Origin of the sequence: Parabacteroides sp. PM6-13 (genome assembly GCF_029892605.1) — a bacterium.
Classification (GTDB): domain Bacteria; phylum Bacteroidota; class Bacteroidia; order Bacteroidales; family Tannerellaceae; genus QVMG01.
This window is the reverse complement of the sequence record NZ_JARXWF010000011.1, coordinates 1-57,671: the sequence shown is the minus strand read 5'-3', so window position 1 is coordinate 57,671 and position 57,671 is coordinate 1. Positions and strand designations below refer to the sequence as shown.

General features: G+C 45.3%; 56 protein-coding genes and 1 tRNA gene (1 of these 57 running past the window's edge). 28 read left to right on the top strand and 29 right to left on the bottom strand.

Annotated features, from left to right (window positions below; all coding sequences use genetic code 11):
- The 4 genes in view from M2134_RS11370 to M2134_RS11355 are tightly spaced (at most 34 nt apart) and all read left to right on the top strand, a layout consistent with a single transcriptional unit that may run on beyond the window.
- Positions 1-675, top strand: the 3' portion of a protein-coding gene (locus M2134_RS11370; RefSeq protein ID WP_280758187.1) for a DUF5106 domain-containing protein. Its footprint begins 246 nt before the window's first position; only the last 675 of its 921 coding nucleotides appear in the window; its start codon lies off the left edge, out of view; its stop codon occupies positions 673-675.
- Positions 676-709: 34 nt separating this feature from the next.
- Complete coding sequence (locus M2134_RS11365) at positions 710-1,375, top strand: bifunctional nuclease family protein (protein ID WP_280758186.1); 666 nt, start codon at positions 710-712, stop codon at positions 1,373-1,375.
- A gap of 2 nt (positions 1,376-1,377) precedes the next feature.
- The gene (locus M2134_RS11360) at positions 1,378-2,691 is read left to right on the top strand and encodes a nucleoside transporter C-terminal domain-containing protein (RefSeq protein ID WP_280758185.1); all 1,314 of its coding nucleotides are present in this window, start codon (positions 1,378-1,380) and stop codon (positions 2,689-2,691) included.
- Positions 2,692-2,703: 12 nt separating this feature from the next.
- Positions 2,704-3,402, top strand: a complete 699-nt coding sequence (locus tag M2134_RS11355; RefSeq protein WP_280751295.1) for a 16S rRNA (uracil(1498)-N(3))-methyltransferase — start codon at positions 2,704-2,706, stop codon at positions 3,400-3,402.
- A 56-nt stretch (positions 3,403-3,458) separates the two neighbouring features.
- Here M2134_RS11355 and M2134_RS11350 read toward each other — a convergent pair whose 3' ends face one another.
- Together M2134_RS11350 and guaA are read right to left on the bottom strand one after the other, a co-directional pair.
- Entirely contained in the window at positions 3,459-3,725 is a 267-nt protein-coding gene (locus M2134_RS11350; protein WP_280751296.1) for a hypothetical protein, read from the bottom strand.
- Between the two features lie 150 nt (positions 3,726-3,875).
- A complete protein-coding gene (gene guaA, locus M2134_RS11345; RefSeq protein ID WP_280751297.1) occupies positions 3,876-5,399 on the bottom strand; it encodes a glutamine-hydrolyzing GMP synthase in 1,524 nt (507 codons plus the stop codon).
- A gap of 212 nt (positions 5,400-5,611) precedes the next feature.
- Between guaA and M2134_RS11340 the strand changes: the two genes are divergently transcribed.
- Positions 5,612-7,258, top strand: a complete 1,647-nt coding sequence (locus M2134_RS11340) for a diphosphate--fructose-6-phosphate 1-phosphotransferase (RefSeq protein ID WP_280751298.1) — start codon at positions 5,612-5,614, stop codon at positions 7,256-7,258.
- 81 nt (positions 7,259-7,339) lie between these two features.
- On the opposite strand, the gene M2134_RS11335 is transcribed toward M2134_RS11340, so the two are convergent.
- Together M2134_RS11335 and M2134_RS11330 are read right to left on the bottom strand one after the other, a co-directional pair.
- Positions 7,340-7,540, bottom strand: coding sequence for a hypothetical protein (locus tag M2134_RS11335; protein WP_280751299.1), 201 nt, complete (start codon positions 7,538-7,540; stop codon positions 7,340-7,342).
- A 157-nt stretch (positions 7,541-7,697) separates the two neighbouring features.
- Positions 7,698-8,099 (bottom strand): hypothetical protein, encoded by a 402-nt coding sequence (locus M2134_RS11330; RefSeq protein ID WP_280751300.1) that lies wholly within the window; start codon positions 8,097-8,099, stop codon positions 7,698-7,700.
- 158 nt (positions 8,100-8,257) lie between these two features.
- Here M2134_RS11330 and M2134_RS11325 point away from each other — a divergent pair, with 158 nt between their 5' ends.
- The 3 genes from M2134_RS11325 (at position 8,258) to M2134_RS11315 (ending at position 11,433) form a co-directional block, all read left to right on the top strand.
- Positions 8,258-9,166, top strand: coding sequence for a 1,4-dihydroxy-2-naphthoate polyprenyltransferase (locus M2134_RS11325; RefSeq protein WP_280751301.1), 909 nt, complete (start codon positions 8,258-8,260; stop codon positions 9,164-9,166).
- 539 nt (positions 9,167-9,705) lie between these two features.
- Positions 9,706-10,923, top strand: coding sequence for a 6-bladed beta-propeller (locus M2134_RS11320; RefSeq protein ID WP_280752278.1), 1,218 nt, complete (start codon positions 9,706-9,708; stop codon positions 10,921-10,923).
- An 18-nt stretch (positions 10,924-10,941) separates the two neighbouring features.
- Positions 10,942-11,433, top strand: coding sequence for a GNAT family N-acetyltransferase (locus M2134_RS11315; protein ID WP_280752279.1), 492 nt, complete (start codon positions 10,942-10,944; stop codon positions 11,431-11,433).
- A gap of 6 nt (positions 11,434-11,439) precedes the next feature.
- Here M2134_RS11315 and M2134_RS11310 read toward each other — a convergent pair whose 3' ends face one another.
- Positions 11,440-12,369, bottom strand: a complete 930-nt coding sequence (locus M2134_RS11310) for a cation diffusion facilitator family transporter (protein ID WP_280752280.1) — start codon at positions 12,367-12,369, stop codon at positions 11,440-11,442.
- 208 nt (positions 12,370-12,577) lie between these two features.
- Between M2134_RS11310 and M2134_RS11305 the strand changes: the two genes are divergently transcribed.
- Together M2134_RS11305 and M2134_RS11300 are read left to right on the top strand one after the other, a co-directional pair.
- Positions 12,578-13,366 (top strand): DUF3108 domain-containing protein, encoded by a 789-nt coding sequence (locus M2134_RS11305; RefSeq protein WP_280752281.1) that lies wholly within the window; start codon positions 12,578-12,580, stop codon positions 13,364-13,366.
- 184 nt (positions 13,367-13,550) lie between these two features.
- Positions 13,551-14,234, top strand: coding sequence for a GH25 family lysozyme (locus M2134_RS11300; protein WP_280758184.1), 684 nt, complete (start codon positions 13,551-13,553; stop codon positions 14,232-14,234).
- A 151-nt stretch (positions 14,235-14,385) separates the two neighbouring features.
- On the opposite strand, the gene M2134_RS11295 is transcribed toward M2134_RS11300, so the two are convergent.
- From M2134_RS11295 to M2134_RS11275, 5 genes are all read right to left on the bottom strand, one after another.
- Positions 14,386-15,015 (bottom strand): WG repeat-containing protein, encoded by a 630-nt coding sequence (locus M2134_RS11295; protein ID WP_280752283.1) that lies wholly within the window; start codon positions 15,013-15,015, stop codon positions 14,386-14,388.
- Between the two features lie 4 nt (positions 15,016-15,019).
- A complete protein-coding gene (locus M2134_RS11290; RefSeq protein WP_280752284.1) occupies positions 15,020-15,364 on the bottom strand; it encodes a hypothetical protein in 345 nt (114 codons plus the stop codon).
- Between the two features lie 12 nt (positions 15,365-15,376).
- On the bottom strand, positions 15,377-16,477 hold the full coding sequence (locus tag M2134_RS11285; protein ID WP_280752285.1) for an SPFH domain-containing protein: 1,101 nt from the start codon (positions 16,475-16,477) through the stop codon (positions 15,377-15,379).
- Between the two features lie 61 nt (positions 16,478-16,538).
- A complete protein-coding gene (locus M2134_RS11280) occupies positions 16,539-17,384 on the bottom strand; it encodes a hypothetical protein (RefSeq protein WP_280752286.1) in 846 nt (281 codons plus the stop codon).
- A 352-nt stretch (positions 17,385-17,736) separates the two neighbouring features.
- The gene (locus tag M2134_RS11275) at positions 17,737-18,159 is read right to left on the bottom strand and encodes a lipocalin family protein (protein ID WP_280752287.1); all 423 of its coding nucleotides are present in this window, start codon (positions 18,157-18,159) and stop codon (positions 17,737-17,739) included.
- 144 nt (positions 18,160-18,303) lie between these two features.
- Here M2134_RS11275 and M2134_RS11270 point away from each other — a divergent pair, with 144 nt between their 5' ends.
- Both M2134_RS11270 and M2134_RS11265 read left to right on the top strand, forming a co-directional pair.
- Positions 18,304-18,855 (top strand): hypothetical protein, encoded by a 552-nt coding sequence (locus M2134_RS11270; protein WP_280752288.1) that lies wholly within the window; start codon positions 18,304-18,306, stop codon positions 18,853-18,855.
- Between the two features lie 27 nt (positions 18,856-18,882).
- A complete protein-coding gene (locus M2134_RS11265) occupies positions 18,883-20,235 on the top strand; it encodes a protein kinase (RefSeq protein ID WP_280752289.1) in 1,353 nt (450 codons plus the stop codon).
- Positions 20,236-20,361: 126 nt separating this feature from the next.
- Here the strand turns inward: M2134_RS11265 and M2134_RS11260 are convergent.
- Positions 20,362-20,436 (bottom strand) — tRNA-Pro (locus M2134_RS11260).
- Between the two features lie 225 nt (positions 20,437-20,661).
- Between M2134_RS11260 and msrA the strand changes: the two genes are divergently transcribed.
- Positions 20,662-21,159 (top strand): peptide-methionine (S)-S-oxide reductase MsrA, encoded by a 498-nt coding sequence (gene msrA / locus M2134_RS11255; RefSeq protein ID WP_280752290.1) that lies wholly within the window; start codon positions 20,662-20,664, stop codon positions 21,157-21,159.
- A gap of 36 nt (positions 21,160-21,195) precedes the next feature.
- Here msrA and M2134_RS11250 read toward each other — a convergent pair whose 3' ends face one another.
- From M2134_RS11250 to M2134_RS11230, 5 genes are all read right to left on the bottom strand, one after another.
- Positions 21,196-22,134, bottom strand: coding sequence for a glycosyltransferase family 2 protein (locus tag M2134_RS11250; RefSeq protein WP_280752291.1), 939 nt, complete (start codon positions 22,132-22,134; stop codon positions 21,196-21,198).
- Positions 22,135-22,140: 6 nt separating this feature from the next.
- Positions 22,141-22,518, bottom strand: coding sequence for a GtrA family protein (locus M2134_RS11245; RefSeq protein ID WP_280752292.1), 378 nt, complete (start codon positions 22,516-22,518; stop codon positions 22,141-22,143).
- Positions 22,505-23,248 carry a hypothetical protein gene (locus tag M2134_RS11240; protein ID WP_280752293.1) on the bottom strand — a complete coding sequence of 248 codons (744 nt, stop codon included), beginning with the start codon at positions 23,246-23,248 and terminating at the stop codon, positions 22,505-22,507. Before M2134_RS11240 ends, M2134_RS11245 begins: the two co-directional genes overlap by 14 nt.
- 149 nt (positions 23,249-23,397) lie before the next feature.
- A complete protein-coding gene (locus tag M2134_RS11235; protein WP_280752294.1) occupies positions 23,398-24,174 on the bottom strand; it encodes a porin family protein in 777 nt (258 codons plus the stop codon).
- Between the two features lie 41 nt (positions 24,175-24,215).
- On the bottom strand, positions 24,216-25,337 hold the full coding sequence (locus M2134_RS11230; protein WP_280752295.1) for a PCMD domain-containing protein: 1,122 nt from the start codon (positions 25,335-25,337) through the stop codon (positions 24,216-24,218).
- A 985-nt stretch (positions 25,338-26,322) separates the two neighbouring features.
- Here M2134_RS11230 and serB point away from each other — a divergent pair.
- On the top strand, positions 26,323-27,555 hold the full coding sequence (gene serB, locus M2134_RS11225) for a phosphoserine phosphatase SerB (protein WP_280752296.1): 1,233 nt from the start codon (positions 26,323-26,325) through the stop codon (positions 27,553-27,555).
- Between the two features lie 36 nt (positions 27,556-27,591).
- Entirely contained in the window at positions 27,592-27,894 is a 303-nt protein-coding gene (locus M2134_RS11220) for a Dabb family protein (RefSeq protein ID WP_280752297.1), read from the top strand.
- Positions 27,895-27,901: 7 nt separating this feature from the next.
- On the opposite strand, the gene M2134_RS11215 is transcribed toward M2134_RS11220, so the two are convergent.
- Positions 27,902-28,606: an MgtC/SapB family protein gene (locus M2134_RS11215; protein ID WP_280752298.1), complete on the bottom strand. Its 705-nt coding sequence runs from the start codon at positions 28,604-28,606 to the stop codon at positions 27,902-27,904.
- Between the two features lie 68 nt (positions 28,607-28,674).
- A complete protein-coding gene (locus M2134_RS11210) occupies positions 28,675-29,646 on the bottom strand; it encodes a diacylglycerol kinase family protein (RefSeq protein WP_280752299.1) in 972 nt (323 codons plus the stop codon).
- Positions 29,647-29,833: 187 nt separating this feature from the next.
- Between M2134_RS11210 and M2134_RS11205 the strand changes: the two genes are divergently transcribed.
- Positions 29,834-31,021, top strand: coding sequence for a pyridoxal phosphate-dependent aminotransferase family protein (locus M2134_RS11205; protein WP_280752300.1), 1,188 nt, complete (start codon positions 29,834-29,836; stop codon positions 31,019-31,021).
- Between the two features lie 69 nt (positions 31,022-31,090).
- On the opposite strand, the gene M2134_RS11200 is transcribed toward M2134_RS11205, so the two are convergent.
- Together M2134_RS11200 and M2134_RS11195 are read right to left on the bottom strand one after the other, a co-directional pair.
- A complete protein-coding gene (locus tag M2134_RS11200) occupies positions 31,091-33,379 on the bottom strand; it encodes an NADP-dependent malic enzyme (protein WP_280752301.1) in 2,289 nt (762 codons plus the stop codon).
- A 198-nt stretch (positions 33,380-33,577) separates the two neighbouring features.
- The gene (locus tag M2134_RS11195; protein WP_280752302.1) at positions 33,578-34,039 is read right to left on the bottom strand and encodes an META domain-containing protein; all 462 of its coding nucleotides are present in this window, start codon (positions 34,037-34,039) and stop codon (positions 33,578-33,580) included.
- 244 nt (positions 34,040-34,283) lie between these two features.
- Here M2134_RS11195 and M2134_RS11190 point away from each other — a divergent pair, with 244 nt between their 5' ends.
- Complete coding sequence (locus M2134_RS11190) at positions 34,284-34,799, top strand: hypothetical protein (protein WP_280752322.1); 516 nt, start codon at positions 34,284-34,286, stop codon at positions 34,797-34,799.
- 257 nt (positions 34,800-35,056) lie between these two features.
- Positions 35,057-35,557, top strand: coding sequence for a thioredoxin-like domain-containing protein (locus M2134_RS11185; RefSeq protein WP_280752303.1), 501 nt, complete (start codon positions 35,057-35,059; stop codon positions 35,555-35,557).
- Between the two features lie 104 nt (positions 35,558-35,661).
- Here M2134_RS11185 and M2134_RS11180 read toward each other — a convergent pair whose 3' ends face one another.
- On the bottom strand, positions 35,662-37,035 hold the full coding sequence (locus M2134_RS11180; protein ID WP_280752304.1) for an aminopeptidase P family protein: 1,374 nt from the start codon (positions 37,033-37,035) through the stop codon (positions 35,662-35,664).
- A 207-nt stretch (positions 37,036-37,242) separates the two neighbouring features.
- On the opposite strand from M2134_RS11180, the gene M2134_RS11175 reads away from it, so the two are divergent.
- From M2134_RS11175 to M2134_RS11155, 5 genes are read left to right on the top strand one after another with little or no spacing between them, the layout of a single operon-like run.
- Positions 37,243-37,587 carry a PucR family transcriptional regulator ligand-binding domain-containing protein gene (locus M2134_RS11175; protein WP_280752305.1) on the top strand — a complete coding sequence of 115 codons (345 nt, stop codon included), beginning with the start codon at positions 37,243-37,245 and terminating at the stop codon, positions 37,585-37,587.
- A gap of 27 nt (positions 37,588-37,614) precedes the next feature.
- Positions 37,615-38,028: an ATP-binding protein gene (locus M2134_RS11170; RefSeq protein ID WP_280752306.1), complete on the top strand. Its 414-nt coding sequence runs from the start codon at positions 37,615-37,617 to the stop codon at positions 38,026-38,028.
- A 22-nt stretch (positions 38,029-38,050) separates the two neighbouring features.
- Positions 38,051-39,430, top strand: a complete 1,380-nt coding sequence (locus M2134_RS11165; protein ID WP_280752307.1) for a [Fe-Fe] hydrogenase large subunit C-terminal domain-containing protein — start codon at positions 38,051-38,053, stop codon at positions 39,428-39,430.
- Positions 39,417-39,752 carry a serine kinase gene (locus M2134_RS11160; protein ID WP_280752308.1) on the top strand — a complete coding sequence of 112 codons (336 nt, stop codon included), beginning with the start codon at positions 39,417-39,419 and terminating at the stop codon, positions 39,750-39,752. The genes M2134_RS11165 and M2134_RS11160 overlap by 14 nt, the downstream gene beginning before the upstream one ends.
- A gap of 49 nt (positions 39,753-39,801) precedes the next feature.
- Positions 39,802-40,548, top strand: coding sequence for a PHP domain-containing protein (locus tag M2134_RS11155; protein ID WP_280752309.1), 747 nt, complete (start codon positions 39,802-39,804; stop codon positions 40,546-40,548).
- A 100-nt stretch (positions 40,549-40,648) separates the two neighbouring features.
- Here M2134_RS11155 and M2134_RS11150 read toward each other — a convergent pair whose 3' ends face one another.
- The 5 genes from M2134_RS11150 to uxuA are packed head-to-tail and all read right to left on the bottom strand — an operon-like array spanning position 40,649 to position 47,061.
- Positions 40,649-41,464, bottom strand: coding sequence for an SDR family oxidoreductase (locus tag M2134_RS11150; protein WP_280752310.1), 816 nt, complete (start codon positions 41,462-41,464; stop codon positions 40,649-40,651).
- Positions 41,465-41,495: 31 nt separating this feature from the next.
- The gene (gene uxaC, locus M2134_RS11145) at positions 41,496-42,902 is read right to left on the bottom strand and encodes a glucuronate isomerase (protein WP_280752311.1); all 1,407 of its coding nucleotides are present in this window, start codon (positions 42,900-42,902) and stop codon (positions 41,496-41,498) included.
- Positions 42,903-42,943: 41 nt separating this feature from the next.
- Entirely contained in the window at positions 42,944-44,434 is a 1,491-nt protein-coding gene (locus M2134_RS11140) for an altronate dehydratase family protein (protein WP_280752323.1), read from the bottom strand.
- On the bottom strand, positions 44,431-45,870 hold the full coding sequence (locus M2134_RS11135) for a tagaturonate reductase (protein WP_280752312.1): 1,440 nt from the start codon (positions 45,868-45,870) through the stop codon (positions 44,431-44,433). Before M2134_RS11135 ends, M2134_RS11140 begins: the two co-directional genes overlap by 4 nt.
- A gap of 15 nt (positions 45,871-45,885) precedes the next feature.
- Positions 45,886-47,061, bottom strand: coding sequence for a mannonate dehydratase (uxuA, locus tag M2134_RS11130; protein WP_280752313.1), 1,176 nt, complete (start codon positions 47,059-47,061; stop codon positions 45,886-45,888).
- Positions 47,062-47,394: 333 nt separating this feature from the next.
- Here uxuA and M2134_RS11125 point away from each other — a divergent pair, with 333 nt between their 5' ends.
- Genes M2134_RS11125 through M2134_RS11110 form a run of 4 tightly spaced genes read left to right on the top strand, consistent with a single transcriptional unit; the run spans position 47,395 to position 51,535 of the window.
- Positions 47,395-47,748 (top strand): hypothetical protein, encoded by a 354-nt coding sequence (locus M2134_RS11125; protein WP_280752314.1) that lies wholly within the window; start codon positions 47,395-47,397, stop codon positions 47,746-47,748.
- Between the two features lie 11 nt (positions 47,749-47,759).
- A complete protein-coding gene (locus M2134_RS11120) occupies positions 47,760-50,249 on the top strand; it encodes an ATP-binding protein (protein ID WP_280752315.1) in 2,490 nt (829 codons plus the stop codon).
- 6 nt (positions 50,250-50,255) lie between these two features.
- Positions 50,256-50,831 (top strand): sigma-70 family RNA polymerase sigma factor, encoded by a 576-nt coding sequence (locus M2134_RS11115; protein WP_280752316.1) that lies wholly within the window; start codon positions 50,256-50,258, stop codon positions 50,829-50,831.
- 2 nt (positions 50,832-50,833) lie between these two features.
- Positions 50,834-51,535, top strand: a complete 702-nt coding sequence (locus M2134_RS11110) for a hypothetical protein (protein ID WP_280752317.1) — start codon at positions 50,834-50,836, stop codon at positions 51,533-51,535.
- Between the two features lie 160 nt (positions 51,536-51,695).
- Here the strand turns inward: M2134_RS11110 and M2134_RS11105 are convergent, their stop codons facing one another.
- Positions 51,696-52,742 carry a mechanosensitive ion channel family protein gene (locus tag M2134_RS11105; protein ID WP_280752318.1) on the bottom strand — a complete coding sequence of 349 codons (1,047 nt, stop codon included), beginning with the start codon at positions 52,740-52,742 and terminating at the stop codon, positions 51,696-51,698.
- A gap of 276 nt (positions 52,743-53,018) precedes the next feature.
- On the opposite strand from M2134_RS11105, the gene M2134_RS11100 reads away from it, so the two are divergent.
- Positions 53,019-54,626, top strand: coding sequence for an ABC-F family ATP-binding cassette domain-containing protein (locus M2134_RS11100; RefSeq protein ID WP_280752319.1), 1,608 nt, complete (start codon positions 53,019-53,021; stop codon positions 54,624-54,626).
- 22 nt (positions 54,627-54,648) lie between these two features.
- Here M2134_RS11100 and M2134_RS11095 read toward each other — a convergent pair whose 3' ends face one another.
- Both M2134_RS11095 and M2134_RS11090 read right to left on the bottom strand, forming a co-directional pair.
- Positions 54,649-56,376: a tetratricopeptide repeat-containing serine protease family protein gene (locus M2134_RS11095; RefSeq protein WP_280752320.1), complete on the bottom strand. Its 1,728-nt coding sequence runs from the start codon at positions 56,374-56,376 to the stop codon at positions 54,649-54,651.
- An 11-nt stretch (positions 56,377-56,387) separates the two neighbouring features.
- Positions 56,388-56,906: an FHA domain-containing protein gene (locus M2134_RS11090; protein WP_280752321.1), complete on the bottom strand. Its 519-nt coding sequence runs from the start codon at positions 56,904-56,906 to the stop codon at positions 56,388-56,390.
- Positions 56,907-57,671 lie beyond the last annotated feature (765 nt).

Sequence of the window (57,671 nt, the reverse complement as noted above, 5' to 3'; positions counted from 1 at the left end):
GGCTTTATGCCTTATGCACATCCGGATAAAGTCTCTTCGGCTATAAAAAAGATGTTGACAAAGGCGGAAGCTGAGCCTAAAGTGTATGCCTATTTCACGGACCTGTATGAGCATTATCTGTATGATCCCAACTCTCAAATGCGTAATGAAGAGCTGTTTATTATCGTGTTGGAGGCGATGACAGAGTCCTCTTTACTGAACGAAGACGAAAAGGTTCGTCCGACTCACCTCTTGGAGGTGGCACGGAGAAACCGGCTGGGTGATCCGGCGATTGATTTTGATTATACGTTGTCCAACGGAAAGAGGGGACGGTTGTATGACGTATCGGCTGAATACCTGATTCTTTATTTCTATAATCCGGACTGTGATGCCTGTCGGGAAATGACGTTGGAACTGAAGCAATCGTCGGTCTTCAAAGGATTTATGGAGAGTAAGAAAGTGAAGGTTTTAGCGGTTTATCCCGATGAGGATGTGCAGGCATGGAAAGAGCATTTGGGAGAGATGCCGAGCGATTGGATATTATCGTATGATAAAGAGGTGAAACTGAGAGAGAAAGAGCTTTACGATCTGAAGGCCATCCCTTGTCTCTACCTGTTGAACAAAGAGAAGGTGGTGCTCCTGAAAGACGCTTCCTTTCATCAAGTGGAGGCATTTCTTTATAATTCTCAATTATAATCGTATTTTTGTTTCTTACTAAAAAAACATATTTGTGGATAATCGAGTTCAATTACGTGTTCAGGGATTAACAAACAGCCAGATTCAATCCAGCGCTTACGCCTTGATTCTTGCAGAAGAAAATGGTCCTCGTCGCATACCTATCATCGTGGGAACAGCCGAGGCGCAGGCTATTGCTATCGCCCTGGAACATATTATTCCGCCACGCCCGTTGACACACGATCTGTTTGTGGCCTTTATGCGGTCGTATGGTATTCTGTTGCAAGAGGTTTTCATCTATAAGTTTGATGATGGGGTGTTCTATTCCGAACTGGTCTTTACCGATAAGGATCGGGAGGTGAGGATAGACTCGCGCACATCGGACGCGATAGCGATTGCTTTGCGGGTGAATTGTGCGATTTTTACTACCGAAGAGATCATGAAAGCCTGCGGTGTGGTGTTGGATGAAGAAGAAGGCTTCGAAGAAGAGAATGATGGAGCGTCGGATGACCCGGAGAATCTGGACGATCTCGGTGAGGTTATTTCGAGCTTGAATCCTTTTGATTTCACCAGCAATGAGGAGCTGGAGAGCTGGCTGTCGTTTGCCGATACGGAAACGATACGGAAACGCTTGCAGGAAGCCATCGAGAAGGAGCATTATGAGATAGCGAAAGTCTTAAAAGATGAATTGTTTCATCGCGAACAAGAAGAAAAAGATTAACGATGGAAGGAACACTTGGTTTCGGATGGGGATCCCTGTTTAGAGGACTGTTGGGTTTAGTGGTGGTGATTGTCGTCTGCTTTTTGATGAGCAGTGATCGGAGAAAAATCGATTGGAAATTGGTTGCCGGTGGGCTGTTTTTGCAGTTGGTGTTTGCCTTGGCTGTCCTATACGTCCCTTTTGTCGGGGTATTGCTCGAAGGGATCGGGATGGCGTTTATCAAATTAATGGATTTCACGCAGGAGGGGATCAACTTCCTATTGGGTCCGTATGCTTCCAAAGCCAATGGGTTTACCTTTTTGATACATTCCTTGCCTATTGTTATATTCTTCTCCGCTTTGGTCTCCATATTCTATCATTGGGGAATCATTCAGAAAGTGGTTGGCGCCTTTTCCTGGTTTTTGCGGAAATTTATGAATATATCCGGTTCGGAAGGATTGGTGGTGTCCGGGAATATATTTTTGGGCATGACCGAATCGCCGGTGTTGATAAAGAATTACCTGCCGTCCATGAATAAATCGGAGATATTCCTTGTGATGGTTTCCGGTATGGGGACCATCGCCGGTACCGTTATGGGAACCTATATCGGCATGTTGGCCGGCGATGATCCGATGTCGCGCATTTTGTTTGCGAAACATTTGTTGTCGGCCTCTGTGATGGCGGCGCCCGGCTCAATTGTGGTGGCTAAAATGCTTTGCCCGCAAACAGAACCGGCCATGGATCATATAGCACCCATGGAAAAGAGGGGAAAGAACGCGACCGTCTTGGATGCGATCTCTTCCGGCACGGTGACCGGTGTGAAGCTGATGGTCAATATTGCTGCTATGTTATTGGTGTTTATTTCACTTGTGGCGCTGGCTAATTATGTTTTGTGTGATATTATAGGACACTACACCGGTTTGAATGATTGGATTGTAGAGGTGACCGGCGGAAGATCGAAGGGACTGACATTTCAATTTATCGTTGGCCTTGTATTGGCTCCCTTTATGTGGCTGATTGGTGTGCCGACGCCCGATGTGGTAACGGTTGGCTCGCTGTTAGGGCAGAAGACGATCCTGAATGAATTTGTGGCCTACGCGCAGATGCAGCAGTGGAAAGAAGCCGGCGTTTTTCTCTATGAAAAATCAATTATCATGTCGACCTATATCTTATGTGGTTTCGCTAATATCTCCTCCATCGGTATCTTATTGGGAGGCATGGGGGTGTTGGCGCCGGAGAAGAGGGGGCTGATCACTCGTTTTGGTGTTCCGGCTATGATAGGTGGCGCGTTGGTGTCTATCCTCTCTGCGGTGATGATCGGTATGATATTGGGCTAAAAAAGAATGAGTATGCAATTGTTTTATGCACCGGATATTGCGCAGAACAACGAATTGCCTGCCGAGGAGGCGGGTCATGTGTTGCGGGTACTGCGGCTGTCAATAGGGAACGAACTCCATCTGACAGATGGAAAGGGCTCCTTTTATAAAGTGAGAATCAGTGATATACAAGGGAAACGATGTTATGTGGAGGTATTGCAGGTAGAACGCCAACCGGCTTTTTCGCCGGTGTGTTTACATATCGCTGTGGCACCGACCAAGAATATGGATCGGATCGAGTGGTTTATGGAGAAATCGACAGAGATAGGCATCGATCAGGTGACCTGCCTGTTGTGTCGCCATTCTGAACGAAAAGAGATAAAGACAGAACGTCTGCATAAGATAGCCGTAAGCGCCATGAAGCAATCCCAGAAGGCACAGCTGCCCGAGATTGTCGGGATGACTCCCTTTAAAGCTTTCGTAGAACAGCCCTGGGAAGGCGCTAAATTTATCGCGCATTGCGAAGAGGAGGATAAGACGTTGCTAAAACAGGCATATCGTCCGGGAGAAAATGCGTTGGTGTTGATCGGTCCGGAGGGTGATTTTAGCCCGGAAGAGATCGCTTTGGCTCTGCAACATGGCTTTGTGCCCGTTTCGCTGGGTGAGAGCCGTCTTCGTACGGAGACCGCGGCGCTGGTGGCCTGTCATACCATCCAACTGGCTAATCAATAGACAAGCAAAAGACAAAAAAAAGAGACTGGCTCAATGAACCAGTCTCTTTTTTTAATTTATTTGTCAAATTCTTTCAGACGCAGCAGCTTTTGTTCGATTTCTTCTTTCTCTTTGATTAAGCGAAGTTCTACTTCACCTACTTTTTCTCTTTTGTAGCGATGTGCCAATGCGATAGCATTGTCCAATTCGTCAAACTCCAGGAGCTTAAGATTAGTTGCTACTAAATTAAAAGCTGATTGTTTTCCTAATTTGTTTGCGGCACGTTTTGCACGCATAGCGGCCTTAGCCTCATCGGACATTTTAGATCCTTTTACTCTACCCATAACAATTTTATTATTGATTTTTTAATTAATGCGCAGCAAATATATATTATTGATTAGAATAAGCAATGATTTTCATTGTTTTTTTTCAAGAAAAAAGGGATTTTGATGTATTTTTACATCAAAACCCCTTTCTTTATTCGTAAAAATGGGTTATTCCCACTCGATAGTTGCCGGTGGTTTAGAGCTTATGTCATAAACTACGCGATTCACACCTTTCACTTTGTTGATGATTTCGTTGGATACTTTTGCCAGGAATTCATAAGGCAACTGAGCCCAATCCGCGGTCATCGCGTCTGTCGAGGTAACGGCACGCAAGGCGATGGTGTTTTCATAGGTGCGTTCATCACCCATAACTCCTACCGAACGGATAGGGAGCAGGATAGCACCTGCCTGCCATACCTTATCATACAATCCCCATTCGCGCAACAGAGAGACGTAGATATCATCGGCATCCTGCAATACACGCACCTTTTCCGGGGTGATATCGCTCAAAATACGGATACCCAGACCCGGACCCGGGAACGGATGACGTTTGATCAGGTGAGGCTGCATGCCTAATTCGATCCCTACGCGGCGTACTTCGTCTTTGAATAACAGGCGCAGAGGCTCAACCAGCTTCAGATTCATTTTTTCAGGAAGCCCGCCTACATTGTGGTGGCTCTTGATCACGGTGCCGGTGATCGATAACGATTCGATCACATCCGGATAGATTGTACCCTGTCCCAGCCATTTAATATCTTTCAGCTTATGAGCTTCTTCATCGAATACATCAATGAATCCTTTGCCGATGATTTTTCTTTTCTGTTCCGGATCGGTCACGCCGGCCAGCTTCTCATAGAATTTATTTTTCGCATCAACGCCGATTACATTTAACCCCAAATGTTCGTAGTCGCGCAACACATTTTCGAATTCATTCTTACGGAGCAAGCCGTGATCAACGAAGATACAGGTTAGGTTCGTTCCGATAGCCTTGTTCAATAATACGGCAGTTACCGATGAATCGACTCCCCCTGAGAGTGCCAGTATCACTTTGTCGTCGCCCAGTTGCTTTTTCAGATCGGCAACGGTTGATTCGATAAAGGAGGCCGGACTCCAACTCTTGGGCGCTCCGCAGATATTGAGGAAGTTATCCAACAGTTTTACGCCGTCGGTCGTATGATACACTTCGGGATGGAACTGAACACCCCAGGTTTTTTCTCCTTCTACATAGTAGGCTGCCGCATTCACATCGCCGGTGCTGGCAATTACGCGGAAATTATCCGGAAGAGAGGTGATGGTGTCACCGTGTGACATCCATATCTGCGAGCCGGCGTCAATACCTTTGAGTAAAGGATCGTGTTTCTCCAGTGTGGTCAGGTTAGCCCGGCCATATTCTCTGGAATGAACAGGTTCGACTTTTCCCCCTGATGTGTAGGCAATGTATTGAGCGCCATAGCAGATGCCCAGTACCGGATATTTGCCTCGGATCTGGCTAAGATCTGGCTTAAACGCGTTCTCGTCATAAACAGAATAGGGGCTACCCGAAAGGATAACTCCTACTACACCTTCCGCATTGTCGAACGGAAATTTATTGTACGGAACAATTTCACAATACATATTCAATTCTCGTACCCGGCGGCCGATCAATTGAGTCGTTTGTGAACCAAAATCAAGAATAACTACTCTTTCTTGCATATTGTGACCAATTATATAATTTGAATATGCAAAAGTAGGAAAATATTCTGAATTCACATACATAACAGCAAGTTGCTGAGTCGTATGTTTTAAGATACTTACATATGTCTGTCTGTATTGCTTTTTGTTATCCTTTTCAAATTGAAAAAAAAACACGATATTTGCAGCATTTTAATAGCCAGAGGCAATTCTAACTAACAAATTCGATAAAAATGACAAAAAGTGCATTACAAATTGCAAGGGCAGCCTATCAGCCGAAGGTGCCTGCTGCGTTGAAGGGCGCGGTAAAAGCGGTAGATGGTGAATACACCCAATCGGTAGCCGACCAGGAAGAAATTAAGGCTCTTTTCCCGCATACGTACGGGATGCCAATCGTTACGTTTGAAAAGGACAATGCGCCGCAAGCGATGCCTGCTATCAACGTGGGGGTTATTCTTTCGGGCGGACAGGCTCCGGGTGGACACAATGTGATTGCCGGCTTGTTTGACGGTATCAAAGCGGTGAACGCGGATTCTCGTTTGTATGGTTTTATTTTGGGCCCGGGTGGTCTGGTTGATCATAAATACAAAGAACTAACAGCTGATATCATTGAGGAGTACCGCAATACCGGTGGTTTCGATATCATCGGTTCGGGACGTACCAAACTGGAAGAGAAGGAACAATTCGATAAAGGATTGGAGATTCTGAAAAAGCTGGATATCAAAGCCCTTGTTATTATTGGTGGTGATGATTCAAATACGAATGCCTGCGTATTGGCGGAATATTACAAATCGATCGATGCCGGCGTGCAGGTGATCGGATGTCCGAAAACTATCGATGGTGACTTGAAAAACGAACAGATCGAGACCTCTTTCGGTTTCGATACGGCTTGTAAAGTTTATTCTGAAGTGATCGGTAATATCGAGAGAGACTGTAACTCGGCTCAGAAATACTGGCACTTCATCAAGTTGATGGGTCGTTCGGCTTCTCATATTGCATTGGAGTGTGCTCTGCAGACACAACCCAATATCTGTATTATTTCAGAAGAGGTTGAGGCTAAGAACCTGTCGCTCGACGATATCGTGACCTATATCGCTTCGGTGGTTGCCAAACGAGCGGAACAGGGTGATAATTTCGGTATTGTCCTGATTCCCGAAGGATTGATCGAGTTTATCCCGGCTATGAAACGCCTGATTGCCGAACTGAATGATTACCTGGCAAAACACGATGCCGAATTCAAGATGATCAAGAAGAGCGAACAGCGTGCTTATATACTTAGCAAACTGACTAAAGACAATGCGGATCTTTATGCCAGCCTGCCGGAAGGGGTGGCACGTCAGCTGACCTTGGATCGCGACCCGCACGGAAACGTACAGGTGTCGTTGATCGAAACGGAAAAGCTATTGGCGGAAATGGTCGGAAAGAAACTGGCTGAATGGAAGAAAGAGGGCAAATTTGTAGGTAAATTCTCTTCTTTGCATCATTTCTTCGGCTACGAAGGACGTTGCGCGGCTCCTTCCAACTACGATGCCGACTATTGCTACTCACTGGGATATACTGCCTCCTGCCTGATTGCGTCGGGTAAGACCGGTTATATGTCGTCGGTACGCAATACAACCGCTTCGGCCGACAAATGGATCGCCGGTGGTATTCCTGTGACTATGATGATGAATATGGAGCGTCGTCATGGCGAAATGAAACCGGTTATTCAGAAAGCGTTGGTGAAACTGGATGGGGCTCCTTTCAAGGCATTCCAGGCTAAACGCGACGAATGGGCATCGAAAACAAGCTATATGTACCCGGGACCGATCCAGTATTTCGGACCGACCGAAGTATGTGACGCACCTACGAAAACATTGCAGTTGGAACAAGCGAAATAAGTCGCTCCCGACATAAAACGAAAACAGGCCGTTTCAGTATCGAAACGGCCTGTTTTGCTTTAATAGGGGGTGAAAAGTCGCTTATTCTTCCATTACCTCTTCGCCATTGCCTGATCTGCTCAGGCCTTTCATCACACCGAACAAACCGCCGCAAAGCGTGGCCATTACAATGATCAGTTTCAGGTAATCGTTGGTGATCAATGAGCTACATGCCAATACACAACCGGCAATGATAAGCAGAATATACAGATAGATACTGGCTTTATTATTTTTCTTAGACATAACTGTTTTGTTTTTAATCGTTACTAATACATGTTTTGTTAGGTTGGTCGAATCGAAATAAGAGTTTACGAAGATGCACGCTTAATCGCCCATAGGCCGGGTCAACTTGATATGAACGGCATACAGCTATTAAGATAATGCGAAAGAAAAAAATGTATTAAATAACGATCTTCCGAAGGGAAAACACATGAGATCCCCATCGGCAAAACAGGGAGGAGTTTAGGGTGGTTTGACAAATAGATCTATATTCTGAAATCTTTTGGAGCTGTTCGGCTCCTTTGATACGTGCCTCATATAGGATGCGCGTGGCTGTTTTTATAACACGCACGTTCGGAATATGGAAAGTCGACTGAATAGGGCGGCGAGGAGTCAGACAATTGCTGTTTTTCATGTCTTGGCTGATTTCCTCGAACCGGTGTTGAAAGTCTGCCGCATCACTCTTTTCCTCGATAAAGGATTCGTTTATAGCCATACAGATATCCCCCTCGACCATCTCTTTGGGTGTAGAGAAGGTGAGCAGTGTTAACAGTATCGCTATAAAGTAAAGAAAGTGCTTCATGCGTGCAAAGATAACTTTGTTTTATGATATAACAGTTGGTTTACGATTTTGTTTAGTAAAATGATAAAAATAGTTGAAGAATGCCTACATAATTTATTTTCGGAGATATGGGATAAAATCGTTTACTTATGTTTTTCTTTGCAGAATAAAAGGAAGTGATGGAAGATATGTTGAAAAAAAACAGCTTAAAAGTCTGGTTGGAAGCGGCTCGTCCGCGCACCCTGTTTGCTTCGGTCAGCCCGGTACTGGTAGGGTGGGGGCTTGCCTGGCACGATGGAGGTTTTCTTTTCCTCCCGGCTATACTTTGTCTTTGTGTTGCCCTGTTGGCGCAGATCGCCAGTAATTTTGCCAACGATTATTTTGATTTTAAGAAAGGTGCCGACCGGGAAGACCGTCTTGGACCCGATCGGGCGGTGGCTTCGGGATGGATCACGCCGGGAGCCATGTTGATTGCCACTTTTCTTACGCTTGGCTTGGCTTGCTTATGTGGTTGCTTTTTATTGTTCTATGGCGGCTGGATTTTGTTGCCGGTAGGTATATTGATGGCGATCACAGTACTGGCCTATTCGGCCGGCCCGTTTCCGTTAGCCTATAATGGGCTGGGCGATGTGTGCGTTCTGTTGTTTTATGGGGTCGTGCCTGTCTGTTTTACCTACTTTGTGCAGGTAGGAACGTTTTCAGCCTCTGCCTTTTTATTATCGTTAGCGATTGGTTTCCTCTCTATTAATATATTGGTGGTGAATAATTACCGTGATTACGAACAGGATAAGATATCACGAAAACGAACTACAATTGTTTTGTTTGGCAAACCTTATGGCCGCGCAATCTATCTAATCAATGGGGCGTTAGCGGGATTATTGACCATGTTTGTTTTCCATGCCAGCTCCTTGTGGCTGTTTTTTATTGCTGCCGCCGCTGGCTATTATGTCATGTTTATCAACACCTGGCAACGCTTTGTGCGATTGGAAGGCAAAGCCCTGAATGCTATTTTAGGACGCACCTCCCTATTGGTATTTCTTTATGCTCTTATGGTAAGCGTAATGTTGATTTTTTCTGTCTGCAATTGACCTCATAGGTGGTATGTTGTCTGCGATACGTCGGTTGTCAGGCTTTAATTCAGGTATCGTAAGATGGAAAGGTGGGGATCGCGCTGCCAGCGCGAGATTATGCATAACCGTATGCAAGCGTAGCGCAGCTTACGGTATAGCGACTACCTGTCAATCAAGCGCCGCAGGTGCGAGATCTGCCATAATCCCGCCCCATGCGGGGCTTTTTATATAGAGGATTCACTACCGTAAGCTGCGCTACGCTTGCATACGGTTATGCATAATCTCACGCCTGCGGCGTGCATCCCCGCAATCTTCACATCTTCTCCCTCCCTTTCTCCCTTCTCCTTTCTCCTTTCTCCTTCCCATCTTCTCCTATTTGAAGATCCGCCCACCTATCCAATATCCTCCTTTTGAATATTAACATCAATCAATGAATCGTTACGATCCTTATTTGATGAATATAAATATTGTTAAAATAATAGGAGAATAAATAGTGTGTAAATGATTTACTAATATATTGCAACCTTATTGAAAATATTCACAAACAATTGAACCATATGATCAAGAGAAATTATTCTTTCTTATTGTTAGCCTTTATTCTTGTGTGTGCCTCCTGTAGTAAAAAAGATCTCTCCCAGGCTTATTGGGAAGACGCGCCTATCGTAGCTGAGCGCGTGATGGTGGAAGGAAATGAATTAATTAAATTGAATCCGGATCTATTGACCGACACGATTGTTTTTCCTTTAAGTTATTTCACGGAAGAGCTTGATATTATAAAATTGGACGATCGTGATGAAGCCTTGGTTTCGCCTCAACAAAAAGTGATTGTTTCTGACAATTATATCCTTGCTCTTGCTGGGCAGAATAATCCCTGTAAGTTATTTGAACGAGATGGGAAATTTATAGCTGATATTGGAGGAATAGGCAATGGCCCCGGTGAATATAGAAATATCCGCTCCTATCAACTGGATGAGGCTAATAATCGGATCTATTTGTTTTCCGGTTATAGCTCGTCAATCCTGGTGTATGATTTTGCGGGAAAAGTATTGGATCCTATCAAATTGCCACGTCAATTGAACGAATGCGCCTTCCATGTGAAGAACGATCGGGTGGAAATCATTGTTAAACCGAATGATCAGCCATTGACTCTTGCCTGGACACAAACCCTGAACGGGGAGATGCTCGACTCGATTCCTGCTGAACATCTTACCTTACATAAAGGAGCTTGGGCGCTTCGTCTTTATTCTGATAAACAAGAAGACCTGTTTGCTGTCCATTTTATGACACTGCCGGGTCGTGCGGATACATTATATCATATGAATTTCAATACGATGACAATAACGCCTCGTTTTATGATGGACTACAGCAACCGGGAGATGCAACCGCATAGCTACGAAGAGTGGAAGGATTATTTTGTTGGAAGCACCAGCGAAGAAATACATATTGTCATGGTGAATGAGGATGGCTCCGGCGACCGAAGGACAGAGGGGGACAAACCCGCGCATTATATTGTAGATAAGAAAACCTTGAAAGGCAATTGTTTCCGGATCGAGAATGATTTTATGGTTGGACAGGATATTGTTCATCAGCCTGTTTATCTGTTCGAGAATGGCTATTTTGTCCGCAATATGGATCCGGGCGAACTGGAGGAAAAATTGGAGACAATGCTTCAGTCGGAAGCCTTAAGCGAGAGTATGCGTAAGAAGTTTACACGCGTTCAGGAACAGATGGGCGACGACGATAACAATTATATCCTGTTCGCCAAGGTGAAATAGGGGCTAACCTTCAATACGATGTTTACCATACGAAAAACAACCGAAGAGGATCTCCCGGCGATTCTTGTTATCTATGCCTATGCCCGGCAGTTTATGGCTGAGACCGGTAATCCGAATCAGTGGATCAATGGCTATCCGACCCGCGAAAATATAGTAAGCGATATAGAGGAGGGGAATAGCTATGTGTGTCTGGATGGTGAAGGAGAGATAGTCGGCACCTTCTATTTCAAGATAGGAGAGGAGCCGACCTATGCGCGGATCTATGAAGGTGAATGGCTGGATCATGCGCCTTATGGCGTGGTTCACCGGATTGCCTCTTCGGGCAAGCAGAAAGGAATAGCGGTTTATTGCCTGGATTGGTGTTTCCGGCAATGTGGCAATGTGCGTGTCGATACCCATCGAGAGAACCGGGTGATGCAGTCTATCCTGCAAAAGATGGGCTATGCAAGGTGCGGAATCATATACCTGCAGAGTGGGGCAGAGCGTATTGCCTTCCAGAAAAAGGGCTGACGATTCTTATTCGATCATCTTTTTATCGATACCGAATTTCTCGATCGCATGACATTTGCCTTCGGGTTCGACATGCACCACGATATCGTAGACATTCTCCACGTACTCCTTGATGCTGCATTCAACGGCATCTGCAATGCCGTGCGCCTCGTTTAGGGTGATCTCGCCATCGACTTCGATATCGAGCGCGATCATATACATGCTGCCGATCTGACGGGAACGAACGCGGTGGGGATTGTGCGCTCCCGGCACGCGTTCAACGGCTTCGAATATCTTTTCATAAACGGTTTCATCTTTCACGCCATCCATCAACTCGATATTCGACTCCATAAAGATACCAATAGAGGTCTTGATAATAAAGCCGCTGATCACTAACCCGGTGATGGCATCCAGGATCGGCATGTGTAATATAAAGGTGAAGAAGAGTCCCAATAAGACGCTAACGGAGATGATCACGTCGTTCTGCATATTCTTCGCGTTGGCAATCAGCATAGAGCTATTGATCTTCTTGCCCTGTTTGATTTGATACCAGGCCAGTCCCCATTTGCCGACAATCGAGAAAACCGTCACATACAAGGCCAGCATGCCGGGTAGTTCGCGGGGTTCTGTAGAGAATATACGTTGGATGGAAGAGATCAGCATTTGTGCTCCGGCATAGAAGATCACCAGCGATAGGATCTTGGTAGCTATACTTTCCGCCTTCTCGTAGCCATAGGCATATTTCCGGCTGGGTGGTTTGTTGATGATTTTCGCGGCGAAAATCATCACAATAGAGATAATTACATCGGTAGCCGAGTCGATCCCGTCTCCCAATACCGCCAGGCTTCCGGCAACCAGCCCGATAACGATTTTGGCAACGGAGAGAATCGCATTGCCGATTGTACTGATCCACGATGTACGAATGAGTATTTTTTCTCTTGATTCTGGCGATGTCATGTTTTTTGATTCTGAAATAAGTCTGCACAAAGATAGCTCTTTTCCGATAGGCCGGATGAACAATCCTTACTTTCTTTGGTTATTATAACACACCCCGCGGCGTGTTACATTTTAAAGAAACAGGTTAAGAATAATTAAACAGACCTGTCTTTTGGCGTTTAATCGCGTCTTACATAATATAACTGAAAAACAAAATAGAAGATCGAACATGAAGAATAATAGTTGTTTTATACTCGTAGTCCTGTTGTTTTTGTTGGCCTCTTCGGCAAACGCGCAACAGAGCGACCGCACGCTTCCTTTTCGTCCGGGCGAAGAATTGACCTACGATATGCATGTGAAAGTTGGTATTATCAGTGCCAAGGCGGGTACTTCCCGACTGACGGTTAGCGAAGATCGATATAATGGGCAAAACGCTTTTCGTTTTAATCTATTGGCCAAGTCGAGCGGCATTGCTAAAAGCGTCTTTTCGATGGAGGATACCTTGACCTCTTACGTAGCAAAGGATCTGAAACCGCTCGCTTACCTGAAAGATGCCCACGAAGGCGGCGATCACACCATTGAGCGAGCCTCTTACGTTTATACGACAAAAAATATAGAGGTAAAGGCGCGTCGGATCAGAAACGACGAACTGCGTTTCGATACCCTCCTGGTGTCCGAACGGCCGGTGTATGATATGCTGAGCATTCTCTATTACGCGCGGACATTTGATTATTCGTCGATGAAAAAAGGCGATCGCCTGCCTGTCGCTTATTTCACAGGTCGCCGGATGGAAAATATGCTGATCGAACACCAGGGACAGAAAAGTATCCGGGCAAACGACGGACGCGATTACGACTGTATTAAATTGGTCCTGTTGTTGGATGAGAAAGCCTTTGAAGACGCGGATGCCGCCATGACCGTTTATCTTTCCAACGACCAGAACAAAGTCCCTATCCGCGTCGATTCCAAACTTAAAATAGGGACTACCCGCATTGTGATAAATAAATATACCTTATAACTGGGAGAATTTGTTGGCCGAGCATGGTCGACCAGTTGGCTGACCATGCTCGACCAATTGACTCACCATGCTCAGCCAGTTGGTCGACCATGCTCGGCCAACAAATAGCCCTGGGTTATTTGTTCTTCCGGCGAAGAATTATATCTTTGCGTAAGAACGCACAAGGTAAAAATCAGAAAAGAATATGAAACTACTATCATACATACTTATTCTAAGTTTTGGGATTATTTCTCTTACTTGTAATAGTCAAAATACAAATGGTAAGTATCATGGCATTGATGTGTCAAGACATCAAAAGGATATAGACTGGAAGCAGGTGGCAAAAGACAAAAACATTCAATTTGTCTATATCAAAGCGACTGAAGGGGAAACATATACAGATCCTAAATATAAATACAATATCGAAGAAGCGCGAAATAACAACCTAAAAGTAGGCGCCTATCATTATTTCCGCACCACCAGTTCCGCACATGGACAATTTGAGCACTTCAAAAATATAGCCCAGAAAGCGGATCAGGACTTAATCCCTATGGTTGATGTGGAAGAGTGTAAATACTGGAGCCGATCGCAATTCCAGGATAGCTTGAAAGTCTTTATCCGCTTAGTAAGAGAGCATTACGGAAAAGCCCCTATGATCTATTCCGTCAACTCCTTCTACAACAAAAACTGTGCACCGGAATTCAACAACTACCATTTGATGATAGGGCGATACAACGACGATCCCACCAAACATCCTGTTGTCAAAGGGGAAGGCACATACACCATCTGGCAATATTCCGAAAAAGGAAAAATCGACGGAATCGAAGATCCAGTTGACCTCGACCGCTTTAATTCGAAGTACACGATAGACGATTTGTTGTTGGAGTGAAAAATAACAATCTACATCTCTTTCATCGAAAGGGACTGGTGTTTAGTTTTTTATCAACATTTGCAGTCTTATAGAAACAGCCAGTTCCGAAACGTGCGTTTCGGAACTGCAGATATATGAAACTGATTTGATTTATAAAAACAATTGTTGTTCAGAATGATAAGTGTTGGGTGATGGTATTCCCATAGCTATCTAAAAAGCTTGTTCCTTTCTTTGTTTTCACCTCCACCCAAAAGTCGCCATTTGGCATTTCATTGTATATATGAAGGTATGGGAAATTTTTCTCAGCCCACCCTATCTTTTCATACTCCACCGGGATACGGGTATTCCCATTTGTATCTATTAAGCCATATTTCTTTTTAAGGCTAACTAAATATAGGTTTAGGAATTCCCAATCTTTCATGCCTTCCACATCAGAAAAATTATCAAGATTATCAGGCGTATCAGAGTCATCAACCATTTTGAACTCTTTATCAACCGGATCATACGTCATAATATCCTTAAAATGACTTTTGAACGCTTTCTCAATAGAGTCATACATTATGGGAATAATCACTTCGTATGAATTGTCATTTACCTGAAGTAAACCCTGTTTTTTCTTTAACTCCACTACGTATTGCCGAATGAGTTTCCCATTTGAAGTGTATTCGTTCACTCTTTTAATCGACTTGTATTCTGCCGGAATAATGATCTCTCCGGAAGAATTTTTAATGCCATATTTTCCTTTTTCCAGAAATATCGTAGGTGCGCCATCATTTGAGTATGAAACTGTCTTTGTCACTTTCTTAACTATTTATCTGTGAAACCTTCTTTATTACCACAAGCAAAATCGCTTCTCCCATCAAAGCAAAGACAATAAAAACCAAGAACCAATTGTCTTTGAACTGACTGTTAGCAAACAAGCCTAAGATAAATTCAATGACTCCGATAATTGGCAGGAAAAGAGAAAAGAAAATCTTAAAAGCATCTTTTAGCTGAATGACATTCACTGCGTATAACAAGACGGTATTAACTATTATCACAACGCTGTTAAGTCCGACATTAAAGATCGGATATGCCGATAGTATCATCCCTAACAAGAGATTAGAAAGCAGGATAATGCCTCCAATGAATAGAATTGTATTTTTCATATCGTTTAATTATTATGGGATTGGTGGAATAGGAGGTAATTGGGTGCCAAACAAAGACGCGAACTCCTGCAAAGAATTTATCGCTTCCCAATTACTCATCCCTTGTTTCCAAATAAGAGTATGAGCCGCTATCTGATTATTTTTGATACTATCTGATATCGCATCAAAAGCATAAGGACCACTTTGTTGCCCATTAACAACCAGATAGTATTGAGCAGGTGGCGGCGGTGGTGGCACGGATGGATTTGTATTAATAACATTGGCGGCCATACCTCCTATCTGTTGACCAACATTTACGCCAACTCCTAACCCCAACCCGGCATTGATCAGATTACCCCCGCCTGATTCGTTTCCTGCGGCTGTCTCTAACACGTCAAAACTTCTTTCCATTTGATAGGCATCTCGTCCCGTGATCTTTAAGCGGGCTGCAAAATCTTTCGCCTCTTTCAGTTTAGCAAAACTGGGATCATTCTCGACAACACTAATAGAGATAATGCAGAAATCTTTTATCTCAACACCATATTTAGAAAATACACTATTAAGTTTGTCTTGACAATAGATCGAAATGTCGTTTAGATGAGAATTGATAGTTAGAACAGATATATTGTCTCTGGTTAGTTTATCTGATATAACATTTGTCAGTTGAGACATAATAACCCCTCGAAAATAATCGCTGAGTTTCTCTACAGAAAAAGAGGTCATATTGCCTACAAACGCTTCCAAGAACACACGAGGTTCATTGATCCTAAAACCATATTGCCCAAATCCTCTAATAGGTATAATGATGTTGTACTTAGGATCCTCAATCTGAATAGGAGTAGCTGTACCCCATTTTCTGTCAAGAATAGATATTTGATTAACAAACCAAACTTCTGCTTTGAATGGGGTCTCGTTTCCAAAAGGAATATTTATAAGTTTTCCTAATAGGGGGATATTCTCCGACTTAAGGGTATATGTGCCACTTGTAAAATGATCTAATATACTTCCGCCTTTTACGAAAAAAGCCGTTTGGGAAGGGTAAACAATTAATTGAGATCCAAGCTTGATACTTTCTGAATCATATTTGCATACGAGATTATCGGTGCTAATATCATATTTTACTACATTGAGCATGTTTATTGCTGTGTGTTGTGAAATGTTTGAAATTGATTTTTTATAATCTAATTAAGGTTGATCATTCTGATAAAATAATGAAAATAACAAATAAAACCAATGAAATCAAAATTAACATAAACCACCAAGGCATACTGTCGCTTGATGGAACAGCTGGCTTTACATATTCAGGTTCTTTTGTTTGTATCATTTTTTCATATCTATCTACAAGGCTCTGAATGTTTGGAAACACTTTTTTTACATTATCGTTATCAAGCCAGCCTATATTGTAAGTTTTCTGAAGGACAAACTCGTCTATGGCGGATTTAAGAAAGAATACATCGTCGTGAATTTCGTAGCATATTTCATACAATGAGATGTAATCAAATATTTTATAGGCATCCCCCCAACTATATCCATCCTTATCACTATATAGTTTACTTGCCCATTTTCTAGATAGATAATATAGATTCCATGCAATATTTTCTGATGTAATATAAACAGTATCGTTATCAACTGCATATCTTTTTGCACTTCTCAAGTAGGTAACTGTCTCTTTTGCCTGTTTGTTTACAATATCCCCTTTTGTACTATTCCAAAAGGAACAAATCGCCTTATTTTCCCACAATGCAGCTGAATTAGGTACTATTTCCAATGCTTTATTACAATATTCATAAGCTTCATCATAATTTTCAGCAATCATAGCGCTCTCAATTATTGTGATAAGGTTAGAATACCTTTTTTGTTCATTTTCAGAGAGCGCCTCTATAACCTCATTTTTTGTTTTTATAACAACAGGTCGAACAAGGCGTACTTCTGTTTGACAAAAATCACATACAAACGATTGATTCTCATTACTAATTGATACTTGCGCTCCACAGTTTGGACATGCTTGATTAGTGATTTCAATAAATTGTGTTGTTTCCATAACTTTTTCTTCAGTTCCTCCGGCTCTCAAGGATGTCTATAAATAGGAAGAGTGAGCCTGTTAGCTTATCCTGCTAAAGGCTCTGGACTGCCTGCACAACGGATAAAGAAAACAACTCACTCCCTTGCCATATATGTGTAGGTACATATACGAGGAAAGGGAAGAACGTTTTATTTATTCTGTTGTGCGTTGAATTGTCCAGATTCTTAGCAAGAATAAAAGCTAAACGCTTCCTGTATAACTAAAATGTCATCACCCGATAGGATGATTCGGCAAATATAGTAAAACAAAATAGTTTAGCAACATTCGTGAGCTGTTTTCTATTTTTTACTTTTTATTTTTGTTTTTCGTATCACTCTACTTTTTCCCATTTCAACCGCTGTTTATCTACAAGGTCGAATTCGTAAATAAACGTGGTTGATGATAGTTCAATAATATTTACTGTAATAGGAATGCCAAATTCTCTTGAAGATAAGGTCAGTATGCCCTTGTTGATCGACCAGACTCCTGCATTGATGTAGGTCTTTTTCGTACAAGCATCATACTCATCGGCTGTGCCATCGGAATTGTATCTCACCCAACCATTATAATCACAGGGCTCATAGTAGGCATCTGCAGACGCAGGATTATTAACTTTCCCATTTATTTTCACCTCTACCAATTTCCATTTTCCGACAATATTAGAGGTTGCTACATCATTGTCTTTGTCATCATCACAAGATGAAAAGGACAGCGTCAGTGCTAAGCAAATGTAAAAAATAAGATACCGTTTCATGTTGAATTTTTTTAATTGTTTAACTGCTGCGAATGTAAGCGATTTATTTAGAATAAGTTAAATCCAAATAGTCCATTGCGTCCATTTCATCCATTCGTAAGCGGGTGTGGATATTTATTCTATTTTTGCAAAAAAAGAAAAATTATGATGTCGCCTGTTATTAAAAAAATGTTGGAAGAGAAGTTGGGGAGGGAGTTGCGCTATTCCTCCGATTGCGAATATCTTTCTTATGAAATAGAGAACGTAACGAGACAACGTGTGAGTACTAATACCTTAAAGCGGTTGCTTGGTTTTATTCAAGGGGTACAGGAGCCTCGTTTGTATACGTTGGATGCGATTGCCCGTTATCTGGGTTATGCGAATTGGGATTATCTGTTGACAGCTATCACCAAAGATGGTAATTCTTCATACACCACCATTGAGGAAATCGAGTGTAACAGGCTTAAAGCGGGCGACAAAGTTCGTTTTGAGTATTTCCCTGACAGAATGGTTATCGTAGAATATCAAGAAAACAGAAGATTTATTGTCATTGAAAGCAGGAATAGTAAACTGCTTATTGATGATATTATAGAAGTAAGCCATTTTGTATTGAACCACCCCTTACTTGTTTCTTCTGTTGTCAGAGGCGATATTTCTCTGGGAAACTTTATCGCAGGCAAAATTTCTGGCTTAACTGCGCTTTCTGTGGTGGAATAGCTATATTTGTAGCCTAACATTTCTACAGTGGAGACATCAAGTTTTGGTTATATAGAAGAAGAGGAACGCAATAGCCCATATAGTTTTTCTTCCATTCAAGAGCTACAAACGAATGGAGCAACTTCTGATACTTATAAAGTCTTAATTCATGGGAAATGGCACTTTCTAAAACGCCCTAAAGCCGAACACAAAGACAATCCTTTCTATTTATCTGCTTTTCAAAAAGAGTTTGAAATAGGATATAGCCTCAACCACCCTAATATAGTTAGATATATAACCAAAGGGAGTGATAAAGATGGTTTTTATTTCTTAACTGAATATATAGATGGTGTTCCGCTGTCAGAGTTTCTGGCTAAACACCCCAACTATTTTTCCGACAAAAAGAATTTGACTAAATTCATAAATCAACTTTTCTCCGCCATTAAATACATACATGAACGCCAGATACTCCATTTAGATCTGAAACCAGAGAACATCCTGATTACTGCTATAGGATATGATGTTAAGATAGTTGATTTTGGCTTTTCTTATTCCGACTGTTTTCAATCAACAATAGGGAAAACGACTATTTATGCAGCTCCCGAACAGTTATCACCAAATGAGACGGTCGATATTCAAACAGATATATATGCAATAGGAGGCATTCTAAAGTTTATTTTAGCAAATCGCATCGGTTCTCCATATAAAACACTTATCAAACGATGTCAAGAGCCTGCAAAGAAGAAGCGTTTTAAGAATATTGATGAGGTAGAACTATCTCTAAAGCAACAACGAAAAAAAAATAGATTATGGAGTGTTTTTATTCCTATCTTTTTATTTCTTACTACCGCATTCATCCTTTTGGGTTATCTGAATAGAGAAACCTCTTCATTAGAACATCTACCTGTACAACAACAAGAGGAGAAAAGTATTGCAATACCAGAAACTCCTCTTGAGAAAACACACACTTTAGAGCAGGAAAAACCTTCTCATTTAGAGAATAATTCGATACAGCAGATTGAAAAGACTGAAGTCATGAAACAAGAAGAGGAGAATAGAAGTGATCCCGAACAATCTGTTTTGTCCCCCACAGAAAAACTTAATTTAGATATACAGGAACTACTAAAGAAAAATTTTGCAAGACTTTACTCTAACTATGATGAAATAAACAGCGAAAACTATGATGAAATAAGCTCTGTATATCAAAATTCTGTCAATACTTCCTTGTCTATGGCGGATAGTCTAAACCTCATATATACAGACATAGACAAAAATGATATATCTAAAATGCTTTATATCAAAAGCATAGAAGAGGCTTCTATATATTTGATGTGGATGCAACAATATGATGCAAAACAGAGGAAAAGCGTTGATGTTGAGGTCTTATCAAATGAGAAATAAATCTCAAATAAATAATAGTCTATTTTACTACCGAAATCCCATTTTTGAGACATTATGGGGATATAATGGGGAATGATAAAAACAAAGAGGCTGAATATCATATTGACATTCAGCCTCTTTTCTTCGTCGGGGTACCAGGATTCGAACCTGGGACCCCCTGCTCCCAAAGCAGGTGCGCTAACCGGACTGCGCTACACCCCGAATAATGATCTGTTTGTTTTTGATCGCTGTTAGGACGCTTCCTAAATGCGGTTGCAAAGGTAGGGTTTTATTTTGAATAGCAAAATGTTTTCTTTACTTTTTTCGCATCATGTGTTGCTTCCTGCCTGTTGAAAGAAACCTTAGGGGAGAAGAGATCAGATTGATTATGATAAACGTATCGATTTTAACTCTTATATTTGTTCCTTGAAAATAAATATAGAATCTATGGTTTATCCGGACAATACAGCAATCGCTTATTTCGCATCAGGATGTTTTTGGGGTACACAGTATCATTTCGACAAACACCCGGGAGTGATTGAGACCTATGTGGGTTTTATGGGCGGTAAGAAAGAGAATCCGACGTATGAAGAGGTGAAAACAGGCGAGACCGGGCATGTGGAAACGGTTATGGTGGTCTATGATCCGACGCAGACCTCTTATCGTTTATTGAGTAAACTCTTTTATGAAACGCATGACTTCACGCAGATCGGCGGACAGGGATCGGATATAGGAACTCAATACCGTTCGGTGGCCTTCTACGATAATGATCATCAACAAATGGTGGCGGAAGAGGTGATGGAGGTCTTAACCAATATGGGCTATCCTGTGGCAACGTCGATTGAACCAGCTTCTGTGTTCTGGATTGCCGAGAACTATCACCAAAAGTATTATGACAAATCAGGCGGAACGCCCTATTGTCATATCTACCGAAAGATTTTCTAACGGATTAGATGCTGTTTGGCCTTTTGGGTGAGCTTCTTAATCCGCGAAGTTTCTTTTCTCATCAATAATATATTCGGGGCGTGCCTTTATCTCGTCGAACAGGATACCGATATAGGTGCCTAATACCCCTACGGTAATAAGCTGTACACCGCCAAAGAAGATGATCGTAAACATGATGGATGTCCAGCCCGACTCGGCGTTGCTGAATCCGTAGATCTTTCCTAAGGTGAACCAAATAACCAGTACGATCCCGACAATCACCGCTAGGGCGCCCAGTCCAAGTGCGAGCTTTAGCGGACGTTTCGAGAAATAGAGCAATGCGTTGGAGGCAAAGCTAAACATCTTGCTCAGCGGATATTTTGTTTCACCGGCGATTCTGGCTTCCCGTTCATAATAGAACGGTACCTGCTTGAAACCAACCCAGCTGATCAGTCCGCGTATATATTTCCCTTTTTCGTTCAGGCGATCGAATTCATTCATCACCTTTCGGTCGATCAATCGGAAGTCGCCCGTGTCCAATGGGAAGTTTACCTCACTCATGGAGTTCATGGTCCGGTAAAATAGCTTGGCCGTCAATAGCTTAAAGCGGCTTTCTCCCGCTCTCGATTTGCGGACGCAGTAGACCACATTGGCCTCCTCTTGCTCTTGCAGTGCCAGTATATCCGGGATCAATTCGGGTGGATCCTGCATGTCGGCATCCAGGATAATGGCCAGATCGGCATCGCAGTGATGAATCCCTGCCGTTACTGCCGGTTGATGGCCGAAGTTGCGCGAGAAATGAAGCACTTTAACCTGCTTGTCTTTGCTGGCTATTTCATCTAATAACATCCGGGTTTTGTCCCGACTGCCATCGTTAATAAAAATAATTTCCGTAGGATTCGACAGCCGGTCGAGTACGGCTTTCACCCGGCGGTAGGCCTCTGTAATGACCAATTCCTCATTATAGCATGGTATGATGAGAGCGAGCTTCTTCATGATATTCTACGATTTAAAGGTAATGTATTTGTTCATTAGAAAGTTAATCACCGTATAAAAACCCATCGCGATAAGCTGGTTGTAAAAAGAATCGATGGTCAGCTTCTCATTCAGGTAGAGCAGTAGCCCCAACTGTAATAAATAGCACACGCCAAAGACAGCGCCAAAGCGCAAAGCGCTGACCAGCCATCCTTGTGAACTTCGGAACGTCCATTGTTTATTTAATACAAAACTATTCAGAACCCCCGCTATATATCCGGTTATATTGGATACGACATCCGATATCCCGAACACTTTCATCATCACCCAAATAACAACAGCCGTAATTAAGGTGTTGCTTATGCCCACAACACCATATTTCATAGCTTGCTTAATCGTTTCCATCCTGTCTAATCATATCTGTGATTTCTTCTTTTGTCAGTTCTTTCACGTTGGTGACAGTAAATCCTTTCGACAGAAAATCTCCGTACTGATTACACTCGGTAATGACACCGTCCAATACCTCTTTAATATCAGTTCGTATCGGCACCAGAAAGAGTAATTCCACGTATTGATCTTCAATTGTGAGTCGTTCTATCTCGCATTGTTGCTTGGGTAGGAGATAGGCAAATTCGCGTTCGATCACCTGACGCTGATATTCTTCGAATACTTTCTTCTCCTTGGAGAGAATAAGCATATAAAAGCGGAGTTTTTCCGCTTTCCCGCCCAAGCCGGTGGATATGTAAATCTGCTGCTCGTCCGAGAGCTCCGACTCCAGGGAGATACGCGATTCCATCAAGGCCATATAAGCCCAGTCGGCAATGGCATTGTCGGGATGTTGTACGTATTGTTCCAATAAACGATAGGCTTTTACCGATTTGGCGGAGGCCAGGGTAGTCAGAAGATGTTTTTTCTCTTCGGTTGAGATATCCTCACGCATCAGTAACTGATAGATTCCTTCGCTCTCTTCATCATTCAGCGGAACCGGCGATTCGTTTTTGCGCATGTTCTCTGAATATTTAAAGTATTCCATCTGTCTGTTGACAGGCACACGTTGCTCTAAGATATGGAAATGTCCTTTCATTTTACTGAAGGAGTCGCGAAATTCCTTAAAAACATCTTCCTCTTTCTTCATAGATCACACTTTTTAATTATCACTTCGCCACAATCAGAAATCAAAACAAAGGTAGTCCTTTTTCGTAAAATAAAAAAAGACTACCTAAAATGTCGTTAAAATGGATCGATTAAAGTCTTTCCCGGAGGAGTTGTGCGGCTATTGCCCAATCAAAACACATACCCGAACCCGGCATTGAGGTAGATCGGATACATGGCAAACGTGATGGTTTTGAAGTCACGTTTGAACGCGTCATTCAACCCCCAGGTGAGGTTGGCGTTGACCGTAAACTTCTTGAAGGCACGCCACTCGGCACCCACTTGTGCTCCCCATTGGAAAGAGCGCAATTCGTCCGAGAAGTCATAAAAGGCCTTCTGTTCACCATCGATCACGGTCTTCTCGCCGGTCGGATCTCCATCGCGCAGATAGCCGTCGTAGACCTCTCCGGAGAAGTCACCGTCGAACATATAAGAGAGGAAGGCTCCTCCCTGCAGTTTCCAGCGCGGGCTGATTTTATAGGTGGCAAGCAGAGGTACACTCAGGTAGGTATGGCTTACATTGGTCTTAACCATACCGGTCCAGCGACCGGTCACAGGAGGTTCACCTCCGATAGAGAGTTCCATGCCGTAGTTTTTCACCTGCGCCTTGGTGTCCATCGCTTTTGTCTCTAAGCGTATCCCTACCAGGGCACCCCAACGCGAATTGAACCATTTGGTGACATCACCTTCGATCAATAGGTTCAGTTTCGGGCTATAACCCTTGATCTCCCGTATCTCTTCGGGGAAAGGGATCGGTGCTGTTCCGCCGATGTTAAAACCTGCTTTGAGACTGTATTCCAAGCCGTGGGTGGTCGACCACTCCAAGGCTCTGGTTGATTCCTCCTGCGCCCGGGCAGTCTGTAACAAAGCGCATCCGGCTACTAATAAGATAAAATATCTGAGTTTCATATATTCTTGTTTCAATATGTGTGTGACAAATCAATCTTTTTTTATTCCTCTTCCAACAGTTCTACCTGATCAACATAAAGGGTACTGCCGACTGCGCCGCTGAAAGTGGCACCGTCCTTACTGGAAGAAAAGACAATCGAGAGGTTATACTTATTGTTTGCCAGTTTGACCGGATCAATTGTCTTGCCGGGCAACACCTCGATAGGCAGGTAGAAATAGGTCCATTCATCGGTCTCTTTTTTTGCCGCCTCAGGCATCTGAGCCATCGCTACTAAGTTGGGGCTTTCTTTTACATTTGATCCATCTAAGTATGTTACCTTGTCATCTGTTTCATACATAACACAGTAGATGTCGAAATTATCCTTTTTATCAGGGTGTTCAACTAACTGCTTGTCGGTGTAAACCGCGCCCGCTTTGTACTTATAATACCCGCATAAGGCGATAGGTACCGCGCCTGAGAAAGGAATACCAAAGTGGGTGGCTTTCAGTGCATTCAGACTTCCACTGTAGGAACCGATAAATAGGTTACCGGCGGCCAGAGGCATTTTGAGCACTTCGCCCACCTTGCCGGTAGTTCGGGTCTCAAGCTTCAGGCAGCGTCCTACCATGCCGTCCGGTGAAGAAACGGTTGGGTAGTCCTCCGGTGTTTTGTCGCTGGCAACGATTTTGAAACCGGTATTACCACTGGCCCATATATTCTGTTCAACCTGTTTCTCGTTTTCGATGGCCACCTCATAGAACTCATGATACAGTTCCATGCCGTTTTTGTCGACTGCTGTGCGGTAATGTTCGAAACCGAAGGTAGTTCCCATCTTATCGACCATACAAGTGATCGTATAGGCTTTGTTCCACTGGCCGTCTTCGGAGGTAACGACAAAGGTCTGCGGCTGGCGGTAGTCTAATACGGTTCCGCTGGCGGGCTGGATGGTTGCACCTGGTGTAAGCACAAAATCAAGCGCCAGGCGGGTGATATCTGCCTTCGGGCTGAGCATAAGTGTCACGCGGTTGTTTTCGATCTTCGGAGGAGAGATCAATACATCTCCCTCTATCAGGCATGATTCGATGTCTGCCTCGGTATTAAGCGCTTCCGGCTGAATACATGATGTGAGAAAGAGATAGGAAGTGGCAATTACTGCAGAAAGTAAAATCTTTGTAGCGTTCATTCTTTAATTCATTTTAAGTGACTGCAAAAGTATGACTTTCTTTTGAACTATGAATGAAATCGGGTGTGCATTTATTATAGAGAAGGTGAGACAACAGACTAAAGGAAGGCTAATTTACCTCTGATTTGACTACCTGGAATGTCTTGTTCTGGAATATCAAAATGTAAGCAAAAAGGTCGTTTTGCTTTACAATATGATACGTTAAAAAGTGTTACTCGCGGGACTAATTTTAAATACCCCTACGTTTTTGGAAAAATACTCGGGCGTTTTTGACAATTTGCAAATTGGGAATCTTCAGATTTTATAAGAATTGAAGGAAATAGGAGATAGGGGTGGGGGAAGCGCTGCATAGCAGCGACCTGTATCCAGCCCCGTGCGTGAGCGCGGGGAAAAGGGATACGCAAAAAATGCGCCGCGTAGCGGTGCTATGTAACACCTCATAAATACAGCCATATAGCACCGCTACGCGGCGCTGTTGATTGCACGATCTATTTCCCCGCGCTCACGCACGGGGCTGGATACAGATCGCCGCTATGCGGCGTTTGGCCTCATCAAGCACCTTCAAATTTTGTAAGATGTGAAGATGGGCAAGTTACACTGAAATGAGTTAAATCCCGCAGGGGTTTCCTATTCGTAACCCTCGGTAAGAGAGCGAAGCGAACGACCGGGGGGTATTTCGCTAATAAAAACTAACGAACCCGGAATGGGTTCAACCCGCTTCGGGGTTGCTTGGAGAGTAGGTCTTGTCTATCTGCCTACCACGGGTTTGCTTCGCTACACCCGCGGTTACGAATAGGAAATCCCTGCGGGATTTATATGAAAATCTTCCCATTTGGTAATACAACCTCTTCGACACAAACACCATAAATACCTTGTAAGGTTTTTAATTCACAAATTCTTCTTTACCTTTGCGGGCGGATGTGCTAAAAATGCAAAAAAACGATTAACGAATAGTGCATCCGGATCATGCTAACTGGATTGCTTTATGGAACAAAACAACGAGATTATCCTTCTCAGTATCAATGGGACAGACCGTCCGGGCGTAACGGCCGCTTTAACTGAAATCCTTGCCCAAAACAATGCCGTGATCTTAGATATCGGACAGGCTGATATTCACAATCATTTGTCGTTAGGGATTATGTTTCAGAGTTCGGAGAAAGATTCCGGACAGACGCTTAAAGAATTATTGTTTAAAAGCAATGAGCTGAATGTCAATATCCGCTTCGATCCAATCTCGCGGGAGGCTTATAGCGAATGGGTCGGTATGCAGGGGCGGCATCGCTATATCATCACTATCTTGGGGCGTAAACTCACTGCCCGCCAGATTGCTGCTATTTCGAAGGTGGTGGCCGAACAGGGTATGAATATCGATGACATCAAACGTCTTACGGGACGTATCCCGCTGGAAGAGAGCGAGCGTACGCCGAAGGCCAGCGTAGAGTTCTCCGTACGTGGCACGCCGAATGACAAGGAAAAGATGAAAGCTGACTTTATGCGCTTATCGGCTCAGTTGGAAATGGATATATCGTTCCAGGAAGACAGTATGTTTCGCCGTATGCGCCGCCTGATCTGTTTCGATATGGACTCCACCTTGATCGATACGGAGGTGATCGACGAACTGGCCATACGTGCCGGGGTGGGGGACGAGGTGAAAGCGATCACGGAATCGGCTATGCGCGGGGAGATCGATTTCTCGGAAAGCTTCCGCCAGCGATGCGCCCTGTTGAAAGGGTTGGATGTTTTCGTGATGCAAGAGATCGCAGAGAGTTTGCCTATCACCGAAGGGGTAGACCGTTTGATGTCGGTCCTGAAAAGGATCGGTTTTAAGATTGCTATTCTCTCGGGGGGATTCACCTATTTTGGGAATTACCTGAAGAACAAATACAATATTGATTATGTCTATGCGAATGAACTGGAGGTAGTAGGCGGTAAACTAACCGGTAACTACTTAGGCGATATCGTCGATGGGAAACGCAAAGCAGAATTGCTTCGTTTGATTGCACAGGTTGAAAATGTGGATATCCGCCAGACCGTAGCGGTGGGCGACGGGGCGAACGACCTGCCTATGATCAGTATTGCCGGCTTGGGTATCGCGTTCCATGCCAAACCAAAGGTGAAAGCGACAGCCAAACAGTCGATCTCGACCATCGGGCTCGACGGAATCCTCTATTTCCTTGGCTACAAAGACTCTTACCTGGAAGAGCAGGAGTTGTTTTAATTACGAAATAAACAGGACAAAATAAAGATAGAAAAGATGATAAAGCACATAGTGATGTTCAAACTGATCGACTTCCCTTCGGCAGAAGAGAAACTGGCGAAGATGCAGGAGATAAAAGAACGGTTGGAAGCGTTGAAAGAAAAGATCGATTACCTCCGGGCGATCCGGGTCGACTTCAATGTGAATCCGGTAGAGAGCTGGGATCTTATCTTAACCACAGAGCTCGATTCGCTGGAAGATGTGGCACGCTATGCCGCTCATCCGGATCATGTAGCCGTATCGAAAGAGGTGATTGCGGCGGTCAAGGCCGACCGGGCTTGTGTGGATTATTCGTTTTAACCATCTCTCAGGCCAACAGGCGTATCTGGGAGATATAGCCTAAACGATAGACCTCTGCAAACAGGATGCTGTAAGAGGATTTCGACCGTACATTGACTTTATAGGTAATGGTCGATTTGTTTTTCTCGTAATCTATTTCATAAGAGAAGCTGACAATGTAGACATTCTGGTTCTCCAGGATGGTGCGGATCGCCTTTAGATTGGGTGAAGCGATGGAGCAGTGTATGGTTAGGATCTTATTCACGCCGTCGAGATACATACGCTTCTCCAGTTTTTCCATCGAGAGCAATACGAAGAGTGTGGCGAGGGTGGTTACACCCGCGGCAAGATACATACCCGCTCCAACGGCCAGTCCCACGACGGCTACTACCCAGATGCAGGCGGCTGTTGTCAGTCCCTGAATACCTCCCCGATTCTGTATAATCGCTCCGGCACCCAAGAAACCAATACCTGTCAATACCTGCGCAGCAATACGTCCTGGGTCACCATTCAGAAAGTCGGGATAGGTCTGCGGAATCCAGATAGAGATCAGCATGGCGGCTGTCGATCCGAGGCAAATCAGCGTGAAGGTGCGCATACCTGCGTCGCGACGGCGCATTTGACGTTCCACCCCGATCAGTCCTCCGAGGAAGAAGCTGATAATCAACCGGACAATAATCGTGTAAGGAGTTATTATGGTGCTTTCAAGAATAAGTTTTAATTCTTCCAACATGAGGCAGATGTTTTATTGCTTTCGTACAAATATAAATAAATAATCCATTCAAACATAGAGGCTTTCCTTTATCGGAAGATATAAGGCAATCTCTTATCGAAAAAGCGGGTTACTTTGCCAAAGAAATGATATACCTCTTCCGTAAACGGCACCTCCGTAGGGGTATAGACCTTCAACGAATGGGGATCCATGGTGATCTGAATCTCGGCTTCCGCCTGTATGGGCTCGCCGTCGATGTGCATAATACCGGGCTTTTTGCGGGTGATGGTCACCTCTTTCCCTTTAATGATCTTGATCTTACTGTTTCGATCTATCTGCTTGGTGAACAGCTGGATGGCCAAAGGACCGATATCCAGTGGGGTGAAGGGGGAGAGGATGGTGATATCCATTTTGCCGTCTTCAATATCTGCATTGGGAGCGATAAAGGCATTGTTCCCGTATTGGGAGGCGTTGGCGCAGGCCACTAGGAAGGCCTTTTCGGCGAGGGTGATGCTATCGATCGAGAGTTCGTATTCTTCCGGCTTATAGCTCAGATACTCTTCGATCGCAGTTTTGACATAGGTGACGGATCCTCTATGCTTTTCGTGGGCGAAATTCTCGCTTACCGCCGCATCGAAACCCACTCCGCAGGTGGTGAAGAAGACGCGCCCGTTGGCAGAACAGCTATCGATGGTCGATACATGCCCTTTGGCAATCACATCCAAGGCTTTCTTGACATCCATCGGGATAAAGAGTTCCCGAGCCAATCCGTTTCCGGATCCTTTGGGGATAATGCCCAGGATAGCGTCCGAATGGAGCATGGAACTGGCCACTTCGTTTATTGTACCATCGCCTCCGACCGCCAGGATGGTATGCACACCGGCTTCGACCGCTCGTTTTGTCAATTCGCTGGCATGACCGGCATATTCCGTAAACGTGATCTCTACCGAACAGTCTTCGGAAGCAAATGCCTCCTCGATCATTTTGGGTATTTTCCGTTTCGAGCCAACGCCGGAGATGGGGTTTATAATGGCTTGTATCTGAATGGGCTTTTTATCCATGATGCTTTTTTAATTATGACAAAGCAAAAATAGTGCTTTTGTGAAACTTTTGGGGTATGAATCCGTTTATGAGTGATTTTTTTAGTACTTTTGCGCCTGGATTTGTCGACGCATATTCAGTATGTAGTGATGAATCCGAAGTTCTTTTCATAAAAATAAAAGTAAGAAATAATTCTCTTTATCGAATATGAAACTTTTACAAGAGAAACTGGCACGGTATGATGCGCCACAAAGGGCTAAAGCCATAGGAATTTACCCCTATTTCCGTAAGATAGAAAGCGACCAGGATACAGAGGTTGTTATTGATGGGAAGAAAGTCTTGATGTTCGGATCCAATGCCTATTTAGGCTTGACAAATCACCCCAAAGTAAAAGAAGCAGCTATCGCGGCTATTAAGAAATACGGAACAGGTTGTGCCGGTTCGCGTTTCCTGAACGGTACGTTAGATATCCATATTGAACTGGAAAAGCGCTTGGCAGAGTTTGTCGGAAAGGAGGATGCGATTGTCTATTCTACCGGATTCCAGGTGAATCTCGGAGTTGTCTCCTGTGTGACCGGCCGTGAAGACTATATCTTATGGGATGAACTCGATCATGCTTCGATTATCGAAGGACATCGTTTGTCATTCTCCAACAAGCTGAAATACAAGCACAACGATATGGAGTCGTTGGAGAAACAACTCCAGAAATGCGAGGCGGACAAGGTGAAACTGATTGTTTCCGACAGTGTGTTCAGCATGGAAGGGGATGTAGCTGATATTCCTGCGATTGTTGCTCTGGCTAAGAAGTACAATGCCAGTGTGATGATTGACGAAGCCCACGGTTTAGGCGTTTTGGGACGTCAGGGACGTGGTGCTTGTGATCATTTCGGGGTGACCAAAGATGTTGACCTGATTATGGGAACATTCAGTAAGTCGCTTGCCTCTATCGGTGGCTTTATTGCGGCCGATGAGACGGTAACCAACTACATACGTCATAACTCCAGGTCCTATATCTTCAGTGCAAGTAATACGCCTTCGGCAACAGCTGCCGTGGGAGCCGCCCTGGATATCATGATCAGCGAGCCGGAACGCATTCAGCACTTATGGGATCTTACGCATTATGCCCTGGATGGTTTCCGTAATATGGGTTGTGAGATCGGACATACCTCTACGCCTATCATTCCATTGTTTATTCGTGACAATGACTTGACTTTCTTAGTAGTGAAGGAGTTGTTTGAGGCAGGTGTGTTTGTGAACCCGGTGGTTACCCCGGCTGTGGCTCCGGAAGATACCCTGATCCGCTTCTCATTGATGGCGACACATACCAAAGAACAATTAGATTTTGCCTTGGAAGCGATCGAGAAGATATTCAAAAAGCATCATATTATCGAATAAGATAACAAGATACCAAAACAAAAGGGCTGCCCAAACCGGACAGCCCTTTTGTTTTATATATACATCTTATCAACGGATGCCTTTCTCGATCTGCTCCTGCACGATGGCATCTACCACCGCTACGGTTGTCAGATTCAGGATGTCACGGGTAGAACTGGCTATATCCGTGAAGTGAATCGGTTTGTTCAATCCCATCTGGATCGGGCCGATGGTTTCTCCGACGCCCATTTCGAGCAATAATTTATAGGCGCTGTTTGCCGAGCTCAGGTTCGGGAATATAAGCGTATTCACCTCTTTGCCTTTCATCTTATTGAATGGATAGGTCTCGTCACGCAGTTTCTGGTCGAGTGCAAAGTTGACCTGCATCTCTCCGTCGATCATGATTTCCGGATGTTTCTTATGCAGGTAATCGATGGCTTCGTGCACTTTTCGCGGGCTTCCTTTCTTGTCGGCGCCGAAATTGGAATAAGAGACCATCGCCATTACCGGATCGTGTGCAAAGAAGTTGACTGCATCGTGGGTCAGACGAGCCACATCAATCAATACCTCGGTCGAAGGATGGCGGTTGATCAGCGTATCGGCCATGAAGAGCGTTCCTTTCTTGCAGGAGATGATGTTCATTGCGCCAAAGTGATTGTATGTCGGACGAATGCCAATGATCTGTTCCGCCAATTTGGTAATGGTGCTGTAACGGCTGTAGACCCCCGTCATGAAGGCATCGGCTTCGCCCGTCTCCACCATCATCATACCGAAGGCATTGCGGTCGACCATCGTTTCGTAGGCCTCCGTATAGGTGATGCCTTCCCGCGCTTTCTTCTCGCTCAGGATGCGGGCATAGCGTTCGCGACGGTCATTCTCGCGGTCATGGCGCATATTTACTATTTCTATGCCCTCGAGGCTGATGTTTTCTTCGGCGGCAATCTTATAAAGACGCTCTTCATTGCCCAATAGGATAGGAATACAAATCCCTTCCGCTTTCGCTTCCACAGCCGCTTTCAGCATATTGGCATGGTTGGCTTCGGCAAAGACAACCCGTTTGGGGTTGGCTTTCGCCATATCGGTGAACGAGCGCATCAGTTTGTTGTCGTAGCCCATCATATCCTTCAGGTGACGTCGGTATCCCTCCCAATCTGTGATCTCTTTACGAGCTACACCCGACTCAATAGCCGCTTTGGCAACGGCCACCGACACAGAGGTCAACAGGCGAGGATCCAGCGGTTTGGGAAGGATGTAATCTCTTCCGAACGAGGTGCGTTTCAGTTTGTAGGCCGCATTGACCACATCGGGCACCGGTTCTTTGGCCAGTTCCGCGATGGCGTATACGGCAGCCACCTTCATCTCTTCGTTGATGGCTTTGGCATGTGTGTCTAATGCTCCGCGGAAAATATAAGGGAATCCTAATACATTATTAATCTGGTTCGGATAATCGGAACGTCCGGTGGCAAAAATAAGATCCTCCCGCGAAGCCATCGCCTCCTGATAGGAAATCTCCGGATTCGGATTGGCCAGGGCGAATACAATCGGATCGTTATTCATTGTGCGCACCATCTCTTTCGTAAGTACGTTGGCTACGGAAAGTCCCAGGAATACATCGGCACCAACCACCGCTTCGGCCAATGTTTTGATATCACGGGTGGTAGCAAATTCCTTCTTGGAGGCGTTCAGATCCGAGCGGTGAACGGAGAGCACTCCTTTGCTGTCGCACATGACGATATTTTCTTTCTTAGCGCCTAATAAGACATACAGTTTGGTACAGGAGATAGAGGCGGCACCAGCACCGTTTACAACGATCCGCACCTCTTCAATCTTTTTGCCTGTCAACTCCAGAGCATTCAATAATCCGGCTGCGGAGATAATCGCCGTTCCGTGCTGGTCGTCGTGCATCACCGGGATATCCAATTCCGCCTTCAGGCGTTGCTCTATCTCGAAACATTCCGGTGCTTTGATATCTTCCAGGTTGATTCCTCCGAAGGTCGGAGCGATCGCTTTCACGGTCTGAATGAATTTTTCAGGATCTTTCTCGTCTACTTCAATGTCGAACACATCGATCCCGGCAAATATTTTGAACAGCAGTCCTTTTCCTTCCATCACCGGTTTGCCGGCCATCGCGCCAATATCACCCAGTCCCAATACGGCTGTTCCGTTAGATATAACCGCTACCAGATTTCCTTTCGCTGTATATTTATAGGCATCCAGCGGATTTTTCTCTATCTCCAGGCAAGGCTCCGCCACGCCCGGCGAATAGGCCAACGCCAGATCATTCTGTGTACTATATGGTTTGGTAGGGATAACCTCTATCTTCCCGGGCTTTCCTTCGGCATGATACCGCAGCGCCTCTTCTTTAATCGATTTTGCCATAGTTATTCATTTTCAATTATACATATATATATAATACCTGTTTTTGCCTTTTCAGAGACATGCTTCTTCAGAACAAACCTCTGTGAGGAATGCGAAAAAAACGTGCAAATATACGGAGAAATGACGGGTTTTCGTAATAATTGTAAGTAAAAATAATATTTTGATTACAATTTGTTACTTATAGACGGGGTTTGACTATCACTTTTCTGCCAAGATCAGCTTTTCTCGTTTCGGTTGAAATTCCATAACAACGGCATTTTTCTCGTTCCGAAAGGTTAGTATGCCCTTTTTTATAAAAAGCCAGCTCTCTGTTTCCAATGCCCGGAAAAACTCGTTTTCAATATTCGGATCCAAGCACATCATTCTGGTAGAGACCACAGGCGATGTGGTCATATGGTTGTTCACCAGGACGAAGCGTGTACTGTATCGATTGCATCCGCCTGATCCGTGAATCAATTTCTCTTTGAAATCAAACTGAAGCGTTGGGAGTGACTTGGAGAATGAGGTACTAACCTCCCGACCATTGATCGTTTTCAAAACCCATTCTCCTTCCAGATCATTGAGTTTAATGGCTTGCTGACTTACCCCGCATCCCGGCAAGGCGAAAAGAGACAGAAGAGAAGCTAAAAAGAGGACTATGGTTGCTTTTTTCGTTTTCATATCATGGCTGTTTTTGATTAGACAGCCTAAAGATAGGCTTTTTAGCGGTGTTCGCATAAAAAATGCTCAAAACAATGAGGGATATTCGTGCAATTTAATATATTTGTATAATATAGGATACGCCTCGGCAATTTCAAGCAAGCTTGATTGCGCTCAGCTTTCACTATATTTGTAAGAAAACCAAACTGAAATGTTTCATTGAGAACCTGGAACCTTAATAAGTCCTGACCGGCAGGCATATATGATGCGTATACGATTTGAAATAAGAGAAGAACTGGCGGATATTGTTGCCGAGATTCTTGAATCCGAGAAATGGCACGCACAAGTTTTGGAAGAAGGAGATAGTTTCAAAAGAGTCTCTATCAAAGACCCCCATTTTGATTCGAAAGCAAATGTCGAAATCTGGCGTGAAGAGATACATATACGAACGGCCTGGTCGAATTATACCTATCGCATATTCAAAGAGGGTAGAGTGGTTTGGTGTGAGTATATTGGTGCTTACCGGGGACTGCTCGAACAAACCTTGCTGCCACAGCTTACTCCGAAAGAGAATATCCTGGATATGCCGGTGATGGATAGCACCCTCGTTGCGGAAGGAGCCAGTGAAACGTTGCGCGAATACGGGGAGAAACATATGCGGCGCCGGCAGCAGGCTACGCATGAGGCAGAGACGGAATCCGCATCCGATTACACAAGTCACCCCCGGGTTGTGTATGATGAATATATAAAGACCGGTGTTCCAATGCCTCCTGTACGCTAATAAATAGTGCGAACTTTTGTGCTCTAAAACATATTTACGGGCGGAATAAAGCCTGTGAATCGTTTGCGATATTCCATAAAAAGTGTATAAAATTTGGTTTATGCCTCACTTTTGTTGTATCTTTGCCCTCGTTTTGTAAGAAAAAAGCCTTGGAGAAGGATGCGTTCTTACAAATATATCCTGAAAATCAGGAGTCGGTGAACATAAATAAAACAAATACTACTGTTCCCGATCAAGTCAAACGTAAATTGAACATTATGAGGGTAAGAACTTATGTTCTCATTGTTCTGGTTGGCCTGTTATTTATGTCATCCGGATCAAAAGAGTCGATATTAACGGAGGGTATAAACCCCGGTGATATAGCTCCGAGAATAGAGTCTTTAGAAAACGGAAGAGTTGTTGATTTCCGGAATCAAGAGGGACGTTACACATTGGTGAATTTCTGGGCGGCATACGACGCGGAATCACGTGCGCGCAACGTTCGTTTGATGCATGCGATCAACTGTCTTGACTCGAATCAGGTGGAGGCGTATTCGATTTCTTTGGATACGAAGAGGTCGATATTCCACGAAACACTAAAGTGTGATCGGTTAGATGGTGCGGCGCATTTCCTGGTAGAAGCGGATAAGCAAGTAACTCTACGTAAGGCGTATAAATTGGATCGGGGCTTTAACAGTTACCTGATCGATGATAAAGGGGTGATCGTTGCATCCGATGTTACGCCGGAAAAATTAGCTGAAGTTTTGAGGAAAATTTGATCCTTAATAAAGGTGAACACAAAAAAAGAGTCATCTCCATAGTGGAGGTGACTCTTTTTTTTGTAACTATTTCTTAGAGACTGTTTTGAGTTCAAAAGAGCATCTTAGCGCAATGCTTCAACCTCTTCCGCATGTAACGGAATCTTCTTGCCCAAAAGACGGGCGCCGTCGGCAGTGATCAGGTAGTCTTCTTCGTTACGGATACCGCTGAAGTCTCTATATGTTTCCACTTTATCGTAATTGATAAATTCGGCAAAGCGTTTTTCGCTATGCCACATATCGATTAGTTCGGGAATAAAATAGATGCCCGGTTCGATGGTCAATACAAATCCCGGTTCCAATTCACGGCCCAGGCGAAGTGATTTGCGACCAAATTGTGTGCTCTTCGCACGTCCGTTGTATCCTACATATACCTCTCCCAAGTTTTCCATATCATGCACATCCATGCCCATCATATGTCCGAGTCCGCAAGGCATGAACAGGGCGGCTGCTCCTGCTTTGACAGCCTCTTTCGTATCTCCTTTTACAAAGCCGAGTTCTTTCAACCCATCCATGATAACGGTTAGGGAAAGATCGTATACCTCTTCAAAATTGACTCCCGGACGCAAGGCGGCAACGGCTGCTTCATGAGAGGCAACCTGGATGTCGTAGATCTCGCGTTGACGGGTAGTGAACTGTTTATCGGCCGGAATCGTAGACGACATATCGCCGGCATAGCCCATTGGTGTTTCGGCACCGGCATCCAACAACAGCATATCACCGCTTTTGATTCGGTTTCCATGATAATGGTTATGGAGTGTTTGGCCATTGATGGTCGCGATAATAGGGAAAGAGAGCTGGTAGTCGTTTTTCAAAGCTGTCTGGGCAACGATGGCTGCTATTTCGGCTTCGAGCATGCCCGGGCGAACCGCTTTCATAGCTTCGATATGCATATCGGCCGTGACACAGCAGGCTTTGTCTAACTCGATAATTTCTTCTTCTGTTTTATAGTTACGCTGGTTGGCAACGCCATAGATGAACTCCACGGAAGGCTTTTCTGTTCCCGGGTATATGCCCAACCAGTCTTGCAACTTGATCTGATGTTCCGGGCGGTAAACAGGTAGGTAGTGAATGGGCTGCTTCTTGGCCTGAGCCGCTTTTAGGTAGTCGGCAATCTCTTTATAGGGGCGTACCTCGGTGATTCCGGCCGCTTCGCTCTTCTCTTTCAGCGTAGGCTGGGTGCCCATCCATACGATGGCATCGATTGTCAATTCATCTCCGAAGATAATCTCCCGGTCATTATCAATATCGATCACCGCATTGAGTCCGGCATAAGATAGCCCGAAGAAATAAAGAAAAGTGGAATCCTGTCTGTAGTGGTATGTGTTATCGGCGTAATTCATACCTGATTCATCATTTCCCAGAAATAACAATAACCCTGAGCCGAGGGTTTGTTTTAGTTTAGCGCGTCTGGCTACATAAGTCTCTTTTGCAAACATGGCATAAATAATTTAAGTTTATTCTCATCAAGATATTGAAAGCCTAACACAGCGTTCAGCAGGCTTAAGCTATGCATAGGCGCATCTTACCTTTATGTAAAGGTAAGAATTAATTAAGAAAAGGCTGTAAAATTGACAAATATTAGTATATTTCGAAACTTAAGCGTGAAGTGAAATGCTTGATGCATAAATTAGTTGATGCGAATTATGAAAATACAACAAGTGAAGGAATTGACTGCCGCAAACGTTGTTTGCGGTGCCGCCCTATTAGACAAAGAGGTCTCCTCTGCTTTTGCCAGTGACTTGATGAGCGACGTGCTTACGTTGGATTGCAACGAGGTGTTGCTTGTTACCGGTTTGTGCAACCTGCAAACCATTCGGACAGCGGAAATGGCGGAAGTATCCTGTATCCTTTTTGTGCGCGGCAAAAAAGTAACCCCTGAAATGATCGAGCTCGCGGAGGAGAATCAGATGATTCTGCTCGAAACCCCTTATTCCATGTATCGTACGGTTGGCTTGTTGTATAGTAGCGACCTACGGCCGGTCTACTAAGTATCCCAAAAAAACGGAGGGTGAACTATGCGATTCAGGTATGAATTGGAAGGTGGAAACTTCTCGAGAGCCGGATATGCTTCGAGTGAGATCAAGAAGACGCTCAAGCAGTTGTCGGTTGATCCGAAGATCATCAAGCGTATCGTGGTGGCTTTGTATGAGGCCGAGGTCAATGTGGTGGCTCATGCCTGGCGGGGTGAGGTATTGGCCGAGGTCGATGCGGAGAAGATCACGATCGAATTGAAAGACGAAGGACCGGGCATACCCGATATCCCGTTAGCGATGCAGGAGGGCTATTCCACCGCTTCGGCCGCTGTGCGTGAGATGGGCTTTGGTGCCGGCATGGGATTGCCTAATATGAAAAAGAATGTAGACGAACTGATCGTCGAAAGCAAAGTGGGCGTCGGGACGCAGGTCTATATGCTTACCCGATTCTCATAAGATTAATAGGAGGAAATGTATCATGAAAGAAGATAATTTTTATCATGCGCTCGAGATCGATAACGATCTTTGCATGGGGTGTACGCGTTGTATGACGAAATGCCCGACGCGTGCTATCCGTATCCGGGATGGTAAAGCCACGATACACAAAGACTGGTGTGTAGATTGTGGAGAGTGTCTGAAAACATGTCCGGTACAGGCTATCTATGTAGGACAGGATGACTTTCAGCGCATTTTCGATTATACCTGTCGGGTCGCTTTGGTGCCGACCGTCTTTACCGGGCAATTCTCTAAATATACGACGGAAAAGGAGATTATGAGCGCCATCTATGAGTTGGGCTTTACGCATATCTTCCCGGTGGAATTTACCACCGATATGGTTTGCCGGGAGATGATCCGACAAATGGAGAATGCGGATGAGAAGCCGGTAATCAGCTCTTTTTGTCCGGCTATTGTGCGCTTGATACAGGTGCGTTTCCCGGTGTTGGTAGATAATGTCCTGTTGGTGAAGCCTCCGGTGAATGCCTCAGCCACCTATTACCATAAGGTGTTGGAAGACGAAGGATTTACACCCGATGAGATCGGTATCTTTTATGTGACTCCCTGCGCGGCGAAGATTGCCTCCCTAAAGAGCGAAGAGGGATATGAAGCGACTATTCGTGGGGTGATCAATATGGATACCTTGTATAATAAAGTATATCATGTGTTGAAGAACCGCCCCAAAGACCATAAGCCCGATTGCGAACTGCCCCCTTCGCTCACCAAGAAAGAGATGCGCTGGAGCCAGACTGGTGGCGAGGCTAAACATTTCCCGGGACGTAGCCTGGCCATCGATGAGATACATAATGTGATCGATTTCCTGGAACGCATGGAGACAACAGATGAGGTGCGTAATGTGGATTTTCTGGAGTTACGTGCCTGTAGCCGTAGTTGTGCCGGTGGGGTGTTGACGGTTGCCAATCGTTTTCTTACGGCTGAGCGCATGATGAAGCGGTCGGTCAACCGCGATAAGGTGCCGATGATCTATGCCGCCGACAACCTCGAAGCGTTGTCTTACCTGAAGCAGCATATTATGATGCCGCCGATATCGCCCAAGCCCAAACTGTTGTATGACGGCTCGCGGGAAGAGATCCTGAAAAAGATGGAGCAGGTGCGCAACCTGATGTGTTATCTGCCCGGAATAGACTGCGGTGCCTGTGGTAGTCCGAACTGCCGAAGCCTGGCGGAAGATATTGTGCGCCATGAGGCACAGTTTAGCGATTGTGTTTTTATGCAGCGTAATATGGAGAAGCATGGAAAGCTGGATCAGGGACACGCGTTTCGTTTGATAGAAAAAACATGGGGCAAAGACCGCCTCAATAAAGATTGTTATAAGAAAGGAGCCAAATATGAAGGTCAGTGAATTAGTAAACAAACTACACCTAACCCTTTTCTGCGGAGAAGGCGGTATGCATAATGAGATAAGCGGTGGCTACACCAGCGACCTGTTGAGCGATGTGATGGGTAATGCCGAAGAGGGTATGATATGGATCACTATGCAAACCCATCAAAATGTGATGGCAGTGGCTACATTGAAAGATATGGCAGCTATCCTACTCGTCAATGGCCTGAAGCCCGATAAAGAAATGTTGGAAAAAGGGGAGAGTGAAGATATTCCTATCTTAGGAACGACGCTTTCGGCTTTTGAGGTGAGTGGGAAAATCTATTCTTTAATTGATAATTGATAATTGATAATTGATAGTTTTCAATTTTCAATTTTCAATTCCCAATCCCATGCCCCAATACAAGATAGACCTCCACATCCACACCTGCCTTTCTCCCTGTGGGAGTTTGGAGATGAGTCCGTTGCGGATTGTTGAGAGGGCTATGGCGCAGGGACTTGATGCTATTGCCATCACCGACCATAACGCGACACAGCAATATCCGGCGATTAAGGAGCTGGGCGAGGAGAGGGGATTGGTTGTCTTTCCCGGCGTAGAGGTCGCCACCCGGGAGGAGGTGCATTGTGTGGTTCTCTTCCCTTCCGACGAGGTGAGGGTCGTTTTCCAGGCCTATCTGGATAGCTATCTGCCTCCTATACCGAATAATCCCGAACGAATGGGGGATCAGATATGGGTGAATCGAAACGATGAGATTGAAGGGGAGGTTCCTTGGACGCTTATATCGGGTGTCGATCGGAGTATCAACGAGGTGGCCGCCTATGCCCGGCAGCTGGGATGTCTGTTTATGCCTGCTCATGTTGAACGCCCCTCTTACAGTATCATCAGCCAACTGGGATTTATTGACCCCACGCTTCCGATCGATGCGCTTGAATACAATAACGCGGCACGCTTCGAATCGTTGGTGGAAAGAAACAGTTACCTGAAAAACTATCTGTCATTCACCGCTTCGGATGCCCATTGGCTGGCGCAGATAGGTGAGAATCCCTCCATCCTCGAAGCCGATGTGCTCTCTTTTGAATCTCTCCAAAAGGCTTTCCGTAAAGAGAATGGCTACAGTCTGCAATCTGCTACTCGCTGATAGTGAACCGACAGAGAGGAGTTACAAGGAGGGATAAAGAAATACAAAAAGGCCCGGACTAAGAAAATGTTAGTCCGGGCCTTTTCAATATAGGATATATTTATACGCCGCTAAAGGCTGAGAATCCTCCGTCGACAGGCAATACCACGCCGGTAATGAAGCTGGCAGCATCACTGCACAGGAACTGCACCGCACCGTTCAGTTCGTTGATATCGCCGAAGCGTCTCATCGGGGTTTTTGCCAATACCTTCTGGCTGCGTTCGGTCAGTGAACCGTCGGGGTTGATCAATACCGCCCGGTTCTGGTCGCCGATAAAGAAGCCCGGAGCAATCGCGTTCACGCGTACCCCTTCTCCATATTTCAGCGCCATCTCGGTAGCCAGCCACTGGGTGAAGTTGCTGACCGCCGTTTTAGCGGCAGAATAACCCGGTACGCGGGTAATCGCCGAATAGGCAGCCATGGAGGAGATATTGATGATGCTGCCCGATTTCTGTTCAGCCATGATTTTGCCGAACACCATAGAGGGATACACCGTTCCGTTCAGGTTCAGGCTGGTCACCTTTTCCCATTCGGCTACCGGCATATCAAAGAATTCCTGGTCGGGACGCAGGGTGCCGCCTGGGGTGTTTCCTCCGGCAATGTTCAACAGGATGTCGATCCGTCCCCATGCCTCCATGATCTGTGCCGCTACCTTTTGCAGGCTCTCGATATCAAGCGCGTTGCCGACAAAGCCGATCACCTCGCCACCCTCTTTCCGTAACTCTTCGAGACGGGCATCCAGTTGCTCCTGGCGGATGTCGATGGCTACTACCTTGGCTCCGGCTTTGATAAAGCTCTTGGCAATGCTGCCGCCCAATACGCCACCGGCTCCGGTGATCACGGCTACTTTCCCTTCTATACTAAAAGAACTATTCATACTTTTTTATTTTATAAATGATAAGTGGTTTTTAATCGAAATTGAAATACTGCTTGGCATTGTAGTAGCTCACATTCTCTACCAGTTGATTGATAAAGTCCATCTCGCTTGCCGGAAGCTCTCCGTTCTCCACATCCGTACCGATCAGGTTACACAGCGTGCGGCGGAAATATTCATGACGCGGGTAGGAGAGGAAGCTGCGCGAGTCGGTCAACATACCTACAAAACGGCTCAGCAATCCTAAAAGCGACAGGGCATTCATCTGTTTCTCCATGCCGTCTTTCTGATCGAGGAACCACCAACCGGAACCGAACTGTATCTTGCCCGGCACGCTACCGTCCTGGAAGTTGCCCAACATGGTGGCAATCATTTCGTTTGCGCACGGGTTGAGGTTGTAAAGGATTGTTTTAGCCAGTTTACCGTTCACATCTAAGCGATCCAGGAACTTCGACATCGCTTTGGAGGTGTTGAACTCACCGATGGAGTCGAATCCGGTGTCGGCGCCAAGTTGACGGAACATGCGGGTGTTGTTATTGCGGATCGCTCCGTAATGGAACTGTTGTGTCCAACCTTTCTCCCAATCCATTTCAGCGAAGACAACCAGCATGGCTGACTTGAACTTCAGGATCTCTTCTTTGCTAAGCAGCGTTCCACCATATACTTTGTTGAAGATGGCTTTGATCTCCGCTTCGGTATAGTCTTCGGCGTAGAACTCTTCGATGCCGTGATCCGACAAACGACAACCATTCTCAGCAAAGAAATCATGACGTTTGCGCAGCGCTGCGATCATATCGTCAAAAGCAGAGATGGTTACGCCACTCACTTCAGACAGTTTTTCCACGTAAGCCCGGAAGTCGGCAGGCACTTCTACCGCCATTGCCTTATCAGGACGCCAGGTGGGTAGCATTTTTATTTCAAAGCCTGACTCGCGAGTCTGCTTGTGATACTCGAGGCTATCGATTGGATCGTCGGTGGTACAAACGGCTTCTACGTTGTAACGTCTCATCATGCCACGAGCGGAATACTCGGGTTGCTTCAATTTGTCGTTACATTCGTCGAATATCTCACGGGCGGTCTTCGGATTCAACACCTTATCGATACCGAAGGCTGTCTTGAGCTCCAGGTGCGTCCAGTGATAGAGCGGGTTGCGCATGGTGTAAGGAACTGTTTCCGCCCATTTCTCAAACTTCTCCCAGTCGCTGGTGTCGCCGGTGATAAAACGTTCGTCAACACCATTTGTACGCATAGCGCGCCATTTGTAATGGTCGCCACCCAGCCATATCTCCGTCATGGAGCGGAACTGATGGTCGTCGGCTACCATTTGCGGAATCAAATGGCAATGGTAGTCTATGATAGGTAATTTAGCCGCGTGATTGTGATAGAGATCCTGCGCTGTTTGTGTTTTCAGCAGGAAATCTTTGTCCATAAATGTCTTCATACTATTATCTTTTAAGTGTTTTATATTTCTAAAAAGTCAGTTTATAAGGTGACGCCGGATTTGAAAATAGCTATTTCCCGGTACTCACTCTTCTCGTTGTTGGTGCGCGCGCCGTTGGCTACATCCAAGATGAATTGGGTGAAGCGTTCGCCCAATGCCTCCATGGTTTCACCTTCTAACAGGGTGCCGGCATTGAAGTCGATCCAATTGGACTTATGCTGATACAGGTTGCTGTTGGTCGATATCTTGGCCGTAGGGACAAAGGTGCCGAAGGGCGTGCCTCTTCCGGTGGTGAAGAGTACCATATGGCATCCCGAAGCCGCTAAGGCCGTACTGGCTACCAGGTCGTTGCCCGGTGCGCTCAACAGGTTTAATCCCTTTGTTTTCAAGCGTTCGCCATAGAGTAATACATCTTTTACCATCGATGTCCCCGCTTTTTGGGTACAGCCTAAGGATTTCTCTTCCAGGGTTGAGATACCTCCCGCTTTGTTCCCCGGTGAAGGATTTTCGTAAATGGGTTGTTTGTTCTCAATGAAGTAGGACTTGAAGTCGTTGATCAGATGCACTGTTTTCTGGAAGATAGCTTCCGATTGACTGCGGTTCATCAGGATCGTTTCCGCACCGAACATCTCGGGCACCTCTGTCAAGACGGTGGTGCCGCCCTGAGCTACCAGAAAATCGGAGAATACGCCGAGCAAAGGATTGGCCGTAATACCGGAGAACCCATCCGAGCCACCACATTTTAAGCCGACCCGCAGTTCACCGAAAGGAATATCCGTCCGCTTATCCTCAGATGCCAACGCATGAAGCTCACGCAGTATCTCCATGCCTGTCTCTATTTCGTCGTCCACCTTTTGCGATTCCATAAAACGAATACGCTCGGTGTCAAAGTCACCCAGGAACTCCCGGAAAGCACCGATCTGGTTGTTTTCGCAACCCAATCCGACAATCAACACGCCTCCCGCGTTGGGATGGAGCGTCAGGTCGCGCAATATCTTACGCGTGTTCTCGTGGTCATCGCCCAATTGCGAGCAACCATAGTTGTGCGGAAAGGCAACGATCGCGTCGACTCCCTTATCATCACATTCCTTGCGGATTTTCTTTTCCAAGGCGGTCACAATGCCATTCACGCAACCTACCGTCGGGATGATCCACAATTCGTTGCGGATCCCCACATCACCGTTCTTCCGACGATAGCCTTTGAAGGTGATCTCTTGGGTAGGGGGCAGGGTGGGTTCCGGTACCGGGCTAAAGGTGTACTCTTGCAGCCCTTCCAGGTTCGTTTTGATATTCTTTTCGTTTACCCAACCTCCTGCCGCAATCTCTTCGCGGGCATGTCCGATGGGCGAACCGTATTTGATGATATGATCGCCAGCCTTGAAGTCTTGAAGCGCTATTTTATGCCCGGCAGGAATCTCCTCTTTGAGCACCACCGACAGACCTTCTGTTTGCACGGTTTCACCGGCTGCCATCTTTTCAATGGCAACCGCTACATTATCTACCGGATTGATATGAATAAATCTTGCCATCAGATAATTTCTTTAACAACATCCAGCATTCCTTTTTCCGCAATCGCATCCAGGTAACCAGTCAACAGCTCGGTCAGGCCGGGAATCAGATTCAGGTCTTCATTCCAGATAAAGGAGGCAGCCAATACACCTTCGGCTACCTTTTCAGTAGAACCTGTTGCCCAGAGATCCTTCAGTAACTGCATGATTTCTGGTGCGTCGTTTGGCGCGCAAGGAGCTCCGTCGGCACGGTTTTCTCCTTTATAATAGGTAATGATAGCCGCTAATCCCAACACCAGGCCTTTCGGCAGTTCGCCTTTGCGCTTGAGATAGGTCTTCAAGCCCGGCAGATCGCGTGTTTCAAATTTCGGGAATGAGTTGAGCATAATAGAAACCACCGAGTGATCCACAAAAGGATTGTTGAAACGTTCCAACACATCGTTGGCAAATTGTACCAATTCTTCCTTCGGCAGGTCGAGCGTTTCCATCAATTCGTCGAACATCACCTTGTGGATATACTTCCCTAACACCTCGTGTTGGCAGGCATCGCGCACGATGTCCACGCCGGAAAGATAGGTCACCGGAGCCAGTACCGTATGCGGACCGTTCAACAGCGTCACTTTGCGCTCGTGGTAAGGCGCCTCGCTGGGCACGAACAATACGTTCAGTCCCGCCTTGTCGGCCGGGAATTCGTTGGCTACCGATTCGGGCGCCTCAATCACCCAGAGGTGGAATACTTCGGCCTGAACCACCAGGTTGTCGTTGTATTGCAGTTTCTCTTTGATGGCATCGATGTCTTTGCGGGGGAATCCGGGTACGATACGGTCAACCAAGGTGGCATACACACCGCAACATTCCGTAAACCAGGCTTTGAATTCCTCTTCCAGGTTCCAATGTTCAATGTATTGATAAATCGTCTCTTTCAATTTATGTCCGTTCAGGAAGATCAGTTCGCAAGGCAAAATGATGAATCCTTTACTCTTATCGCCCTGGAATGTCTTGAAGCGATGATAAAGCAGTTGTGTCAGTTTGCCCGGATAAGAAGAGGCGGGCGCGTCGGACAGCTTGCATGCCGGATCAAACACGATGCCTGCTTCGGTCGTATTGGAGATAACGAAACGCATCTCGGGTTGTTCCGCCAGTTGCAGGAATGCCTGGAAGTCTGCGTAAGGATTCAGCGCGCGGCTGATCACGTCGATGCGTGTCAGGCTATCTACCTTTTCGCCTTTATCCAATCCTTGCAGATTCACGTGATACATGCAATCCTGTTTGTTCAGCATGTCAATCATTCCTTTATCGATAGGTTGCACTACGACAACGCTGCTGTTGAAATCTGTCTTTTCGTTCATTACTTGGATCATCCAGTCTGCAAAAGCACGCAGGAAGTTCCCTTCACCAAATTGAATAATACGTTCCGGATAGGCCGGTTTGTTCATGGTTTCTTTGTTTAATTCTTTCATGATTATAAAATATACTTATGAATTTGTTTTACATGCGCGAACGGTAGCCATCACCCCGTCCATTTGTGCCAGGGCATACATTCTTCCCAAAAAGGAATACCCCGGGTTATAGTTTTTCTCTTTATCGTCGAGCATCAGCTTGCCGTGGTCGACCCGCATAGGCAATGCCGGATTCTCTTCTTCAAAGATGCGGACTAATTCGATCAAATGGCCGCGTCCCTGCAGGTGGGAGGCTTCGATGAAATTGCCGTTCGGGTGTATGTCGGTGCTTCTCAGGTGTACGAAGTGAGTACGGGAGGCAAAAGCACGTGCCAGGGCAGGCACATCGTTCTGCAATCCGGAGCTCAGGGAACCCGCGCAGAAGGTCAATCCGTTGTGCGGATCATCGACCGCGGAGAGGATCCATTCGATGTCTTCTTGGTCGGTTACGATGCGAGGTAACCCCAGTACCTGCCGTGGCGGATCGTCAGGGTGTACGCACACATTTATGCCGTAAAAATTACAAACCGGCATGATACGAGTCAAAAAGTATTTCATATTTTCCCGTAATTGCTCTTTGTCGATACCGTCGTAAAGGGCGAGCAGGCGGTTGAAAATCGCCACCGGGTTCTGATCACCTTCTTTGATATTCCCGTTGATGAAGCCTTGTGTTTTCACGATAATCGTATCGATGAGAGCTTCTTTCTCGGCCTCTGTAATGGTTTTGTCCAGGGTGTGTACCTGTTCCATCTCTTCCGGCGTATAGTCTTTCTCCGCTCCTTCGCGTTTGAGGATAAAACAATCGAAGTAGGCAAAACGGATCTTATCGAAAAAGAGGGTAGAGGTGCCGTCTTCCAAGCTATACTCCAGCTCGGTCCGTATCCAGTCGATCACAGGCATAAAGTTGTAACAAACTGTTTTCACACCCGCCTGTCCCAGATGGGTAAGGCTTTCAATGTAATTATCGATCAGCTGATCGCGGTTTTCTCCACCATATTTGATAGCTTCACTCACCGGAAGGCTTTCTACGACCGACCATTCCAATCCGTATGATTCGATATAGTTCTTCAGGTCTTCAATAGCTTCTAAAGGCCATACCTCCCCGTTGGGGATATCGTGCAGGGCGGTCACGATGCCCTCCACACCAATCTGGCGCAACATGGAAAGCGTTATTTTGTCTTTCTTTCCAAACCATCTCCAGGTCTTTTTCATCTTCTTAAATTTTATAGTTATTGCAAATGTAGTTAGTTTGATTGGGACAAAGGTGGTAAAATATGCGGAAAATAGTGGAAAAATTGTTCACATTACACTTTTTTTCCCCCTTTTGTGGTTTTGGAAATTTTATTCTCACCCGCATGAGAATTTTTTCTCACGCGGGTGAGAATTTTTTCTCAGTGTCAAAAAAGTCGTGAGAAAAGATTCTCAAGGTCAAATTAATCGTGAGAAAAGTTATAGATTTGTATGCCTAAATTTGGGCGTCTTTGTTTTTAATAAAATGAGAGGTTTTTTGTTATATAAACTATATATATTGAAATTCTAAGAGTGATGAGCAAGGTGTACACTTATCTATCTTCCTTACCGGATGAACAGAAAAAATGGTTTGTCCCTGTTTTTGGAACCATCGAACGTTTTTATACGGTCGTTTATCTTATTATACGCAATGAACACGCCACCGAACAGGATCGGCTGGACTACTTCGAGGAGCGCCTGCAGGTGATCCGGGAGGTAAAGAACAGGGTAGAGAAATTAGTAAACACCTATGGCTTAGACGGAAAAGAGGTGGTCGCGGATATCGCCGGCGATTACTTCGAGGACTTTGTCAATTACAAAGAGCTGGAGACCGACTTGACGAATGAAGAGTTTATTAATATGATTCAACGGATATCAAAACTGACATAACACCTTGTCTTATGAAAAAGAAATCGGGCAACATTGGCGGAAAAGTGATTATCGGATACATTGTGTTGATGGTCATAGCTTTGGCATCTTTGGCCTATATGTATCGGATGGTGGAAGATGTAACAGAGGGAGAGGATTTGAATGATCTGCCCCGTCAGAAGCTTTACCTGGTAACCAACACCCAGACCCTTTTGTATGAGAGCGAGACCATGGGGCAATTGCTTAATATGGAGGGGGATGATTATGCTTATTTCAACGAGACGCTTGATAAAGCGCGTGAGAATATTGAATCGCTGCGGCATCTGGTGCCCGACGAAGAGTTGCGCCATAAGCTGGATACCATCGATATGTTGATAGAGCGAAAGCGGAAAAATACAGAGGCGTTGCTTGAAATATGGCAGGAGGCGGGACAGGATTTGTATGCGAAAAACATTGAGAGTCAGTTGACGAAAGCGCGCCCTATGGTGCAGGAGAAGGGAGTAAAGGAACATATCATTACTAAAAGTGATACCTCGGTGGTGATTACGCCTAAAAAACGCTCTTTCTTTCAACGTCTGGCGGAGGTGTTTGTGCCTTCTACACAGGACACCAGCATTGTCGTTTCGGGCAATCAGCATTTACAGAAAGACACGCTGTTGAATACCTATAATCCGAATGAAGAGGTGGCTAAAACGCTTCGGGACATTCAAAACAGTGTCTCCAGTGAGCGCCAGCGCATACAGGAACTATTGGTTGAACGCTCTTCGACCCTTCGGTATGACAATAGTTTGATCAATGTGCGTATCAATCAGATATTGCGGGATATGGAAGAGGAGGAATTGAATGCCTCCTTCGACCGTATGCAGGAACGTCAGCATCTGTTGCAGCGTATGTCTTATCTTATCTCCTTCATCGCTGTGGTCTCGCTGCTTGTTGCTATCTTCTTTTTGATTCTTATCGGACGGGATCTTTTGAAGAGCAGCTATTATCGGAAACAACTGGAACAGATGAATAAGAGTCGTGAGCAATTGATTCTGACCATCAGTCACGATGTGCGTGCTCCGCTCTCGTCGATCATCGGATATATCGAATTACTGCAACGTTCGAAGCTTACTCCACAGCAATATACCTACCTGCAGAATATGGGCTTCTCTTCGAGGCATATCCTGGCGTTAGTAAACGATTTGCTCGACTATGAGCGCTTGGAAACCGGACAGATCGAAACCCACCGGACTCCTCTTCAGTTACCTGTTTTCTTTGAAGAGATTTATGGCAGCTTTGAGCCTATTGCCATAGCGAAGGGATTGGGCTTCTCTCTGCAGATGAAGGGAGAATCCTATAAGGTGTATATGGGCGATTCGGTGCGGATCAGGCAGATTGTGAGCAATCTGGTGAATAATGCGTTGAAATTCACTCAGAAAGGGAGTGTCACGCTGTTGGTGGATTGCAACGGGTTGGAGCAATCTCCTTCCCAATTGGTCATCACCGTGCGTGATACAGGACCGGGCATCCCCCCGGAGGAGAAAGGGCGTATTTTTAAAGAATTTGCGCGTGTTTCCGGCACAGAAAAAGTAGAAGGGTTTGGACTGGGATTGTCTATCACCTCCCGCTTAGTGAGCCTGTTGAAGGGGACCATCACCGTAGAGAGTGAGCCGGGAACAGGCTCTGATTTTATTGTCACTCTGCCGTTGGAATTGGCCGAGAACCAGTCGGTCCCCTCTGAAACGAAAATACAACCGGAGGCGGCTGAGCGAGTATGGGAGTCTGATGAGGTGCCCACCTGTCTGGTGGTCGACGACGATCTGTTGCAGATTGCGCTGATCGAAGAGGTGTTGAAGCAATGCCATATTCACGTGATATCCTCTACGGATCCATCGAGTGTGGAAGCCTGTTTGCGGGAAAACAAGGTGGACCTGATTCTATCCGATGTGCAAATGCCAGGCATGAACGGAGTAGAGATGATTGGGCATCTGCGCCGATCGGATATACCTCGCGCGGCCGAGATACCAGTAATTGTTATTTCCGGATCGATTAACCAGAATGGAAAAGAATTTATCAATGCCGGCTTTACTGACGCTTTAGGTAAACCCTTTACGATCGATCAGCTTATAGAGACGGTTGGTAAATATATTCCTTGCCATAAAAACAGGCGTGTGCCGGCCGTAGAGGAGGAGGGAGCCACTGCTCAATCGACAGGAAACGGGGTTGACTTCTCAGCATTAACAGAGTTCGCTTCCGGTGATGAAGAGGCCTCTACGGTTATCATCCAGACCTTTTTTGAAGAAACCCGACGAAGCCTGTTGATCTTCCGGGAAGCCTTGGAGAAAACAGATCGGGAGACGATCGCCAAGATAGCGCATCGCATGATGCCTCTTTTCTCGATGTTACAGGCGGATACGATTGTGCAGCAATTGCGTATCCTGCAGTTGAATGCACCGGAAATGACCGACTCGGGCTGGCAACGGTTGATGCGTGATGTGATCGAGCAGATCTCATCGATTGTAGATGCGGATAACGAATAAGACAGGATGACTTTACTATTCAAGCGAAACGCGGCTAAACTAACGGACGAGCAACTCCTGGCGGAATATAAGCGCAGCGGGGATTCGGAGTATTTCGGTACGTTATACAACCGTTATACCCCTCTTTTGTATGGGGTCTGCCTCAAATACCTGAACAATACGGAGCGGGCGGAGGATGCTGTGATGGAGCTTTTCGAACAGCTATTGGCTAAAGTCTGCCAGTATGAGATTGCTGTTTTCCGCACCTGGCTGCATACGGTGGTGAAAAATCATTGCCTGCAAATACTACGCAAAGAAAGTCGCGAGATCAAGGCAGATTTTGATATCGACCGTATGGAATCCGACGATATTATGTATCTATTAGATGAAGAGGAAACGGATAGCGAACGCCTGGAAATGCTGAAGCATTGCCTGGAGAAATTGCCGGAAGAGCAAAAGCAAAGCATTACGCTTTTCTTTATGGACGATATGTCGTATGCCGACATTGTCGATTCGACCGGTTATACATTGAGTCGCGTCAAAAGCTATATTCAAAACGGAAAACGGAATTTGAAAATTTGTATGGAGAGACAATTAACATGAGAATGAGGCGATACATACAGGGCGACCGGAAGGGACGAGAGGCCAATCGCATCGAGCGGCAGGCCATGCGTGATCCTTTTCTGGCGGAAGCGCTCGAAGGATATGAGAAGGTGAAGGGTGATCCGGCTCCTCATATCGATATCCTGCGCCGCAAAATACGGCGAAAGAACCAGCGCCGGCTCGATGTCTTTAAATATGGAGGCATGGCAGCGAGCTTTTTGTTTATTATCGCCTTCAGCGTCTATTTTGGTCTGCAGAAGAAAGACTCTCCCGAAATGCTTGCCGATCAGATGGAAAACAGCCTGGAAGAAAGCGTTATGCCAGCTGCCATCCGTTCGTTGGCATTGAATAAAGAGATAGCCGATGAGGCCGAAGAAATCGCCGATCAGGCAAAAGAAATGACAATGCGGCAAGAAGCCAAGATAGCAACCTCATCGCCTGTTGACGGCTGGGAGGCTTATCAGAAGTATATAGAAGAAAAAATGATCCGTCCGACCGACGAAACAGGCAAGGAGATAAAAGGTGAAGTAACCCTCTCTTTTTTCATCAATGAGCAGGGTAAACCCCATCGTATCACCGTGAAAAAACCTCTCAGTCCCCCTGCCGATAAAGAGGCCTGCCGCCTGATAGAGGAGGGACCTTTATGGACAATAGGAAACGAAGAGGTTTTTTATACGGTTGTTTTTTTAGAAGTTAAGAAGTAAGAAGTTAAGAAGTAAGAAGTAAGAAGTAAGAAGTTAAGAAGTCAAAGAAGTTAAGAAGTAAGAAGAAAAAATAATAAGAGGCCACAGGTAAAATGTATATGCCATTGTGGCTTCTTGCTTCTTAACTTCTTTGACTTCTTTGACTTCTTAACTTCTTTAACTACTGCTCCTTCTGAAGATAAAGCGTCTGGGAAGGGAAGGCGAAGTTTAATCCCGCCGCGTTGAAGGATTTCAGGATCTCCATATTCATGTCCGACGTGACTTTCCGGATGTTACCTTTCTTCTCAATAAAATAGATGAAGCTGATCTCCAAGGCGGAATCACCATAACCGCTGAAATTGGCAATGATATTATCGCTCTTTTTGGATACGAAATCAACCTTCTTTGGTATGCCTCTTAATATATCCAGCGCCTCCTGCATCTTTTCCGGTGTCGTATCGTAGGTCAATCCAAGCTTCATCACCACCCGGCGCATTGGCTCGGAGGAGATATTGATAATAGAAGCGTCCGTAATCTTAAAGTTCGGAAGCGTCACGATGCGCTTGTCGTAGTCCATCAGTTTGGTGCTTCTTACGCCCACGTCGATAATCGTTCCTTCAAAGCTGTCTACACGGATGGTATCACCGATGCTAAACGGTTTGTCGGTAAATATGGTAAAGGCGCCGAATATATTCTTGACCGTATCCTGAGCGGCCAAAGCAAAAGCAATACCACCAATACCGAGGGTTCCTAACAAAGCACTGATGTTGATCCCGACATTGCTCAACGCCGTTACGATACCAATCACCCAGACCACCGTCAATACGGCTCTTTTCACTACCGGCATCATCTTTTGGGCATGTCCGTCCGAACGTTCTCCCCAATAGTTATCCAATAGACCCGACGTCAAGCGAGTGAATACCCAGGTGACATTCAATACGATCAGGATCCGGTAGGCATCATCGATGGCTTTGACGAATTTTTCCGGTGTCACCAATTGATGGATAGCGATCCAGATACCAAGCAGCATAATGCCAAACAGGATGGGTGACTCCAAAGCGAAATAGATAACATCATCGAATCTGTTCTTGGTTTTTGTAGTGAAAGGCTTTAAGACCTTTTTGCTGAATACGGAGACTAACTTTGTAATGATAAAGGTAGAAACCAAAATGATAAGGAAAATACCCCATTCTTCCAGTGAATTCCCCCAAATAACTTTTTCAAACATACTTTTCTTTCTTTATGAATTTAACTTTCTATTAGTAAAACTATCGTTCCCCTTCAAATGTTTAATTTCCTGTTTATTCTTTTGTTTTCAAATATTTTGTCTACTTTTGCGGCAGTATTCATTTAAAACTACTCCAATGAGAATGTCTAAATAAGTTGTCGGTTCACAGAAACCGGCTTGCACATCTGCCAACAGAGAGATAAGAATCGGTTTATTATTTATTCCGCGCGAGGGCAAATTTACTACACCTGCCTGACGCCGACAAATATTTAGCACATGAGTATCCAAATACAACAAATTGCCTATAGGCATGCAGATAATAGCATGCTCTTTTCTGATATCAATCTTACCATCAATAAAGGAGAAAAAGTATCGCTGATCGGACAGAACGGATCAGGAAAGTCAACCCTGTTGCGTATGATCGCAGGGGATCTACCCGCTACTTCGGGTGAAATCATCACGCAGGCAACGCCTTATTATATCCCCCAGCATTTTGGGCAATACGATCATCAGACGGTTGCCGAGGCATTGCGTATCCACGACAAATTGCAGGCTTTGCACGCTATTGAAAACGGGGATGCCTCCGAAAATAATTTCACCTTGCTCGACGACGATTGGGGCATCGAAGAGCGTAGCCTGGCAGCGTTGGCCCATTGGGGGCTGTCTCATATCTCCCTCACGCAATCCTTTGCCGCCCTGAGCGGAGGCGAGAAGACAAAAGCCTTCCTGGCAGGACTGCAGATTCATACGCCGGAGATTATCCTGTTTGATGAACCGACCAATCACCTGGATGCTGTCAGCCGCGAACAGTACTATCGCTATATCCAATCGGAAAATGCCACCCTGTTGATTGTCAGCCACGACCGCGCCTTGCTCAACCTGCTTCCGCTTACCTACGAATTAGGACATACAGGCATTACGACGTATGGCGGGAACTATGATTTCTATAAAGAGCAAAAGCAATGGCAACTGGAGGCTTTGCAGGAGTCTTTAGATGAGAAGGAGAAAGAATTGCGCCTGGCGAAGAAAATAGCCCGGGAGACATTGGAACGAAAGCAGAAACACGAAGCGAGGGGCAAGAAGCAGAAGATAAAAGAGGGCGTTGGCAAAATGGCGATGGACACGCTGCAGGATCGGGCCGAGAAGAGCGCGTCCAAACTGAAAGATACCCACGTAGAGAAAGCCCGGCAACTGACGGAAAACATCGATGAGTTGCGCAAAATCCTGCCGGATAAACGCACGATGAAGGTCGATCTGAATGCTTCCCACCTGCATACGGGAAAGATATTGGTCAAAGCGCAGCAGGTGAATTTTGCCTACGAAGGAGCCGATCCGCTCTTTCCGGAACCGCTTGATTTTACGGTTAAGAGCGGCGATCGTTTGATGTTGCGTGGGAATAATGGTTCCGGTAAAACGACGTTGTTGAAACTGATCGTAGGGCGGTTGCAACCGCAGACAGGAATCATCGAACGAGCTGATTTCGATTATATCTATATCGACCAGGAGTACGCAATTATCCGGAATGAACTGACTGTGTATGAGCAGGCGGAAGAGTATAACGACCGCCATCTGCCGGAACATGAGATTAAAATGCTTCTCTCACGCTATCTCTTCTCACATGAAAGCTGGAACAAACCTTGTTCCGCATTAAGCGGGGGAGAGAAAATGCGCCTGGCTATCTGCTGTCTGATGATTGGTAACCAGACGCCCGATATGATTCTTTTAGATGAACCGACAAACAACCTGGACATCGCCAGCATAGAAATCCTAACCTCTGTCATCCGCGACTACCGAGGCACCATCCTCGCCGTCTCCCACGATGCACGCTTTCTGGAGGAAAGCGATGTTAATGGTGAATTATTAATTGTTAATGGCATCAAGTAATTAACAATTAATAATTAACAATTCACTTACAGTGTTCCCGTATCAACCGGTCCACAATCGGATCGCCCAACTCTTTGGCTTTGGCGAAGGCTTCGCAGGCTTCTGCTTTTTTGTTTAAGCGAACGAGGCAAACCCCTTTCAGGCGGTAGCAGGAGTTGAAGTCGGGCGCCAGTTCCAAGGCTTTTTCAAGGGTGGTAAGCGCTTCGGTGTAGTTCTCCTGGCGCATATAGATCGAAGCCATTTTGGCGATGTAATTCGGGTTGTCGGGAACCATTTGATGGGCTGTTTGAATATCTTCCATGGCTCCGGCATAATCGGCGCTGCGGAACTTAGATTGTTCCCGGAGATAATAGAAGTTATCTCCCACGTTGCCTCCGGTCAATTCGTAATAGAGGTCGTAATCCTTGATCGCCTCTTCGTGTTGAGCCAGGCTTATTTTCATATCAATGCGCTCCAGGATATAGGCCAGGGTCTCTTCCGAAGGCGCCAGCATACTCTTTTCTATCGCTTTGTCGAGTAGGGCGATGAGGTCGCTGATGTTTGTGCCGGGGATTTGTTCCAACGATTTGGCCGCCATGTAGTAGGAGAGGGAGCTGGCTAAATCGCTTTCATTCACCTTGGTGTAGCTATCGTAAGCCATATCGTAGATGCCAAGTGTGAAGAACATATCGCCTTCCAGTTGGCGGTAGGCAGGTTGGTCGTCCAGTTCGATCGCTTCCTTCAGTATATTCATGGCACCGGCGGTGGTCCATTCTTTTTGTGTCAAGGTCGTATCGGCCGTTGCCACATCAAAAATGACGCGTGCTTTGTTGAAGAGCACATTCGCTTTATTGTCGGTCTGACGCGAGGCCGTTTCCCAGTCGGTCATGGCTTTGTCCAGGTAGGCTTGTGCGGTCTCGCCCTTTTCCAGGCTAAACAGTGTGCGGTTGTGCGCATAGTGCGACGCCCGACTCAGATACCCATCAGGTGAGGAGGGAAAAGCCGCGATAAAGTCGTTGATGATCTCCAGGTATTCCGATGCGGTTTTGCCTGTCCCCATAATCATCAGCATCACCTGTGCCTGCTCGATCTCTTCCGGCCAGGCTTTACGGATGCCGATACTGCTATAGGTGCGGCTGAGGGCATCGAGGGAGGTCACTCGCAGGCTGCGCGCGTAACCGGCCGACACGCCGTAAGAGATATCGGCATCTCCAGCCGTATCGTCCTGCATCAGGCCAAACACTTCTCCGTTTTCCGTCAACAGTGGTAGGTTGACGGATTCAAAAGGGATAGAGGTTTTATAATAGGCATACGGATCCTTTAGTTTACTCACTTCCGTGATATTTCCCTCTTTGAAAGTGCCCTTCTTTTCGGTTGTATAGGGTACGGTATATATTTTTATTCCATTTGCCAATGGCTCGGCAGCGATGGGAAAATAGGGAACCTTTTTTGTTATTTCGACCTGAAAACGGATCACCTCATACATATCATCGGCACCCAGAATCGCCGTCACCGGATAGCTCTTGCCATCGGTGTCGGTTACCACCGCACGCGCTGCTCCGCGGAAGAGACCATACCCCGAGAGGGCTTCGCCCGTTTCGCTGACAAAGAAAGCGGTACCGGTTTGTAAGTGTTGATTATCTTTCCCATAAGTAGACAGGGTCAATAACGCTTTACGCTGTTTCTCTAACCATTTAGGCGCCTTTCCCTGGGCAGTAGCCAACAGAGTTACGCAGGCGGCCAGCATCAATAATGAAATTTTTCTTATCATAGGTTTCTTCTTTATTTGGCATGCAATATAAAAGTGGTCGCGCCAATGGTGACAATCTCTTCATCTTCGATCACCACCTGTTCTTTCTTCCCGACCAGTACGTTCCGGATAAAGGTGCCCGTAAGGCTGGGAAAATCACGCAATGTATAGATGTAATGCCCGTTTCCATCGGGTTTTACATGGATCACACAATGTTTTCTTCCCATACTCGGATCGCTGGTGACGATGGCGGCATGTACGCCCTCGGTGTCTTTGTTGCGGCGCCCGATCACATTGTCGCCTTCCACTAAGGGGAGATCCTGTTTGTGTGCGAAGTTGTTCTCTATCACGCTGATGTATCCACAGGTGAAATCGGCTTCATCGACCTCTTTCTCTTCACCCATTTCTGTTTTTACTATTTTTTTTCCCAAACGTATCTTGAACTGATGCGTACACTGCGTGCAAACAAAAGTAAGCACTTTCCCTTTGTGGAACTTCGTTTCATCGAATGTCATCTGATTATCACATTTCGGACAGAATATGCGCTTCATCTCTCTTTCCTTTTCAATATTATACGCTGTTTGCGTACAAATGTACATGATTTTTTTTAATACCCGGCGTTACCGGTTTGTTCGTCTACTACTTTTCATACGACCTGATTGTGTGAATGGATGTTAAATGATCTGTTTTGTCCGAAAATCCAAACTATCATTTTGTCAAAATCGCGGGACTATTTTTCCAAAAACGTAGGGGTATTTAAAATTAGTCCTGCGAGTAACACTTTTTAACGTATCATATAGTAAGGCAAAACGGCGATTTTGCTTACATTTTGCTTTTTAACATTTTGCTTTTGGGGATGCTCCGGATCTTGCTTCATCCGGAGGATCTGTCTTGCTATTTTAAGTAATGCAGAAGAGAGGTGATATATTCAAACTTCACAATGAGTTGATATATCTGTAAATAAGAATTAACAATCAATCTTTGACGCTTAATAAATCTACAATTTGTTTCAAAATTGACAATCCGATAAAAAATATTTGACTCCGTCGATTGCCGTTACACTCTAATTCTGTACTTTTGCTCATAAGGTAATCAAGTTTGTGGTAAAACTAAATTACCTATTAAGGGCGAAACCACAAGGGAAGTAGCCTTTTCTTTTTAAATCGAAAATTTTAGTCGGACACTACTGGTAATAATATCTTATGAGAAAATATTTTTTTACACTACTAACCGACTAAAATCGAAGAATCACATCGTTCAGATTGTAAAATCCTTGTGTTCAGTCTGTTTTATTTTCGACTCTCTTATTTGCTAAA

Bases quoted from the DNA above. Each gene is read 5' to 3' on its own strand.
- M2134_RS11360 (WP_280758185.1), top strand. From the start codon at position 1,378: ATGGAAGGAACACTTGGTTTCGGATGGGGATCCCTGTTTAGAGGACTG.
- M2134_RS11355 (WP_280751295.1), top strand. From the start codon at position 2,704: ATGCAATTGTTTTATGCACCGGATATTGCGCAGAACAACGAATTGCCT.
- M2134_RS11350 (WP_280751296.1), bottom strand. From the start codon at position 3,725: ATGGGTAGAGTAAAAGGATCTAAAATGTCCGATGAGGCTAAGGCCGCT.
- guaA (WP_280751297.1), bottom strand. From the start codon at position 5,399: ATGCAAGAAAGAGTAGTTATTCTTGATTTTGGTTCACAAACGACTCAA.
- M2134_RS11340 (WP_280751298.1), top strand. From the start codon at position 5,612: ATGACAAAAAGTGCATTACAAATTGCAAGGGCAGCCTATCAGCCGAAG.
- M2134_RS11335 (WP_280751299.1), bottom strand. From the start codon at position 7,540: ATGTCTAAGAAAAATAATAAAGCCAGTATCTATCTGTATATTCTGCTT.
- M2134_RS11330 (WP_280751300.1), bottom strand. From the start codon at position 8,099: ATGAAGCACTTTCTTTACTTTATAGCGATACTGTTAACACTGCTCACC.
- M2134_RS11325 (WP_280751301.1), top strand. From the start codon at position 8,258: ATGGAAGATATGTTGAAAAAAAACAGCTTAAAAGTCTGGTTGGAAGCG.
- M2134_RS11320 (WP_280752278.1), top strand. From the start codon at position 9,706: ATGATCAAGAGAAATTATTCTTTCTTATTGTTAGCCTTTATTCTTGTG.
- M2134_RS11315 (WP_280752279.1), top strand. From the start codon at position 10,942: ATGTTTACCATACGAAAAACAACCGAAGAGGATCTCCCGGCGATTCTT.
- M2134_RS11310 (WP_280752280.1), bottom strand. From the start codon at position 12,369: ATGACATCGCCAGAATCAAGAGAAAAAATACTCATTCGTACATCGTGG.
- M2134_RS11305 (WP_280752281.1), top strand. From the start codon at position 12,578: ATGAAGAATAATAGTTGTTTTATACTCGTAGTCCTGTTGTTTTTGTTG.
- M2134_RS11300 (WP_280758184.1), top strand. From the start codon at position 13,551: ATGAAACTACTATCATACATACTTATTCTAAGTTTTGGGATTATTTCT.
- M2134_RS11290 (WP_280752284.1), bottom strand. From the start codon at position 15,364: ATGAAAAATACAATTCTATTCATTGGAGGCATTATCCTGCTTTCTAAT.
- M2134_RS11285 (WP_280752285.1), bottom strand. From the start codon at position 16,477: ATGCTCAATGTAGTAAAATATGATATTAGCACCGATAATCTCGTATGC.
- M2134_RS11280 (WP_280752286.1), bottom strand. From the start codon at position 17,384: ATGGAAACAACACAATTTATTGAAATCACTAATCAAGCATGTCCAAAC.
- M2134_RS11275 (WP_280752287.1), bottom strand. From the start codon at position 18,159: ATGAAACGGTATCTTATTTTTTACATTTGCTTAGCACTGACGCTGTCC.
- M2134_RS11270 (WP_280752288.1), top strand. From the start codon at position 18,304: ATGATGTCGCCTGTTATTAAAAAAATGTTGGAAGAGAAGTTGGGGAGG.
- msrA (WP_280752290.1), top strand. From the start codon at position 20,662: ATGGTTTATCCGGACAATACAGCAATCGCTTATTTCGCATCAGGATGT.
- M2134_RS11250 (WP_280752291.1), bottom strand. From the start codon at position 22,134: ATGAAGAAGCTCGCTCTCATCATACCATGCTATAATGAGGAATTGGTC.
- M2134_RS11245 (WP_280752292.1), bottom strand. From the start codon at position 22,518: ATGGAAACGATTAAGCAAGCTATGAAATATGGTGTTGTGGGCATAAGC.
- M2134_RS11240 (WP_280752293.1), bottom strand. From the start codon at position 23,248: ATGAAGAAAGAGGAAGATGTTTTTAAGGAATTTCGCGACTCCTTCAGT.
- M2134_RS11235 (WP_280752294.1), bottom strand. From the start codon at position 24,174: ATGAAACTCAGATATTTTATCTTATTAGTAGCCGGATGCGCTTTGTTA.
- M2134_RS11230 (WP_280752295.1), bottom strand. From the start codon at position 25,337: ATGAACGCTACAAAGATTTTACTTTCTGCAGTAATTGCCACTTCCTAT.
- serB (WP_280752296.1), top strand. From the start codon at position 26,323: ATGGAACAAAACAACGAGATTATCCTTCTCAGTATCAATGGGACAGAC.
- M2134_RS11220 (WP_280752297.1), top strand. From the start codon at position 27,592: ATGATAAAGCACATAGTGATGTTCAAACTGATCGACTTCCCTTCGGCA.
- M2134_RS11215 (WP_280752298.1), bottom strand. From the start codon at position 28,606: ATGTTGGAAGAATTAAAACTTATTCTTGAAAGCACCATAATAACTCCT.
- M2134_RS11210 (WP_280752299.1), bottom strand. From the start codon at position 29,646: ATGGATAAAAAGCCCATTCAGATACAAGCCATTATAAACCCCATCTCC.
- M2134_RS11205 (WP_280752300.1), top strand. From the start codon at position 29,834: ATGAAACTTTTACAAGAGAAACTGGCACGGTATGATGCGCCACAAAGG.
- M2134_RS11200 (WP_280752301.1), bottom strand. From the start codon at position 33,379: ATGGCAAAATCGATTAAAGAAGAGGCGCTGCGGTATCATGCCGAAGGA.
- M2134_RS11195 (WP_280752302.1), bottom strand. From the start codon at position 34,039: ATGAAAACGAAAAAAGCAACCATAGTCCTCTTTTTAGCTTCTCTTCTG.
- M2134_RS11190 (WP_280752322.1), top strand. From the start codon at position 34,284: ATGCGTATACGATTTGAAATAAGAGAAGAACTGGCGGATATTGTTGCC.
- M2134_RS11185 (WP_280752303.1), top strand. From the start codon at position 35,057: ATGAGGGTAAGAACTTATGTTCTCATTGTTCTGGTTGGCCTGTTATTT.
- M2134_RS11180 (WP_280752304.1), bottom strand. From the start codon at position 37,035: ATGTTTGCAAAAGAGACTTATGTAGCCAGACGCGCTAAACTAAAACAA.
- M2134_RS11175 (WP_280752305.1), top strand. From the start codon at position 37,243: ATGAAAATACAACAAGTGAAGGAATTGACTGCCGCAAACGTTGTTTGC.
- M2134_RS11170 (WP_280752306.1), top strand. From the start codon at position 37,615: ATGCGATTCAGGTATGAATTGGAAGGTGGAAACTTCTCGAGAGCCGGA.
- M2134_RS11165 (WP_280752307.1), top strand. From the start codon at position 38,051: ATGAAAGAAGATAATTTTTATCATGCGCTCGAGATCGATAACGATCTT.
- M2134_RS11160 (WP_280752308.1), top strand. From the start codon at position 39,417: ATGAAGGTCAGTGAATTAGTAAACAAACTACACCTAACCCTTTTCTGC.
- M2134_RS11155 (WP_280752309.1), top strand. From the start codon at position 39,802: ATGCCCCAATACAAGATAGACCTCCACATCCACACCTGCCTTTCTCCC.
- M2134_RS11150 (WP_280752310.1), bottom strand. From the start codon at position 41,464: ATGAATAGTTCTTTTAGTATAGAAGGGAAAGTAGCCGTGATCACCGGA.
- uxaC (WP_280752311.1), bottom strand. From the start codon at position 42,902: ATGAAGACATTTATGGACAAAGATTTCCTGCTGAAAACACAAACAGCG.
- M2134_RS11135 (WP_280752312.1), bottom strand. From the start codon at position 45,870: ATGAAAGAATTAAACAAAGAAACCATGAACAAACCGGCCTATCCGGAA.
- uxuA (WP_280752313.1), bottom strand. From the start codon at position 47,061: ATGAAAAAGACCTGGAGATGGTTTGGAAAGAAAGACAAAATAACGCTT.
- M2134_RS11125 (WP_280752314.1), top strand. From the start codon at position 47,395: ATGAGCAAGGTGTACACTTATCTATCTTCCTTACCGGATGAACAGAAA.
- M2134_RS11120 (WP_280752315.1), top strand. From the start codon at position 47,760: ATGAAAAAGAAATCGGGCAACATTGGCGGAAAAGTGATTATCGGATAC.
- M2134_RS11115 (WP_280752316.1), top strand. From the start codon at position 50,256: ATGACTTTACTATTCAAGCGAAACGCGGCTAAACTAACGGACGAGCAA.
- M2134_RS11110 (WP_280752317.1), top strand. From the start codon at position 50,834: ATGAGGCGATACATACAGGGCGACCGGAAGGGACGAGAGGCCAATCGC.
- M2134_RS11105 (WP_280752318.1), bottom strand. From the start codon at position 52,742: ATGTTTGAAAAAGTTATTTGGGGGAATTCACTGGAAGAATGGGGTATT.
- M2134_RS11100 (WP_280752319.1), top strand. From the start codon at position 53,019: ATGAGTATCCAAATACAACAAATTGCCTATAGGCATGCAGATAATAGC.
- M2134_RS11095 (WP_280752320.1), bottom strand. From the start codon at position 56,376: ATGATAAGAAAAATTTCATTATTGATGCTGGCCGCCTGCGTAACTCTG.
- M2134_RS11090 (WP_280752321.1), bottom strand. From the start codon at position 56,906: ATGAAGCGCATATTCTGTCCGAAATGTGATAATCAGATGACATTCGAT.